We start from the raw sequence: 55,592 nt of genomic DNA on the forward strand, positions 1-55,592 counted from the left end.
AGCATCACATTGGCCGGCTTGATGTCGCGATGCACCACGCCCTGGCTGTGCGCGTAGGCCAGCGCACGCGCCAGGCGAATCACCAGCTGCAGCACTTCACGGGCCGGCAGCAACTGGCCGGGGCGGGTGTAGTGGCTGAGGTCGCGCCCCAGCACATATTCCATCGCGATCCAGGTGTCGCCACCGACCTCGCCGGCGTCCAGGATCTGCAGGATGTCCGGGTGCTGCAGATGGCCGGCCGCGCGCGCCTCGCGCATGAAGCGCTCGCGCACATCGATCAGGTCCTCGGGCGCAAACTCGCGCTGCAGGGCCAGGCGCTTGATCGCCACCTGGCGGCCGGTCTTGCTCTGGGTGGCCTTGTGCACCACGGCCATGGCGCCACGGCCGATTTCCTCACCCAACACATAACCCGGCACCAGGCTGGCGGACTGGTGCAGCTCGGGCTGGGTGGATGGCTCTGACTCCGGCTGCTCGGCTCGGCCAAGAATGCGTTTCCAGAAGCCGGGCGCGTTCATGGCATCTCCGCTCGAGCGCGAAACTCAGCCCTGCTCGCCCGCGGCGCGCGCCGCGAACAGCTTGCCCAGCGCCAGCACCAGCAGCGCGCCCAGCACGCCGCTGGCGTAATGCCAGAGCGGCAGCACGTCCGAGATGGCCTTGCGTTCGCTGCCCGGAGGCAGGGGCAGCCAGGGGCTCAGCGCCGGATCGGACAGCATCATGGTGCCGGCGATCCAGCCCAGCAGCATGGCACCGGCGGTGATCACGACGGGGAAGCGGTCCATCAGCTTGATCACCATCTGGCTCCCCCAGACGATGATGGGGATCGACACCAGCAGACCGAAGATCACCAGCGGCATCTTGTGATCACCACCCGCACCCTCGGCGGCGCCGGCGATCGCGATCACGTTGTCCAGGCTCATCACGAAGTCGGCCACGATCACCGTCTTGACGGCGGCCCAGAGCTTGTCGCTGGCCTGGACACTGGCATGTTCGTCCTCATCCTCCGGCACCAGCAGCTTCATGCCGATCCAGAACAGCAGCGCACCACCGATCAGCTTCAGATAGGGCAGCTTGAGCAGGGTCAGCGCAAAGAAGATCAGCACCACGCGCAGCACGATGGCGCCGGCCGTGCCCCAGATGATGCCCTTGGTGCGCTGCGCGTCCGGCAGCTTGCGGCAGGCGAGCGCGATCACAACGGCGTTGTCGCCACCCAGCAGGATGTCGATCATGATGATCTGGCCGACGGCAAGCCAGAATTCGGGACTGAACAGCATGTCCATGGTGTGTGCTGATGCGGTAAGGATCCTGGTTCAGATCGCCCAGTCTAAAGCCTGGGCGTCCATGCGGACGCTGGCGGCCGAAATGCAAAGAGGGGCTGTGGCGCCCCTCTTTTTGTTCGCGCGCCTGGCGGCGCCACGATTGTCTGGTGCCTGGCCTGCGCGCCGATGCGTGATAGTACGCACCCCCGCAGGCCGGGCCGGCCGGCTTAGAGCAGGCCCTTCAGCAGCTTGGCCATCTCGGACGGATTGCGCGTCACGGTGAAGCCGCACTCTTCCATGATGGCGAGCTTGGCATCGGCCGTGTCGGCACCGCCGGCGATCAGCGCGCCGGCATGGCCCATGCGCTTGCCGGGAGGGGCGGTCACGCCAGCGATGAAGCCGACCACCGGCTTCTTCATGTTCAGCTTGCACCAGCGCGCGGCTTCGGCCTCGTCCGGGCCACCGATTTCACCGATCATGATGACGGCGTCGGTATCCGGATCGTCGTTGAAGGCCTGCATCACGTCGATGTGCTTGAGGCCGTTGATCGGGTCGCCACCGATACCGACGGCGCTGGATTGGCCCAGGCCGATTTCGGTCAGCTGTGCCACGGCTTCGTACGTCAGCGTGCCCGAACGCGAGACCACGCCGATGCGGCCCTTGCGGTGGATGTGGCCGGGCATGATGCCGATCTTGATTTCTTCCGGCGTGATCAGGCCGGGGCAGTTGGGGCCCAGCAGCAGGGTCTTCTTGCCGCCGGCCGCTTCCTTGGCCTTCATCTTGTTGCGGATTTCCAGCATGTCACGGACGGGAATGCCTTCCGTGATGCAGATGGCCAGATCCAGGTCGGCTTCCACGGCTTCCCAGATCGCGGCGGCAGCGCCGGCGGGCGGCACATAGATCACCGAGACGGTGGCGCCGGTCTGGGCGGCCGCTTCCTTGACGGTGGCGAAGATGGGGATGTCCGAGAACTTCTCACCGGCCTTCTTGGGGTTCACGCCGGCGACGAAGGCGTTCTTGCCGTTCGCGTAGGCCTGGCAGCCCAGGGTATGGAACTGGCCGGTCTTGCCAGTGATGCCCTGGGTGATGACCTTGGTGTCTTTGTTGATGTAGATCGACATGATTTCTTTCCTTGCGGGGCTTTAGGCAGACTCAGGCAACAGCGGCCACGATCTTGGTCGCGGCTTCGGCCATGGTGTCGGCAGCGATGATGGGCAGGCCGGAGTCGGCCAGCATCTTCTTGCCCAGCTCTTCATTGGTGCCCTTCATGCGCACGACCAGCGGCACGGACAGGTTCACCGCCTTGCAGGCCGTGATCACGCCTTCGGCGATGGTGTCGCACTTCATGATGCCGCCGAAGATATTGACCAGGATGCCCTTCACTTCGGGGTTCTTCAGCATGATCTTGAAGGCTTCGGTGACCTTCTCGGCGGTGGCGCCACCACCCACGTCCAGGAAGTTGGCCGGCTCGCCGCCGAACAGCTTGATGGTGTCCATGGTGGACATCGCCAGACCGGCACCGTTCACCAGGCAGCCGATATTGCCGTCCAGGCTGATGTAGGCCAGGTCGAACTTGGAGGCTTCCACTTCGGCCGGATCCTCTTCGTCCAGATCACGGTAGGCCACGATCTCGGGATGACGGAACAGCGCGTTGGCGTCGAAGTTGAACTTGGCGTCCAGGGCGATCAGATTGCCCTTGGAATCGCAGTTCAGCGGGTTGATCTCGACCAGCGAGGCGTCGGTGTCCATGTAGCACTTGTAGAGCTTCTGGAACAGATCGACGGCCTGGTCCACCGAGTGACCGCTCAGCCCGATGCCGGCGGCGATCTTCTTGGCCTGCTCGACCGTCAGGCCGACCAGCGGGTCGATCAGCTCGGTGAGGATCTTCTCGGGCGTGGAATGCGCCACTTCCTCGATGTCCATGCCACCCTCGCTCGAAGCGATGAAGGCCACCTTCTGCGTGCCGCGGTCGGTGACCAGCGACACATAGAGTTCATTCTTGATGTCGGCGCCCTCTTCGATGTAGAGGCGACGGACCTTCTGGCCTTGCGGGCCGGTCTGGTGCGTCACCAGCTGCATGCCCAGGATCTGCTCGGCCAGCGCCTTCACGTCTTCCAGCGAACGGCCCAGCTTCACGCCGCCGCCCTTGCCGCGGCCGCCGGCGTGGATCTGCGCCTTGACCACCCAAACCGGGCCGCCGAGCTTTTGCGCGGCTTCCACCGCTTCTTGCACGGTGAAGGCCGGGATGCCGCGGGGCACCGGCACGCCGAACTGGCGCAGGATTTCCTTGCCCTGGTACTCGTGAATCTTCATAGGGAGGTCTCGCTTGATGGATAGAGGTAAATCAGGAAGAGGAAGATGCGGGCAGCGCCTGCGCGTCCGGCCGAGCCGACGCGCCGCGATACCAGCGAGGGTAATGAGTTTGCACCACCGCGCCGTCGCTGCGAAGTGCATGGCAACGATCCAGCTGGAAGGGCGGCTGACCATCGGCCGAGCCTTCGCGGGTGTCGATCACCAGCCCGGCAAAGGCCTGGATCACCGCGGTGGGCAGCACCTGGGTCAGCTCGGTGAGATGGGTACAGCCATGCACACCGGCCAGCCGTTGCTTGACCTCGGCGCGAAAGCCCTTGAGCAGATTCAGGCCGACCAGGCGGCCATAGGCCTCGCCATGCTGGTCGCAATGCCCGGGATAAGGCATCCAGCGCGTCTGCGAACTGGAGGACAGGATGTTCAGCTGCGCGTCCACCACCAGATGCAACAGCATGTCGTGCACCGGGTCGCCCGCCTTGCGGACGCCATGGGCCAGGGGAATGTCGCGGGTCTTGCTGTCCTTGAGCTCCGCCTCGACATCGTAGAGGCCATCGGCGCGCGCATAGACCTGCACGTCGATGCTTCGACGGTGCAGCAGCTGACGCTCGGGACAAGGGGTGAGCAGGGACATGAAACGCGTGGACGGCAGTGGCGCAAAAATGTAGCCCGCAGGCCTTCAGAGGCCGGCGGGCACGCCTTGCGCAGGGCGCCAATGTAGCATGCTGCGCTGCATCAAGGCTTTCACGAGGCTGTCAACACCGACCTTGGCCGGGCGTTCCTGGCGCCAGCTTGCGCCACATCAAGCCCGCTTGGAGCCCTGGCACCGGCTATTCATCGTCCGCGCGCAGCACGCGGCGTATCACCTCGGCCGAGAAGCCCCGGCCGGCCAGAAAACGCATCTGCTTGGCGCGGGCCGCGGCATCCAGCGGCGCCGCGCCGCCGAATTTGCGCTGCCAGATCTGGCGCGCGCGCTCGAGTTCGCTGTCCTTCAGCCTGGCTTGCTGCTCGGCCTCGAGCTGCACCCCATGCTGAGCAAGCTCCTGCTGAATGCGCAGATTGCCATAGCGCTGGCTGCGGGCATGGATGCGCGATTCGACAAAGCGTGCCTCGCTCAAATAGCCCTGGGCCTGCAGCCAGACCAGCAGGGCATCGACCTCCGCGCCCACGTCATGCTCGGCCGGATCGGGCGACTCCGTTGCGCCGGGCTGGGTCGCCTCGGCCAGGCGCTGCCGCGCCAGCCGCACGAGCTTGCGCCGCAATTCGGCCAGGCTGTGCTCGCGCTGTGCCAACAGGCCGATGGCGCGCGCCTTCAGCGACAGCGGCTGCCCGCGCACCATGCCCGCCTGCCAGTGCCGATCAGCCCGCCTCGCTCTCGGTCAGCAACGGCACGCCCATGGACTCACGCACCTTGTTCTCGATCTCGATGGCCACGTCGCGGTTCTCGCGCAGGAACTCGCGCGCGTTGTCCTTGCCCTGGCCGATCTTCTCGCCGTTGTAGGCATACCAGGAGCCGGACTTCTCCACCACCTTGGCCACCACGCCCATGTCGATGATCTCGCCCTCGCGACTGATGCCCTCGCCATAGAGGATGTCAAATTCGGCGGTCTTGAAGGGGGGCGCAACCTTGTTCTTCACCACCTTGACCTTGGTCTCGGAACCGATCACCTCTTCACCCTTCTTGATCGAGCCGATGCGGCGGATGTCCAGACGCACCGAGGCGTAGAACTTCAGCGCGTTGCCGCCGGTGGTGGTCTCGGGGCTGCCGAACATCACGCCGATCTTCATGCGGATCTGGTTGATGAAGATGACCATGCAGTTGGTCTTCTTGATGGTGGCGGTGAGCTTGCGCAGGGCCTGGCTCATCAGGCGGGCCTGCAGGCCGGGCAGGGAGTCGCCCATCTCGCCTTCCAGCTCGGCCTTGGGGGTCAGTGCGGCCACCGAGTCCACCACGATCAGGTCCACCGAACCCGAGCGCACCAGGGCATCGACGATTTCCAGCGCCTGCTCGCCGGTATCGGGCTGGCTGATCAACAGCTCCTGCAGGTTCACGCCGAGCTTTTGCGCGTACTGGATGTCCAGCGCATGCTCGGCGTCGATGAAGGCGCAGACACCGCTGAGCTTTTGCATCTCGGCAATGACCTGCAGGGTCAGCGTGGTCTTGCCCGAGGACTCCGGGCCGTAGATCTCGACCACCCGGCCGCGCGGCAGGCCACCCACGCCCAGTGCGATGTCCAGGCCCAGCGAGCCGGTGGACACCACCTGGATGTCTTCAATCACCTCGCCCTCGCCCAGGCGCATGATGGAACCCTTGCCGAATTGCTTTTCGATCTGGGCAAGTGCGGCCTGCAGGGCCTTGGCTTTCTCGGTGTTGATGGCTTTGACAGGGGCGTCCATGAATGCTCTCCGGTTGATGCGCGCATTATGGCGCAATCTGTATATTCGTACAGTAGTTTATGCGAAGCCCGCCGGCAAGCGGGCGGCTCCATAGAATGAGGGACAGGCGCCGGCATCCCTGCCCCGGCCCATGGAGACAAGATGCGCATCCTGATCGCTGAAGACGACCAAGTGCTGGCCGATGGCTTGTTGCGCTCATTGCGCGCCTCGGGCTATGCCGTGGACCAGGTGGGCACCGGCACCGAGGCCGATGCCGCGCTGGCCTCGCATGAGTTCGATCTGGTGATTCTGGACCTGGGCCTGCCGCGCCTGCACGGGCTGGAGGTGTTGCGCAAGCTGCGCGCGCGCGGCACCTCGGTGCCGGTGCTGATACTCACCGCGGCCGACAGCGTGGAGCAGCGCGTCAAGGGCCTCGACCTGGGCGCCGACGACTACATGGCCAAGCCCTTCTCGCTGCAGGAACTGGAAGCGCGCGTACGCGCCCTCACCCGGCGCGGCCTGGGCACCGCGTCCAGCGTCATCAAGCATGGCCCGCTGTCGTTCGACGCCACCGGCCGCGTCGCCTACATCAACGACCAGATGGTGGAGCTCTCGGCGCGCGAGCTCTCGCTGCTGGAGGTGCTGCTGCAGCGCGCCGGCCGGCTGGTCAGCAAGGATCAGCTGGTGGAGCGCCTGTGCGAATGGGGCGAAGAGGTCAGCAACAACGCCATCGAGGTCTACATCCACCGCCTGCGCAAGAAGATCGAGCAGGGCCCGATACGCATCGCCACGGTGCGCGGCCTGGGCTACTGCCTGGAGAAGATCCAGGAAGTCAAGACCTGACCCCCGGCGTCATGCATGGCCGCTGATACCGGGCAACGTTCGCTCTTCGGCGAGATCCTCGACTGGATGCTCGCCCCCCTGCTGGTGATCTGGCCCATCAGCGTGGCGCTGACCTGGCTGGTGGCGCAGGGCATTGCCAGCAAGCCCTACGACCGCGAGCTGGGCGAGATGGCACGCTCGCTGGGCCTGCAGGTGGCGGCCGAGCAGCCGCGCGCCGGCAAGGCCAGCGCGCGCTATGCGCTCTCGCCCGAGGCCGCGGCGCTGCTGCGCGCCGACGAGGCCGACACCATCTACTACCAGGTGCTGGGGCTGCGCGGCGAGTACCTGAACGGCGATCGCAACCTGCCCGTGCCCACCGCCGACGAGACCATCGTGCCCTGGGAGCTGCACTTCCGCGACGACGAGGTGGACAACGAAAACGTGCGCGTGGCCTATCTGTGGGTGGTACCCGAAGGCATGGGGCCCAGCGGCAAGACCATGCTGGTGCAGGTGGCCGAGACCCTGGGCAAGCGCGCGCGCCTCACCAACGAAATCATCAAGGGCGTGATCCTGCCGCAGTTCGTGATCCTGCCGCTGGCCGTGCTGCTGGTGTGGCTGGCGCTGGCGCGCGGCATCGCGCCGCTGAACGACCTGCAGCGCCGCATCCGCTCGCGCGAGAGCTCGGACCTCAGCCCCATCGATGAGCGCCGCATTCCCGACGAGGTGGCGCCGCTGGTGCGCGCCATCAACGACCTGCTGGAGCGCCTGGACCAGTCCATCAGCAGCCAGAAGCATTTCCTCGCCGACGCCGCGCACCAGCTCAAGACACCGCTGGCCGGCCTGCGCACCCAGGCCGAGTTTGCGCAGCGCGAGATCGACGAGGGCCGCAGCTCGCCCGGCGAACTGAAACGTTCGCTGCAGCAGATCTCGCTCTCCAGCCAGCGCGCCGCGCACATGGTGAACCAGCTGCTGGCGATGGCACGGGCCGAAGACCAGGAGCATGCGGCGCGCCGCAGCGAGGTGAATCTGCCCGAGCTGGCCATCGAGACGGTGCGCGACTTCGTGCCGCGCGCGATGGAGAAGCGCCTGGACCTCGGCTACGAGGGCCCCGACGAGGCCAGCAGCGCGCTGCGCATCCTGGGCCATCCGCTGCTGATCCGCGAGCTGATCCGCAATCTGGTGGACAACGCCCTGCTCTATACGCCGGCCGGCGGCACCATCACCGTGCGGGTAGTGGAAGACCCGTTCGGCCAGGTCTGCGTGCTGCAGGTGGAAGACTCCGGACCTGGCATTCCAGAGTCAGAGCGCGAGAAGGTGTTCCAGCCCTTCTACCGCGCGCTCGGCACGAATGTGGACGGCTCGGGCCTGGGCCTGGCGATCGTGCGCGAGATCGCCCAGCAGCACGAGGCCGAGGTCACGCTGGACGAGGCGCGGCCGCGCCGCCCCGGCATGGTGGAGCCCGACGGCATGGGCCCGGGCGCGCGCTTCACGATCCGTTTCCAGGCCCATGTGCTGAAGGGCGAGGAGCCTCCGCTCAGCGGTGCATGAAGCGCCGGCTCTTGGAGATCGACATCAGCATGCCAAGGCTCAGCCCCAGCATCACCATGGCGGTGCCGCCATAGCTGATGAAGGGCAGCGGCACCCCCACCACCGGCAGGATGCCCGACACCATGCCCATGTTGACGAACACATAGGTGAAGAAGCTCAGCGTGATGGCCCCGGCCATGAGGCGCGAGAACAGCGTCGGCGCCTCGGAGGCGATCATCAGGCCGCGCAGGATCAGGGCGCTGAAGCCCAGCAGCAGGGCCGCCGCGCCGATCAGGCCGAACTCCTCGCCAAAGGCGGCGAAGATGAAGTCGGTGGTGCGCTCGGGGATGAACTCCAGATGGGTCTGCGTGCCCTTCATGAAGCCCTTGCCGGTCACGCCGCCCGAGCCGATCGCGATCTCGCCCTGGATGATGTGGAAGCCCTTGCCCAGCGGGTCCTTGGTCGGGTCCAGCAGGGTGCAGACGCGGTTCTTCTGGTACTCGCGCAGCACCGGCCATTTCACCTCGGGCTGACAGATCGCATCCTCGCTCATCACCAGCGCCGTGATGGCGATGGCGCCGATGGCGATGGCTGGCACGATCAGCTTCCAGGACAGGCCGGCGAAGAAGATCACATACAGGCCGGCGGCCAGCACCAGGATGGCCGTGCCCAGGTCCGGCTGCTTGGCCACCAGGCCGACGGGAATCGCCAGCAACACGAAGGCGGCCACGAAGTCGGGCAGGCGCAACAGGCCCTCACGCTTCTGGAACCACCAGGCCAGCATCAGCGGCATCGCGATCTTCAGGATCTCGGAGGGCTGGATCTGCGTCACGCCGATGCTGAGCCAGCGCGTCGCGCCCTTCTTGGTGACGCCGAACAGCGCCGTCGCCACCAGCAGCGCCACCCCCACGCTGTAGAGCGGCACGGCCAGCTTCATCAGCCGCTGCGGCGGTATCTGCGCCATCAGGAACATGATGGCGAGCGAGAGCAGCATATTGCGCGCATGGTCGACAAAGCGCGTGCCATGGTCGTAGCCGGCCGAGTACATGCACAGCAGGCCCAGGCCCATCAGCCAGGCGATCGCCAGCAGCAGCGGCAGGTCGAAGCCCTGGAACCAGGGCCGCAGGCGCTGCCAGAGGCTGGGGGCCTTGAAGGCAATATTCATCGCGAGGCTCCCGATGCCGCTGCGCTGGCGGCCGCCGGCACCGCCCCTGGCAGGGGCACTTGCGCGACCGGGCGCGGCTGGCCCACCGGCGCGGTGGTCTTGCCCTGCTGGGTCAGCGCGATGTCCTCCTCGCTGGGGTACTGGCCGGTCAGCACATAGTCGAACACGCGGCGCGCGATCGGCGCGGCCGAGGTCGAGCCGAAGCCGGCGTTCTCCACGATCACCGCCAGCGCGATGGTGGGCGCCTCAACGGGCGCAAAGGCGATGTAGAGCGAGTGGTCGCGCTTGTGCTCGTCGGCCTTGATGGCGCTGTATTTCTCGCCCGCCTTCAGGCCGATGGCCTGGGCCGTGCCGGTCTTGCCGCCGCTGCGGTAGGCCGCGCCCAGGAAGGCGGCGCGCGAGGTGCCCTCGATCGTCACGCCGTTCATGGCGTTGACGATCACCTCCACATGCTCGGGCTTGAGCGGCAGGGGCTCGAGCGCGTCGCTGGCGATGCGGCGCTTCTCATGCCTCACCACATCCTCGATCTCTCGCACCAGGCGCGGCTTGTAGCGCTGGCCGCCGGTGGCCAGGGTCGACACGGCGGTGGCCATCTGCAACATGGTGAAGTTGTTGTAGCCCTGGCCAATGCCCAGCGAGATCGTCTCACCGGGAAACCATTTCTGATTCGCCGGACTCTTGGCGAAGTAGCGGCGCTTCCAGTCCTGCGAGGGCAGCACGCCGGTGACCTCGCCCTGCACGTCGATCTCGGTCTTGCGGCCCAGGCCGAAAGGTTCCAGTTGATCGTGGATCAGGTCCACCCCCATCTCGTTGGCCAGGCTGTAGAAGTAGACATTGGACGAGCTGACGATCGCCAGGCGCATGTCCTTGGGGCCGGGCCGGTCGGTCTCCGGGCTGCCGAAGGTGCGGCCGCCGAAGCTGTAGGTCAGATTGTCCTGCACGATCACGCTGGGCCCGCGCTTGCCGCTGTTGAGCGCCGCCATCGCCATGAAGGGCTTGAAGGTCGAGCCGGGCGGGTAGGTGCCGCGCAGCGCGCGGTTCAGCAGCGGCTTGTCGATGTCCTCGTTGAGCTCGCGCCAGCTGTCGGCATCGATGCCGTCGACGAACAGGTTGGGATCGAAGGTGGGCTTGGAGACGAAGGCCAGCACCTCGCCGCTGCGCGGGTCGATCGCCACCAGGGCGCCACGGCGGTCCTTGTAGAGCTCTTCCACCAGGGCCTGCAGGCGGATGTCGATCGACAGCATCAGCGTGTTGCCGGGCGTGGGCGGCTGGTGCGCCAGGCGCCGCACAGCGCGGCCGCCGGCGCTGGTTTCCATTTCCTCGAAGCCGGTGCTGCCGTGCAGCTCCTTCTCGTAGGCCTGCTCCAGGCCCAGCTTGCCGATGTATTCGGTGCCGCGGTAGTTGGAGAGCTCCTCCTCGGGCCAATCCTCCATGGCCTTCTTCTCGGCCTGGTTGATGCGGCCGATATAGCCCAGCAGATGCGCGCCCACCTGCCCCATCGGATAGTTGCGGAACAGCCTCGCCTTGATCTCCACGCCGGGGAAGCGGAAGCGCTGGGCGGCGAAGCGCGCGACCTCGGTATCCGTCAGCTTGGTGCGGATCGGCAGGGACTCGAAATTCTTGCTCTCCTCCATCAGCCGCTTGAAGCGGCGGCGGTCACGCCCCTGGATCTCCACCACGCCGGCCAGCGCGTCGATGGTCTCGTCCAGATTGAGCACCTTGGAGGGCGTGATCTCGAGCGTGTAGGCCGAGTAATTGCTGGCCAGCACGATGCCGTTGCGGTCCTTGATGAGGCCGCGGTTGGGCACGATGGGCACCACCGTGACGCGGTTCGACTCGGCGCGCTCCAGCAGGGTGTCGTGCTGCACCACCTGCAGGAACACCAGGCGCGCCGCCAGCAGGGCAAAGCAGAACAGCACGAAGCCCGCCGCCGCAAGCACGCGGAAGCGAAAGCGCGAGAGCTCCTGATGGAGGTTCTTCAGAACCGTCATGGCAAGGCGCTAGAGCGGGCGATGCGCATCGGGGTCCGGCGGCCGGCGCTGCGGCGCCAGCAGGATCCAGCTGGCCACCGGCCACAGGGCCGCCTCGAACAAGGGCGCCAGCATCAGGCTCCAACCCGGCGCCATGCCACCCACCATCAGGCGCACCAGCAGCGAGGCCAGGTGCGCCAGCACGAACAGCGGCAGCACCTGTACCGCCTGCACCGGCAGCGAAAACCAGGGCAGGCGCCGGTGCAGGGCCACGGCGCCAAAGCTCAAGAGGCTGTAGGCCAGCGCATGCTGACCCAGCAGCGCGCCATGATGCACATCGATGAAGAGGCCGAACACGAAGGCGAAGCCCACGCCCACGCGGCGCGGCTGGTGCACGTTCCAGAACACCAGGGTGATGGCCAGCAGATCCGGCATGGCCGGCTGGCGGCCCAGCGGCACCATGTCCAGCACCAGGGCCAGGATCAGGGTGAAGGCGATGAAGAGGGGATTGGCGGGCAGCAGCAGCTGGCCCGAGCCGCGCGGCATGATCATCGCGTGTCCCCCTTGTCATTCCCCTTTTCATTCCCCTTGTCCCTGGCGCTTTCGCGCGCCGCATCCTTCTTGGCCTTGGCTTCCGCCTTGACCTGGGCCTTGCGCTCGGCGAACAGCGCGGCCTCCGAGGCCGCCGCCGCGGCCGCTTCGGCGCGCGCCGCCTCATGCACTTCCAGCGGTTCCAGGATCAGCACATGGCGCGCCGCGTCGGGCTCGGCCACCGGCGCCAGGCTCACGCGCGCAAAACTGGTATCGCCGCGGCGCTCCACCTGGGCCACCTTGGCCACCGGCAGGCCGGGCGGATAGACGCCGTCCAGGCCCGAGGTGGAGAGCAGGTCGCCGCTCTTGATGTCGGCATTCGCGGCCATGAAGCGCAGCTCCATCGGGCCCTCGCTGCGCTCGCCGCCATAGGCCACGCCGCGCTGCTGGGTACGGGTGTTGAGCACCGGGATGGCGGCGTCCTTGTCGGTCAGCAGCGTCACCTCGGCGGAGAAGTTGTAGACGCGCGTGACCTGGCCCAGCACGCCGGCATCGTTGATCACCGGCGAGCCGGCGCGCACGCCCTGGTGGCCGCCGCGGTCGATGATGACGCGCCGCGAATAGGGGTCGGCGGCCTCGTACAGCACCTCGGCCGCCAGCGATTTGACCGTCAGCGCCTCGCGCATCTTCAGCAGTTCGCGCAGGCGCTGGTTCTCGGCCTGCAGCTGTTGCGCACGCGAGAGCCGCTCGGCCTGCTGCACCAGTTGCTTGCGCGCCAGGTCTTCGGCCGCCATGGCGCGCTCCATGCCGCGCGAGTAGTCGCCCAGCTGCTCCCAGGCGTCCACCGGCGAGAGCAAGAGGCGCTGCACCGGGTGCAGCAGCAAGGCGAGGGCGGCGCGCGCCGGCTGCGCCACCTTGAAGCGCGCGTCCGCCACCATCAGGAACACCGCCAGCGCCGCGCACAGCAGCAGCTTGGTCAGCGCCGAGGGGCCTTGGCGAAAGAAGGGGGGCGGGGAGCGATCCAGGGTGCCGAAGGGCATGGCGCGTTCAGAACATGTTCACCAAGATGCACAAGAGCCGGCTCCGTGGGACACGTGCCGGCTCGCTGCAGACCATGGCCCGGGCTTATTCCGAGGTGAAGATCGAACCCAGGCGCTCCATGCGTTCCAGCGCCATGCCGCAACCGCGCACCACGCAGGTCAGCGGGTCCTCGGCCACCAGCACCGGCAGGCCGGTTTCCTCGGCCAGCAGGCGGTCCAGGTCGCGCAGCAGCGCGCCGCCACCGGTCAGCATCATGCCGCGCTCGGCGATGTCGGCGCCCAGCTCGGGCGGGGTCTGTTCCAGCGCGTTCTTCACCGCGGAGACGATCTGGTTGAGCGGGTCGGTGAGGGCTTCCAGGATCTCGTTGGACGAGATCGTGAAGCTGCGCGGCACGCCCTCGCTGAGGTTGCGGCCCTTGACTTCCATCTCCTTCACCTCGGAGCCGGGGAAGGCCGAGCCGATGTTCTTCTTGATCGCCTCGGCGGTGGGCTCGCCGATCAGCATGCCGTAGTTGCGGCGGATGTAGTTGATGATGGCCTCGTCGAACTTGTCGCCGCCGACGCGGACCGAGCCCTTGTAGACCATGCCGCCCAGCGAGATCACGCCCACCTCGGTGGTGCCGCCGCCGATGTCGACCACCATCGAGCCGCTGGCCTCGCTGACCGGCAGGCCGGCACCGATGGCCGCGGCCATCGGCTCCTCGATCAGGTAGACCTCGCTGGCACCGGCGCCCAGCGCCGATTCGCGGATGGCGCGGCGTTCCACCTGGGTGGAACCGCAGGGCACGCAGATGATGATCCTCGGGCTCGGCTTGAGCATCTTCGAGTCGTGCACCATCTTGATGAACTGCTTGAGCATCTGCTCGGTGACGGTGAAGTCGGCGATCACGCCGTCCTTCATCGGGCGGATCGCCTCGATATTGCCGGGCACCTTGCCCAGCATGGCCTTGGCCTCGCGGCCGACGGCCTGGATGGTCTTCTTGCCATTCGGGCCGCCTTCGTGGCGGATCGCGACGACCGAGGGTTCGTCCAGCACGATGCCCTTGCCGCGCACGTAAATCAGGGTGTTGGCGGTGCCGAGGTCGATGGCGAGGTCGGTGGAAAAGTAGCGGCGCAGGGAGGCGAACATGATGTGATGGGTTCGTCGGGCAGGCGCATCTGCAGCTGTGGCTCCAGATCACACCCGGTCCGAAAGCAGGCTTTGCGGGTCAGGGTAAGGCGGCAGACCAAGCTGCCACGGGAATCGTTCGCACCATAAACAGCGAGGCTGCGTGGACCTGAACGGCGCGCAGCCCCGATGGCATGGAGATAAGCGGAGATAATACCCGATCACCCCTAGGATCTGACCTAGCGCAAGCCCTTCCAGGGCTTTGTTTTTGACACTTTTGGACTTGCTTCCCCCATGGCCCTGACCCCTCAAGACGTGAGCCGCATCGCTCACCTGGCCCGGCTGGAATTGGCCGACAGCGAGCAGGCCGCCCTGCTCGGGCAGCTGAATGGCTTCTTCTCCATCGTGGAGCAGATGAGCGCGGTGGACACCAGCGGCGTCGAGCCCCTGTACACCCCGCTCTCCGCTGTGCAGGAGGTGGCCTTGCGCCTGCGCGAGGACGCCGTCACCGAGAGCAATCAGCGCGAACTCAACCAACGCAGCGCACCCGCCGTCGAAGACGGCCTGTTCCTGGTTCCCAAGGTCATCGAATGAGCATGAGCACCAAGTCCCTGCACGAAATGGGCGTGGCCGAACTGGGCCAGGGCCTGCGCGCCAAGGCGTTTTCCAGCGCCGAACTGACCCAACACCTGCTTACACGTGTTACCTCCCACCAGGCCCTGGGCGCCTTCCTGCATGTGGATGCGGCGGGTGCCTTGGCGCGCGCCCAGGCCGCCGATGCGCGCCTGGCGGCGGGTGAGGCCGGTGCCCTGATCGGCATCCCGCTGGCGCACAAGGACATCTACGTCACCGCCGACATGCCCACCACGGCCGGCTCCAAGATCCTCGCCGGCTACCGCAGCCCCTTCGACGCCACCGTGGTGGCCAGGCTCAATGGCGCCGGCACGGTCTCGCTGGGCAAGCTCAACTGCGACGAGTTCGCGATGGGCTCGGCCAACGAGAACTCGGCCTATGGCCCCGCCCACAACCCCTGGGACCTGGGCCGCGTGCCCGGCGGCTCCTCGGGCGGCTCGGCGGTGGCAGTGGCAGCGCGCATCGTGCCGGCCACCACCGGCACCGACACCGGCGGCTCGATCCGCCAGCCCGCCAGCTTCACCGGCATCACCGGCATCAAGCCCACCTACGGCGTGTGCTCGCGCTACGGCATGATCGCCTTCGCCTCCAGCCTGGACCAGGCCGGCCCGATGGCGCGCAGCGCCGAAGACTGCGCCCTGCTGCTCTCCGCCATGAGCGGCTTCGACGAGCGCGATGCCACCAGCGTGCAACAGCCGCCGCAGGACTTCCACGCCCAGATGCTGACCGCCCGCGAGGGCGCCACGGCCGCCCAGCCGCTCAAGGGCCTGCGCATCGGCCTGCCACGCGAGTTCTTCCCGGCCGCCCTGGCCGCGGACGTGAATGTGGCGGTGCGCGCCGGCCTGGCCGAGCTGGAAAAGCTCGGCGCCACCCTGGTGGACGTGAGCCTGCCCCGCACCGAACTGGCGATTCCGGTCTACTACATCATTGCCCCGGCCGAGGCCAGCTCCAACCTGAGCCGCTTCGACGGCGTCAAGTTCGGCCACCGTGCGGCCCAGTACGACGACCTGCTGGACATGTACAAGAAGAGCCGCGCCGAAGGCTTTGGTGCCGAGGTCAAGCGCCGCATCATGATCGGCACCTATGTGCTGAGCCATGGCTACTACGACGCCTACTACCTGCAGGCCCAGAAGCTGCGCCGCATGATCGCCGACGACTTCCAGCAGGCCTTCCGGCAATGCGATCTGATCGCCGGCCCGGTGGCCCCCAGCGTGGCCTGGAAGGCCGGCGAGGGCGCCGAGGACCCGGTCAAGGCCTATCTGGCAGACATCTTCACCCTGCCGGGCTCGCTGGCCGGCCTGCCCGGCATGAGCGTGCCGGTGGGCTTCGGCGAAGGCGGCATGCCGGTGGGTCTGCAGCTCTTGGGCAATTACTTCAAGGAGGGTCAGCTCTTGCACGCGGCCCATGCCTTGCAGCAGGCCACCGACTGGCACACCCAAGCCCCCGCAGGAATCTAAGCACATGGCATCTTCTAGCAAACTGATCCGTGGCTACGAGGTCGTGATCGGCCTGGAAAACCACGTCCAACTCTCCACCGCCTCGAAGATCTTCAGCGGGTCCTCCACCGCTTTCGGCGCCGCCCCCAACACCCAGGCCTCGCCGGTGGATCTGGCCCTGCCGGGTACGCTGCCGGTGCTGAACCGCGGCGCGGTGGAACGCGCCATCCGCTTCGGCCTGGCGGTGGGCGCCAAGGTGGCGCCGCTGTCGATCTTCGCGCGCAAGAACTACTTCTACCCCGACCTGCCCAAGGGCTACCAGATCAGCCAGTTCGAGATCCCGGTGGTGCAGGGCGGACGCGTGGAGTTCTTCGTCGGCGACGAGAAGAAGGTCGTCAACCTGACGCGCGCCCACCTCGAGGAAGACGCCGGCAAGAGCCTGCACGAGGACTACCACGGCCAGTCGGGCATCGACCTGAACCGCGCCGGCACGCCGCTGCTGGAAATCGTCTCCGAGCCCGAGATGCGCTCGGGCGCCGAGGCCTGCGAATATGCCAAGACCCTGCACGCGCTGGTGATGTGGCTGGGCATCTGCGACGGCAATATGCAGGAAGGCTCGTTCCGCTGCGACGTCAACGTCTCGGTGCGCAAGCCCGGCGAGCCCTATGGCACACGCCGCGAAATCAAGAACCTCAACAGCTTCCGCAACCTGATCCAGGCGGTGGACTACGAGGTGAACTGGCAGATCGACGAGATCGAGGATGGCCGCAAGATTCAACAGGCCACGGTGCTGTTCAACCCCGACACCGGCGAGACGCGCGCGATGCGCAGCAAGGAAGACTCGGCCGACTACCGCTACTTCCCCGACCCCGACCTGCCGCCGCTGTTGATCGCGCCGAAATGGGTGGAGCGGGTGAAGGGCGAGATGCCCGAGCTGCCCTCGGTGATGGCCGCGCGCTTCGAGCAGCAGGACGGCCTGACCGCCTACGACGCCGCCATCATGACGCAGAGCCTGGCCACGGCACGCTTCTACGAGGCCGCCAAGCAGGTCTGCGGCGCACCCAAGCTGGTGGCCAACTGGCTGATGGGCGAGGTCTCGCGCCGCCTCAATAGCGAGGAGCGTGAGATCGAGGCCAGCCCGGTCAGCCCGGCCCTGCTGGGCGCGCTGATCCAGCGCATCCAGGACGGCACCATCTCCAACAACGCCGCCAAGCAGGTGTTCGAGGCGTTGTGGAGTGGCGAAGGTTCGGACGTCGACGCGCTGATCGAGGCCAAGGGCCTGAAGCAGATGAGCGACACCGGCGAGCTCGAGCGCATCCTCGACGAGGTGCTGGCAGCCAACCAGAAATCGGTGGACGAATTCCGCGCCGGCAAGGACAAGGCCTTCAACGCCCTGGTGGGTCAGGCCATGAAGGCCACCAAGGGCAAGGCCAACCCCGCCGCGGTGAACGAGCTCTTGAAGAAGAAGCTCGGCGCTTAGTCGACGGAACCGGGAGCGGCGCCGGCCCAGAGCTTTCTGAGCCGCGCCAGCTCCGCGTCGTAGAGCTTGTTGACGCGCACCAGCTCGGCCTTCTGGTTCTCGATCAGCTCCTTCTGGGCCTGCGTCGATGCGTCATTGGCATCGAGCTGCAGCTTCAGCTTGGCGGGAAACTGCCTGCCCTTGTAGAACTCGGCCTCGTCCAGCAGGGGCTTGCGCTCCGCGGCCAGGTCCTGCACGCGCTTCTCAGAGATCTGCATCGACTTGACGACGTCGTCCAGCGCCGACTCGCGCGCCTTCTGATGCTGGGCCTCATTGCGGTAGCGCGTCATCAGGTTGCGATCGCGCCGGGCCGCATCGGCCCTGGCGGCCCGCTCGGCCGCCAGCTTGCGCTCGTTGGCCTCCTGCGCGGCACGCTCTTCGGGCGACATCGACGGCGGCACCACCGTGCGCAGGGAGCCGTCGGCATTCAACACGCGCTGCTCGCGCGCGCTGCATTCGGCGATCGGCCGGTCCGAGGTCAGGCGCCGGCCATCGGCGGTGGTGCAGCTGTAAATGCCGCCCGCGGATTTGAGCGGGGTTTGCGCCAGCGCTGCGGCCGCAACGGCCAGCCAGCAGGTGGCGGCAGCAGCGCAGCGAGCGGCAACGACGCGTAGTTCGGAAGCGCGCATCAGACTCCGTAACGATCTCGGTAGGCTTGCACCGCGCCCGCATGGGCGGCGATGGCAGGGCTGCTCGTCGTTTGCAAATACTGCAGCAAGTCCGACAGGCCGGCAATTGCGCTCACGGGCAGTTGCAATTGCTCGCTCACATACTGTACCGCCGACTTCGGGCTCTCCACGCCGTTCTCCACCGCCTTCTCCTGGCGGTCCAGGGCAATCGAGACGCCGCAGGGCGTGGCGCCCGCGGCCTGGATCATCGCGATGGACTCGCGCACCGAGGTGCCGGCCGAGATCACGTCGTCGATGATGAGCACGCGGCCCTGCACCGGCGCGCCCACCAGGGTACCGCCCTCGCCATGGTCCTTGGCTTCCTTGCGGTTGTAGGCAAAGGGCTTGTTGTGGCCCAGGCGGGCCAGCTCGATGGCCACCGCGGCGGCCAGCGTGATGCCCTTGTAGGCCGGCCCGAAGATCATGTCGAACTGGATGCCCGAGTCAATCAGGGTGCGCGCATAGAAGCCGGCCAGGCGGCCCAGCTTGGCACCATCGTCGAACAGGCCGGCGTTGAAGAAATAGGGGCTCAGGCGCCCCGCCTTGGTCTTGAACTCGCCGAAGCGCAGCACCCCCGCCTCGACGGCAAAGGCGACGAATTCCTGGGCCAGGGGGGGGGTGCGGGTGTTCATGGGCGGGGGCACGAGATGGGATTGGCCGGCATTGTAGGCGGCACAAAAAAGGCCCGGCCCCTTCTGAGGGCCGGGCCTGCGTACCAGGCGATCGGGCCTGTCAGTACGTGGCCTTGAACTGCACGCCGTAGCTGCGCGGTTCGTTGATGATGCCGGTGAGGTTGTTGAAGTCGATCGCCGCCACCACTTGCTGGCGGTTGGTGATGTTGCGCGAGTAGGCGGCGACCTCGTACTTGCCATTGGCCCAGCCGTAGCCCACGCGCAAGCCGCCTTCCAGCGAGGACTTGGCCTTGTACTCGACCGCCTCGTACAGGAACATGTTGTACTTGTCCTTGTAGGCCCAGTCGGTCAGCACATAGAGGTCGCCGTTGCCGATCTCGGTGCTGTACTTGAGCGTCCAGTTGATCACCCACTTGGGCGCGCGCGGCAGCGGGTTGCCACCGATCAGCACCGTGCCGGCCAATGGGCCCGGCTTGTTCAGCACCGTGCAACCGGTATTGGCCTCCAGGAACTGGAAGTTGGCATTGCCGCAGGGCTGCACGAACAGGTTGGGATCCTTGATCTCGGTGTCGTTGTAGCTCAGGCCCAGCGTGGTCTTCCAGTCGCGCGCGATGATGGCCTGCGCATCCAGCTCGAAGCCCTGGCCCTCGGCCTTGGCCGCGTTGACCAGCTTGTTCTGGTTGGTGCTGCCGCTGCCGGCGGTGAGCTGCAGATCCTTGACCTGGTACTTGAACACCGTGCCGCTGATGCGCGCGGTGTTGTTGAGCAGGTCCGCCTTGAAGCCGGCCTCAAAGGACAGCCCCTTCTCCGAATTGGCCACCGAGATGGTGTCGCCGAACAGCACGCGGCCCTGGATGGAGGGCGCGCGATAGCCTGTGGCGATGCGGGCGAACAGGGCGACGTTCTTGTCCAGGCTGTAGTTGGCGCCCAGGTCCCAGCTCCAGTTGCTGGACTTGGGATGCGCGGTCAGCGGGCCCACGTTGGCGCCGCCAAACGGGGTCTGGGTGCGCGCGCCGTCGAAGTCCTTCTTGTCATCCGTGTAGCGCAGGCCGCCGCGGATCTTGAGATCCGGCGTGATCGCATAGCTCAGATTGCCGAAGGCCGCCCATGACTTGGCCGACTGGTGCTGCACGGCGTAGCCGTTCTGCGGGTCGCCGGCGGAGAAGGAGTCGAAGTTGAAACTGTCGACCTGCAGCTTCTCCTGGAAGTAGTAGAGGCCGCCGATCCACTGCAGTGCGTCCTTGGTGGCCGACTGCAGGCGGAACTCCTGCGTGGTCTGACGCAGATAGGGCATGCCGTCCGCGGTCTGGGCGTCAAACGGGATCACCGAGGGCTGGCCGGGGAACTTGGGGCCGTCCGGAATGCCGGCAAAGCGGCTGCCGAAGCCGCCGTCCACGTCACCGCGGCTGTAGAACTCGGCGCGGTCGTAGGCGGTGATCGAATGCAGCGTCATGCCGTCCAGATCCCAGCGCAGGCGCGCGCTCACGCCGCTGGACTTGAGAGTCTGGCTGTTGTAACCATCGGTCGGATAGACCGAGGCGTCGAAGCCGTCCACCAGATCATTCGTGCCGCGCTTGATGACGTTGGCGCGGAAGGTGGTGGCGTTGCCCTTGTAGTCGCGGCCATGCACATTGAACAGCGCGTTGAAGCCGCCGTTCTTGTACGAGGCCTGCACGCGCACGGCCTTGTCGTTGTAGCCCTCCAGATCCTTCTCGGCATCCGGCAAGGGGTTGTGCACGCGGTCGCTGGCGCGCTGCATCATGCCCGAGGCACGCAGCGACCAATCGTCGTTCAGGGGCACGTTGATCGCGCCCTCGAAGTTCAGCGCGCTGTAGCGGCCAAAGCCGACGGTGGCATAACCCTCCAGGCGCTTGCCCGGCTTGACCGAGTCGAACTTCATCACGCCGGCCGGCGAGTTGCGGCCGAACAGCGTGCCCTGCGGGCCGCGCAGCACTTCCACCTGCTCGACGTCGAACACCGGGAAGCCCTTCAGCATCGGGCTTTCCTGCACCACGTCGTCGTACACCAGGCCCACCGGCTGCGAGGCATTCAGGTCGAAGTCGGTGTTGCCCAGGCCGCGGATGTAGAAACGCGGGAAGGTGCGGCCGAAATCGGATTCGATGTTCAGGCTCGGCACGCGTGCCGAGAGGGCGCGGATGTCCTGGCCGCTGGCGTTGTAGGTGTCGAGCGCATCACCCTTGATGGCCGAGATCGACATCGGCACCTCTTTGACGTTCTCGACGCGGCGGCTACCGGTCACGATCACCGCCTCCAGCTGCGCGGGCTCCTTGCGGGCCTCGGCCGACTCGGCGCTCTGCGCCAGCGCGGCATGCATGGGGAAAGCGGTCACGAGTGCCAGCGCCAGGGCGCTCGGCTTGAGTCCTTGCTGTTTCATGGGTACATCCTTTGGCGGTTCCGTTTGCGCACCCAATGCCGGCAAACGTTTGCGATTGAGGGTGCACGAAATCTAGCAGCCACATCGGCGCTTGCCAAATCCCCACCGATCGACGGTTGGAAATGTGGGTCGGCCACGACACCGGCAGCGAAGCCCCCTAGACTGCGAGACTTTCGTCCACGCCCCAGAAAGATCACCGTGCGCTTCATCTCCGCCAACCTCAACGGCATCCGCTCCGCCGCGAGCAAGGGTTTCTTCGAATGGCTGCCCGAGCAAAAAGCCGATGCGCTGGGCGTTCAGGAGGTCAAGGCGCAGGACGAGCATGTCGCCGGCGTCTATTGCAGTTCGGGCCAGTTGCAGGGCCATTTCCACTACGCCGAGAAGAAGGGCTATTCGGGTGTCGGCCTCTATACCCGGGAGGAGCCCAGCGACCTGATCCTGGGCTTCGGCGTGGAGGAATTCGACAAGGAGGGCCGCTGGGTGGAGAAGCGTTTCGACAAGCCCGGCCGCAAGCTCAGCCTGATCAGCTGCTACTTCCCCAGCGGCAGCAGCGGCCCGGAGCGCCAGGAGGCCAAGTTCCGCTTCCTCGATGCCATCTACCCGCACCTGATGGCGCTGAAGGCGGAGCGCGAATTCATCCTGGTGGGCGACGTGAACATCGCGCACAAGGAAATCGATCTGAAGAACTGGAAGGGCAACCTCAAGAACTCGGGCTTCCTGCCCGAGGAGCGTGCCTGGGTCAGCCAGCTGATCAACCCCGACGCAGGCGGCCTGGTCGACGTGTTCCGCACCCTCAACGACAAGCCCGAGCAATACACCTGGTGGAGCAACCGCGGCCAGGCCTATGCGAAGAACGTGGGCTGGCGCCTGGACTACCACTTCGCCACGCCCGCGCTCGCCGCGCTGGCCAAGCGCGAGCAGATCTACACGGCGCAGAAGTTCAGCGACCATGCGCCGCTGACGATCGACTACGACTTCAAGCTCTGATTTCGCGGGCGGCCGACGACGGCACGCTGATCCATGGCGCTAGGCTTGGCGCGACGCGGGTTTGGATGCCGTCCAGCGCCGCAGCTTCTCACGCGCACCGTTCGTGGCTGGGTCCATGGCCTGATCATGCTCGGCGCGCTTGGTGCACAGCTCGATCACATAGCCATTGGGGTCGCGGAAGTAGATCGAGTCAATGAAATGGTGGTCCGACACGCCGCGGGTCTCGATGCCCGCACCACGGCCTTTGGCAAACATCTGCTCGAGCGTTTCCCGCGACACCTCCAGCGCAATATGCAGATCGAAATCGTGCTGCGCCTTGAACTCGAACGGCATGTCGGGCGCCTCGAAGAAGGCCAGGAAGGAGCCGTCGTCGAGCCGATAAAAGGTATGCAAGGTATGCGTCGCACGGCCGCTTTTCGTCTGCGTGATCTCCAGGGTGCCGCTCAGCGGCAGGCCAAGAAAGTCTTCGTAGAAAGCGCGCGTTGCCTCCGAGTCTCGGCAGCGATAGGCGTTGTGATGCAGCTTGCGAATCATCGTGGCCTCCTCGTCAGCGTCCGGCCGCCCTACACCGCCACCATGGCCTGGCCCTTCAGGGAAGCCGCGTAGCCATCGATCATCTGGTTCACGGCCGCCCAGCTGGGCAAGGCCTTCATGCGGCCCAACCAGGCCCGCAGCTGCGGATAGGCGGCCAGGTCGCTGCCTATGATTTCGGCCAGCGCCACGAAGGCGCTGGCGAAGTAGTCCGCGATCGTCATCTGCGCGCCGCATAGATAGGGATTCTGGGCGCCGAGGATGTGCTGGTCCAGCACCTTGAGCCAGGCCTGCGCGCGCTCGCAGCCCCACTGCAGCTGCGCGCTCTGCGCCTCGTCGCTGCGGCGCTTGTGCAGCGGGAAGATCTGCGGGTAGACCGCGCCATAGGCAAAGTCACGGCACAGCTGGGTGTTGACCCAGTCCATGCGCTCGTTGACGCGCGCACGCGCCTGCAACTCCTTGGGGTAGAGCGGCGAGTCGATCTTGTCGGCCAGGTACTTGAGGATGGCCGAACTCTCGGTCAGACGGAACGCGCCATCTTCCAGCACCGGCACCAGACGATTCGGATTGACGGCCTCGAAGGGCGCCTGGTAATGCTCACCGGTGAACAGGTCCACGAGCTGCATCTCCAGCGGAATCCTCTGCTCCGCGGCAAACAGCATCAACGGCCGGCTGGTGGTTGATGCGGGGTGGTAGTACAGCTTCATCGATCGTCTCCTGCAGGGCTTGCATTGGAAGTACAGCATCGGGCCGTTCGCCGCGGCAATCCGCAATGTAGCCCCTTCCGCGCGCCTGGCCGAGTCAGGTTTCCCCGCTGTCGGGCTTGGCGCCGGGCGGCACTCAAGGCGTCATCACGGGCAGCGGGTCTGTACGTCGACTCGCATACACCCATCCCGGGGGTCAATGCCCCGGCACGCCAGCCACCGCCGCCCTACACTAGGCCGGCACCTGGCCATTGCCGCGCCGGGTTCGGAGTCGTCCCATGCCTAAGCTTTCACGCCGTTCCTGCCTGGAACTGATGCAGGGCCTGTTGGCCGTATGCCTGCTGTCGATGACGCTGGCCACGCCGGCGCTGGCGGGCGGTTCGGACAAGAAGGTCGGAACCCCGACCTACAGCTCCAGGAACTACGACTACTACCTCACCGGCAGCGCCGACAACCAGGCCCCGCCGGCACCCACCACGCCGATGTCGGTGCTGATGGGGGGCGGCACCGATGTCGACGCCGCCTTCATGGCCATGATTGCCAAGGCACGCGGCGCGGGCAATACGCCGATCGACGTGGTGGTGATACGCGCCTCGGGTGCCGATGGCTACAACGATTACCTCTACCAGATGGGCGGGGTCGACTCGGTCGAGACCCTGGTGGTGAAGACGCGCGAGGGCGCCAATGACGCCAATGTCCAGCGCATCGTCGCCGGCGCCGACCTGCTCTTCATCGCCGGTGGCGATCAATGGGACTACATCAACCTCTGGAAGGGTACGGCGCTGGATCAGGCGGTGCAGGGCCTGATCGCCAGAAAGGTGCCGGTGGGCGGCACCAGTGCCGGCCTGGCGGTGCTGGCGCAGTTCGACTTCTCGGCACAGAACGACACCATCACCTCGGCCCAGGCGCTGAGCAACCCCTACGACCGCCGCCTCACGCTGGATCGCGGCTTCATCACCAGCGTGCCCGGCCTGGGCAACACGATTGCCGATGCCCACCTCGTCACCCGCGACCGCATGGGCCGCTTGATGACGTTCCTGGCGCGCATCATCAAGGACGCCTGGGTCGCCCGCCCCGATGACGCGCGCGGCATCGGCGTGGACGAGCAGACCGCCGTGGTGGTGGACGATGGCGTCGGCACGGTGATGGGCAATGGCGCCGCCTACTTCCTGCGCCCCAGCATCGCCGCCACCACCATCCAGCCCAAGACGCCGCTGACCTTCTCCAGCGTACGGGTAGACCGCCTGCGCGCCCAGGAGGGCACGATGGACCTGCGCAACTGGAGTCGCAGCCTCAATGTCGCGCCCTACTGGCTGGACGTGATCGGCGGCGTGCTGACCTCCTCAGGCGCCAACGGCAGCATCTACTGACTGGTGATGGCGGGATAGGCCCCGAAGCCCTCGGGCCAGGGCGTCAGCAGCTCGAAGCCGCTGGCGGTGACCAGCACCATGTGCTCCCACTGCGCCGACAATGAGCGGTCCATGGTCACCACGGTCCAGCCGTCGGCGAGATCCTTCACGCCGCGCTTGCCGGCGTTGATCATGGGCTCCACCGTGAAGATCATGCCCTCCTTGAGGCGCAGGCCCTCGCCCGGCCTGCCGAAGTGCAGCACATGCGGCTCGTCGTGATAGACGTCGCCGATGCCATGGCCGCCGTATTCGCGCACCACGCTGAAGCCCGCGGCATGCGCGACACGCTGGATCGCGAAGCCCACGTCGCCCAGCGTGGCGCCGGGGCGTACCTTCATGATGCCGGCACGCATGGCCTCGTAGGTGGTGTCCACCAGGCGGCGCGCCAGCGGCTTGGGCTCGCCCACGTAATACATGCGGCTGGTATCGCCGAACCAGCCGTCCTTGATGACGGCCACGTCGAGGTTGACGATGTCGCCATCCTTGAGGATCTTGCTGGCCGAGGGGATGCCATGACAGACCACCTCGTTGACCGAGCTGCACAGGGTCTTGGGATAGCCGTGGTAGCCGATATTGGCCGGCGTCACCTTGAGCTCGTCAACGATGTAGTCGTGGCAGATCTTGTCCAGCGCGTCGGTGCTGACGCCGGGCTGCACAAAGGGCGTGATCATGTGCAGCACCTGGGCGGCCAGGCGGCCGGCTTCGCGCGCCTTGGCGATCTCGTCCGCCGTGCGGATCTTGACGCCGCCGCCCCTCATTGCACGCCCTTGCGGCTGCCGTGCGGCTTGGCCGGTATGGCCGCGATCGCCGCCAGGTCCAGCCCCCCGCTCTGCTCGGCCCGTATCAGCAGCTGGCTGATCTCGCGGTGATCGAGGTCGGGGTGCAGCTCGGCCAGCATGCCGATGCGCATCCAATGCTCCGCCTGCGCGTTGATCGAGCGTGAAAGCGCGCCGCTGGCAATGCGCAGGCTCTCATGCAGCTGGTCTGAAATTTTGACGATACCCATGCCGGCATTCTATACGATTTGTATACGAAACGTATCTTCACCTACGCATCCATGCCGGAAGTCATGCGCGCGCGAGTCTGGGCACAATGGCGCGCCCTCACCGGGGCATCCGAGACTCGACAAACAAGAGAGCACGATGAGCAAGACGAACTTTCTGACCGCCATAAGCGTCGCACTGAGCGCGCTGTGCCTGGCCGGCGCCGTACAGGCTCAGAGCCTGAGCTACCCCGCCACGCGCAAGGTCGAACAGACCGACAGCTACCACGGCAGCAGCGTGGCCGACCCCTACCGCTGGCTGGAAGACGACCATAGCGCCGACACCAAGGCCTGGGTGCAGGCGCAGAACGCCGTCACCGACCAGTTCCTCGCCGCCATGCCGCAGCGCCTGCCGGTGCGCCGCCTCTACACCGAGCTCTACAACTTCGAGAAATTCGGCCTGCCCTTCAAGGAGGGTGGCCGCTATTTCTGGACGCGCAACGACGGCCTGCAGCAGCAGAGCGTGCTCTACACCGCCAGCGCGTTGACGGCCCAGCCCGCGGTGGCGCTGGACCCCAACCAGCTCTCCAAGGACGGCACGGTGGCGCTGTCCGGCTACGCCGCCTCGCGCGATGGCAAGCTGCTGGCCTATGGCAGCTCCAAGGCCGGCTCCGACTGGCAGACCTGGCGCGTGCGCGATCTCGCCAGCGGCCGCGACCTGCCCGACACGCTCGAGTGGGTGAAGTTCTCCGGCGCCGCCTGGACGCCCGACGGCAAGGGCTTCTTCTACGCCCGCTACGACGCCCCCGCCGAGGGCGCGGCGCTGACCGGCAGCAACTACTTCCAGAAGCTCTACTACCACCGCCTGGGCACGCCGCAGGCCGACGACACCCTGGTGGCCAGCAACCCGCAAGAGAAGGAATGGGGCTTTGGCGCCGAGGTCTCGGACGACGGCAAGCTCGTCTACATCAGCGTCTGGAAGGGCGGCAACAAGAACGGCCTGATGGTGCTGCCGCTCTCCAAGGGCGCCTACCCCGGGGCGGCCGGCGGCGCGCCCAAGGCCGTGACGCTGGCCTTCGATGCCGAGTACGTGCCGGTCGCCTCGATGGGCGCCAGCACCCTGATCGTCAAGACCAACCAGGATGCGCCACGCGGCCGCCTGATCGCGATCGACCTGAAGGGCTCGGGCAAGCAGGCCTGGAAGACCCTGGTGGCCGAAGGCAGCGACGCGCTCACCGGCGCCTCCGCCGTGGGCGGCCGCCTGTTGCTGCGCTATCTGCGCGACGCCTCCACGCTGGTGCGCATCCATGGCATGGACGGCCGTGCGCTCGGCGAGGTGGCGCTGCCCGGCGTCGGCACGGCCTCGGGCTTTGCCGGGCGCAGTGACGACGCCGAGACCTTCTTCGTCTACACCAGCCTCAACTCGCCCGCCACCATCTACCGCTACGAGGTAGCGACCAACAAGGCCAGCGTGTTCAAGCGCCCGCAGACCGCCTTCGATGCCGAGCAGTTCGAGACGCGCCGCGAGTTCGTCACCAGCAAGGACGGCACGCGTTTCCCGATCTTCATCGCCCACAAGAAGGGCCTGAAGCTGGACGGCAGCAACCCGACGCTGCTGTACGGCTACGGCGGCTTCAATGCGGCGATGACGCCCGGCTACAACGTCACCGCCGCCACCTGGATGAAGATGGGTGGCGTCTACGTGCTGGCCTCGATCCGCGGTGGCGGCGAATACGGCGCGGCCTGGCACGAGGCGGGCACCAAGCTGAAGAAGCAGAACGTGTTCGACGACTTCATCGCCGCGGCCGAATGGCTGATCGCCAACAAGTTCACCCAGCCCGCCAAGCTCGCCATCAACGGTGGCAGCAATGGCGGTCTGCTGGTGGGCGCGGTGGTGAACCAGCGCCCCGAGCTGTTCGGCGCCGCGGTGCCGCAGGTGGGCGTGATGGACATGCTGCGCTTCCACAAGTTCACGATCGGCTGGGCCTGGGTGCCCGACTACGGCTCGAGCGAGAACGCCGAGGAGTTCAAGGCCCTGCTGGCCTACTCGCCGCTGCACAACATCCGGAGCGGCGGAGAGAAGCCCTACCCCGCCATCCTGGTGACCACCGGCGACCATGACGACCGCGTCGTGCCCGCGCACAGCTTCAAGTACACCGCGGCGCTGCAGGCGGCCGAGACCGGCAGCGCGCCCAAGCTGATCCGCATCGAGACCCAGGCCGGCCACGGCGCCGGCAAGCCCACCTCCAAGATCATCGAGGAGCGCGCCGACATGCTGGCCTTCATCGCCCATCGCTTCGGCATGCAGCTGCCGTAAGCGCGGCGCTGGCGTAAACGCCAACAAGGCGGCATGCGCCGGCAGGCGACAATCCGGCGCGCGCCACCGGGCCATCCGCCCGGCCGGCGCCTTACGCTATTCAACAGAGCACCGCCATGAGCACCGTGATCAGCACCACCCCGATGGGCGCCGCCGCCGGCAGCGCGCCCGCCACCCACACCATCCTCGGCCACCCCAACAGCCTGTTCGTGCTGTTCTTCACCGAAATGTGGGAGCGCTTCTCCTACTACGGCATGCGCGCCCTGCTGGTGCTGTTCCTGGTCACCGAGGCGTCCAAGGGCGGCTGGGGCTGGAGCCGCGCCGATGCCACCAGCCTGTACGGCTGGTACACCGGCCTGGCCTATCTGACCCCCATCCTGGGCGGCTATGTCGCCGACCGCTTCCTGGGCACGCGGCGCTCGGTGCTGTGGGGCGCCGTCATCATCGCCGCCGGCCACATCTCGCTGTTCCTGGAGACGGTGCCGACCTTCTATCTCGGCCTGGGCCTGGTGATCCTGGGCACCGGCCTGTTCAAGCCGAATATCTCGGCCATCGTCGGCCAGCTCTACAACAAGGACAACGAAGGCGCGCGCGACAGCGGCTACACGCTGTTCTACATGGGCGTGAACGCCGGTGCCTTCTTCGGCATCTCGCTGTGCGGCTATATCGGCGAGAAGGTGTCCTGGCACCTCGGCTTCGGCCTGGCCGGCGTATTCATGATCCTGGGCGCGCTGCAGTTCTTCTTCAGCCAACGCCTGTTCGGCAGCATTGGCGACCCGGCCAAGCCCGGCGAGCGGCAGGCCGAGGAAGCGCTCGACGACACCCCCGAGCATGTGGTGGCCGATCGCCTCAAGGCCATCTTCGTGTTCTCCTTCTTCACCATCTTCTTCTGGTTCGCCTTCGAGCAGGCCGGTGGCTCGATGACCATCTTCGCGGCCGACTACACCGACCGCGTGCTGGTGGGCACGAGCGGGCTGGTGTTCAAGCTCATCAACACCGCGATGACGGTGGTGCCGGCGGCCATCCTCTCCTGGCTGCTGTTCAAGCTCTATCGCAGCACCGGCGGCAAGGTCTGGGTCGCCAACCTGTCGCTGGCCACCGCCTTCGCCATCATCTGGGGTCTGTGCCTGTGGATGCTGGGCCGCGAATTCGCGATGGAGCAGAGCGATGTGCCGGCCACCTGGTTCGGCGTGCTCAACAGCTTCTTCATCGTCGTGCTGGCGCCGATGTTCTCCAAGATGTGGGAAGAGAAGTGGAACCCCAGCGGCCCGATCAAGTTCGGCGTCGGCCTGGTGCTGCTGGGCCTGGGCTTTGCGGTGCTGGCCTATGGTGCCGCCGGCATCGCCCCGGGCGCCAAGACCGCCCAGGTCAGCATGATGTACCTGACGCTGGCCTATCTGCTGCACACCATGGGCGAGCTGTGCATCTCGCCGGTGGGCCTGTCCTACATCTCCAAGCTGGCGCCCAAGCGGCTGCTAGGCCTGATGTTCGGCGTGTGGTTCCTCAACACCGCGATCGCCAACAAGGTCGCCGGCTCCACCGGCTCCTACATCGACCAGATCTCGGCCACCTACTCGCTGTCGACCTTCTTCCTGATCTTCACCCTGATCCCGATCGCGGCCGGTCTGGTGCTGATGATGTTGAACGGCTGGATGCGCAAGAAGATGCACGGCGTGCACTGACGCGCCAGCGCTTGGCCCCGCAAGGCCGGCTCCCTTCCGGGGGCCGGCCTTTTTTCATGCCCGCTCAGCCCGCCGCCTGCGACAGCAGCCATTGCTCGAAGGCCCGCACCGCCGGCCGCGCGCGCGAGGCCGGGTCGACGATCAGCTGGTAGGCGCGCGCCGAGGCGGTGTTGGCATCGAAGGGCGTGACCAGCTGGCCGCTCGCCAGCAGCCCATCCACCAGCGGCCGCCGCCCCAGGGCCACGCCCTGGCCCGCCACCGCGGCGGCGATCGCCTCGGCATAACTGGTGAAGCTCAGGCGCGCGGCCGGGCGCAGATCGGCCAGGCCCCAGGCGCTCAGCCAGGGCTCCCATTCCATCGGCATGCCGCTGCCATCGCCGTCCATCGCCAGGTGCAGCAGGGTGTGGTGGGCCAGGTCGGCCGGCTCACGCAGCGGCAGGGCCAGCTCGGCCACTAGGCGCGGGCTGCACACCGGCAGCATCGCCTCCTCGAAGAGCTTGCGCGCGCCGCGCAGCGCGCCCAGCTTGCCGTAGCGCACCGCGATGTCGAAGCCATCGGCGGCGAGGTTGCGGTTGTCCAGCGTCGCGTCGAGCCTCACATCGATGCCGGCATGCGCGCGCGTGAAGGCGGTCAGGCGCGGGATCAGCCACAGCGCCGCAAAGCCCGGCGTGGTGGTGAGCGCCAGCACCTCGCGCTGCTGCGGCGCGCGGATCTCGCGCATGGTGCTGCGCAGATTGCCCAGCACCTGGGTGCAGCTGGCGAGCAGGCGCTGGCCCTCGGCGGTGAGCGCGAGCGCGCGGTGCTGGCGCGTGAACAGCGCCACCCCCAGCTCCTCCTCCAGCGCGCGCATCTGCCGGCTCATCGCCGACTGCGTCACGAAACGCTCGGCCGCGGCCTTGGTGAAGCTGAGATGGCGCGCCGCGGCCTCGAAGGAGGCCAGCAGATCGAGCGGCGGCAGGCGGTCCAGGGGTTTTCTTTCTTGCATGCGCTGGAGGAATGCGATGGGTTCCGATTGATCGTTTGTCAGCGCCCCGGCGGGCGCCCAATATTCGCTCCACACCGGTGTCCCTGCAAGCACCTATTGCGGGACCGGCGCGCATGCAGACCTCGCATGCATCGCCCCTACATCAAGGAGCCCGCCATGTTGATCAGCACCGAACAAGCCCAGCTGCGGCTGGAACGCGGCCAGGTCTCGCGCCTGAGCGGCGCCAGGTCAGCCTACCTGGCCAGCGCGGCCGGCACCCTGTGGGTGACCATTGACCACGACCTGCGCGACATCGTGCTCGAGGCCGGCCAGGGCATGGCCGTGGGCGGCAGCGAAGAACTGCTGGTCTGCGCCCTGGGCGGCCCGGCGGTGCTGGAGCTGCGCCCGGCACACGCCGGCTGCGCAGCGCTGTGATGAGCACCGCAGCCATTGCCAGGCCGGGCCTGGCCCTCAGCGCCGAGCGGCTGCGCCTGCCGCGCGGCCGCGCCGTGCTGCTGCGCGCCATCGGCGCACAGGATGCCGCCGCCACCCAGGCTTTTGTGGCGGGCCTGTCGCTGGACGCGCGCCACAAGCGCTTCCACGTCGGCCTGCGTCAGCTCAGCCCCGAGCTGCTGCGCCAGATGACCGAGGTGGACCAGCACCAGCATGTGGCCCTGGTGGCGCAGGCGCTGTGGCCGTTGCCCGCGCAGCCGGCGCCGCAGCTGGTGGCGGACGCCCGCTATGTGCGCAGCCCCACGCATCCCGACGAGGCCGAGTTCGCCATCGCCGTGGCCGACGACTGGCAGAGCCTGGGCCTGGGTCGCGCCCTGATGGCACGCCTGTCCGGCCATGCGCGTGCGCAGGGCCTGCGCGCGCTCACCGGCGATGTGCTGGTGGAGAACCGCCGCATGCTGGTGCTGATGCGCGGCCTGGGCGCCGGCACGCGCGCCCACCCCGATGGGCCGCAGCTGGTGCGGGTGGTGTTTGAGCTGGACGCGCTTCAGGCGCTGGCGCGCGCCAGCTGAATCAGTTCATCCAGATGGGCCTGCAGCACGCCGCCGATCGAGGCGTCGATGCTGTTGCGCCCCTGCAGCTCCGCCATGAAGTGCGACACCGCCTGGCGCGACAGGCCCGGGCGATAGGGGCGGTCCTGCACCATGGCCTGGAAGATGTCGGCCACGCGCAGGATGCGCGCCTCCAGCGCCAGCTTGGCGCCGTCCAGGCCATGCGGATAACCCAGGCCGCTGGGCGCCTCGTGGTGGTCCGCGGCCCAGCTGGCGATCTCCTCGAAGCCCCTCACCTTCTTGAGGATCTGCATGGTCTCGAAGCTGTGGCTGCGCATCACCAGGCGCTCGTCCTCGTCCAGCGGCGCGGGCTTTTCCAGGATCGCATCGGGCACGCGCAACTTGCCCAGGTCGTGCAGCAGGCCGGCGATCTCGAGCTTCTCGCAATGATCCACGCTGACGCCCATGTGCTCGGCCAGGCGGCGCGCGACCCTGGCCACACCCAGCGAATGGGTGTGGGTGAAGCTGCTTTTCGCATCGACGATCTGCGCGAAGATCGTCGCCAGCTGCATCAGCTCGGCGTTGCTGGCCTGGTAGGGCTGGGCGGTGGCCAGCATGTCGGCCAGGTAGTTGGCGAGCGCATTCGATTCGAGGTTGAGCCAGAACGCCTCATGCGCCGACACCGCCAGAAACGCCTCTACCAGTTCGGGCGCGAAATAGCTGCCGGCGCGCGCGGCGATTTCCCGGCGGATCGGCTCGCGATGCTGCAACACCTGGCCGCCGGCAAAGAAGGGCGCGGCCATCGCGTCCACGCGGTCCGCCAGCAGGATCAGATTGGCCTGGCGCGCCAGTTCCAGCGGCAGCTGCCGGTCGGCCAGCAGGGCGTCCCAGCGCGTGTGGTGGTAGCGCACCGGCAGCGCCATGCGCGCCAGGGGGGCGAAGTCCTTCAGCAAGCCGTAGCCCGTTTCCGCATGGGCTTGCGAGCCGGCCCAGTCGAACTCGGCGATCAGGTGCTGGTGGGTGGCGGTGCTGGACACGCCGATGTCGTGCAGCAGGCCCAGGTCGAACAGGAAGTGCACCTCCGCCGCCGGCCACTGCATCGCCTTGGCGCATTCGGCCGCCATCACGCCGACGCGCTTGCCATGCGCGATGTCGTCCACACCCACCAGATCCAGCGCGTCCGAGAGGGCATAGACCAACTGGCGAAGATCGACATTGATGCTCATGGGATGGGTCCGGTTGGCGCGCGCCTGGCTCGATTCCACCACGGCGGCGGCATGCGCGTCCGTGACGCAGTTCGCTGCCGCGCCGCAAAGTTCGCTACATTGAGCGCCCCAACGATGTCTCGTCCCCAGGCCGCTCCCACCATGTCGCTGCGCTACCAAACAATCCCCGTCACCGCCTTCCAGCAGAACTGCTCCCTGGTCTGGTGTGACGAGACCCTGGACGCGGCGCTGATCGACCCGGGCGGCGAGATCACCAAGCTGCTGGCCGAGGTGCAGCGCCTGGGCCTGCACCTGAAGGCGATCTGGCTCACTCACGCCCATATCGACCATGCCGGCGGCACCGGCCAGCTGGCGCGCGAGCTGGGGCTGCCGGTGATCGGCCCGCATCCGGGCGACCAATTCTGGATCGACGGCCTGCCGCAGCAGAGCCAGATGTTCGGCTTCCCGCCGGCGGAGCCCTTCGCGCCCACGCAGTGGCTGCACGACGGCGACCATGTGCGCATCGGCAAGCAGGAATTGCAGGTGCGCCACTGCCCCGGCCACACGCCCGGCCATGTGGTGTTCTTCTCGGCCGCGGCCAAGCGCGCCTTCGTCGGCGATGTGCTGTTTGCCGGCGGCGTGGGGCGCAGCGACTTCCCCGGTGGCAACCACAACGAGCTGATCCACTCCATCACCCAGCGGCTCTGGCCAATGGGCGACGACACCGTCTTCATCCCCGGCCACGGGCCGGAGAGCAGCTTCGGCGTGGAGCGCCGCAGCAACCCCTACGTGCGGGGAACTTAAGAGGGGCGGTTGGAAGAAGAGATCGGCGGCGCGATCTCGAAGCGCCGCGTCGGCTTCTCGGCACGCTGGTACAGGCCCGCCACCTGGGGCAGGCTGGCCTCGATGTCGCGGATGCGCGTCGGGCCCGAGGGGTGGGTGCTGAGCCATTGCGGCGGCGCGCCCTTGGAGACCTGGCCCATCTTCTGCCAGAGGCTCACGCCGGCCACCGGGTCGTAGCCGGCGCGCGCGGCCAGCTCCATGCCCACCAGATCGGCCTCGGTCTCGTCCTCGCGGCTGAAGGTCAGGGTGAGCAGCTGGCTGCCCATGCCCAGCAGCGCGTCGCCCACATTGCCCAGGCCCAGCAGCGATGAGACCACGTTGGCGCCCAGGCGCGTCAGCCCGTTCTTGCCCATGCGCTCGCGCGCATGCTCGCGCAGCGCATGCGCAACCTCGTGGCCCATGATGGTGGCAACCTCGTCGTCCTCCAGCTTGAGCTTCTCGAGGATGCCGTAATAGAAGGCGATCTTGCCGCCCGGCATGCAGAAGGCATTCAGCTGCTGACTGGCGAACAGGTTCACCTCCCAGCGCCAGTCCTTGGCGCGCGGGTTCCACTCATAGGCGTGCGGGATGATGCGCTTGGCAATCTCGCGCAGGCGGATCACCTGCGGATGGTTGGCGGGCGCCAGCGCGCGCTGCTGCGCCGCCTCGCGCTGCATCTGCACATACTGCTGGGCGGCGGCCTGCTCGACCTGCTGGGCCGGCACCAGATCGGCGGCCCAGCTCTTCTTGCCCACGTTGACGCCCTCGCGCGCCCATAGCGGCGTGGCCGCGAGGGTGCCGCCCGCTGCCAGCAGGCCGGTGAAGAGGCGGCGCTGCGGTTGCGCGGCCGCGCAGCCGCGGCACTCGCAGCGGCCAAAGCCGTAGCGCGGGGCGCTGGGGAGATGGGCGTCGGCGCCCGCGTCGAAATTCGTGCTCATGATCAGTCGTCCAAGTTGGAGGCGTTCGCCGGAACTTCAAGCGCCTCCACGCTGGCGCGCAGCTTCTTCAGCAGCCACAGCGCCGGCAGCGCCAGCACGATGGAGACGAGGAAGAAATCGGGCCAGCCGATCGCCTCGGCCAGCACCCCCGCCAGCGGCCCCACCCAGACCCGGCCCACCGAGGCGAAGGCCGAGAGCAGGGCGAACTGGGTGGCGGTGAAGCGCTGGTTGCACAAGCTCATCATGAAGGCCAGGAAGGCCGCCGTGCCCATGCCGCCGCTGAGGTTCTCCAGCGCCACCACCATCAGCAGGCTGCCATCCACCTGGGTGGCCTGGGCCAGCTTCACGAAGCCCCAGTCGAAGGCCGGCACCGTGAGGGCGCCGAGGCTGCCGGCGCCATACTGGGCCAGCCACCAGAAACCCAGATTGCTGGCCGCCTGCAGGATGCCGAAGGCCATCAGCGCGCGCCACATGCCGATACGCAGCATCAGCGCGCCGCCGACGATGGCGCCGCCGATGGTGAGCCAGAGCCCGAACACCTTGTTGGCCACGCCCACCTCGGCGGTGCCGAAATGCAGGGCCTTGAGCAGGAAGGGCGTCATCAGCGCGCCGGCAAAGGCATCGCCCAGCTTGTAGAGCACGATGAAGGCCAGGAAGGCCGCCGCGCCGGGCTGGCCGAAGTAGTTGCGCAGGCCGCCCAGCAGGGTCTCGAAGCGCGCCGCGCGCGCCGCCCAGGCGGTCAGCGGCAGGGTCAGCGCGATGCCGGCCAGCAGGATCAGCAGGTCGGTCCATTTGGCCTGCAGGCCGGCGGCCACGCTGCTGCCGGCCCACAGCGGCGCCAGCAGGGCCTTGATCGCGGGGGTCAGGGCTTGCTCGGTGAGCAGCACGCCGGCAATGACCGCCAGCACCACGGCGGCAAAGCCCAGGATGTCATGGCGTGCCACGCTGGCCGGCGCGGCGGCCTGCCTGAGGCGCGGCAGCGCCAGCGCCGAGAAGGCGGCGGCGGCCAGCATCAGACCGGCCATCAGCCGGTAGACCTCGGGCCAGCTCCAGCCGCCGCCCTGCGCCACGTCCACCCAGATAAAGGCCACGCCGCCCGAGAGAATCATCGCCATGCGGTAGCCCACCACCTGCAGCGAGCTGCCCAGGCCGCGCTCGCTGGCGGCCAGCACATCGGTGCTGTAGGCATTGATCACCACATCCTGCGAGGCCGAGAGAAAGGCCACCAGCACCGCCAGCAGCGCAAAGGCGCGCGTGGCCGCACCCGGCGAGGTGCCGGCCATCAGCAGCAGCGCACCGGCCAGCAAGAGCTGGGTGAGGGCTATCCAGCCACGGCGCCGGCCCAGGAGCGGCAGCTCGAAGCGGTCCATCAGCGGCGCCCACAGAAACTTGAAGGTATAGGGCATGCCCACCAGGCTCAGAAAGCCGATGGTGGCCACGTCCAGGCCCTCGGCCGAGAGCCAGGCCTGCATGGCCTGGCCGGTCAACGCCAGCGGCAGGCCGGAGGCAAAGCCCAGCAGGCAGACCACCACCAGGCGGTAGAAGGCCGCAGCGCGGGCGCTGAGGGTGGGCTGTTGCTGCGGGGGCGGCAGGGCGGCGCTGGGGGTCGATGACATGCGCGGATTCTAGGGAGTCCGGGCGGTCCGCCCCTGGCCTCGCAGCGCCTCGCCCAGCTCGATCTTGTTGCTGACCCCCAGGCTCAGATAGGCGTCGCGCAGATAGGTGCGCACCGTCGCCGGGCTCAGGGCCAGCTCGCGCGCAATCTCCTTGTAGGACTGGCCCTCGGCAAACAGATGCACCACCCGCATCTTGCGCGGCGCCAGCCCGGGCCGGCCACCGGCCTCGGCGCGCCGCAGCAGCCAGAGCTGTTCGCCGCAGCGGCTGGCGTGCAGCGTGCCGCCGGGCAGGCGCAGCTGCTGGGGCAGGCGCCGCAGCTGGGCCAGCAGTTCGGCCGGCAACGTGATGCCGTCCCATTGCGGCCAATGCGACCACAGCAGTTCGCACAGGGCCGGGCCGGCGAACAGCAGGCGCCCGTCGGGCAGCGCCGCCACCGCGGCGCGCGCCAACTCCTCCTGCGCCACGGCAGACAAGGCGTCGCGCAGGCGCTGATGCCACAGCTGCAACGCATGCAGCAACAGTTGCTTGAACAGCAGCGCCTCGGCCGCGTCGAACGGCGCAGCCGCGGCGTCGCGGTACACGACCATGAAGAAGCCATGCCCGCTCGCCAGCGCGTCGATGCGCAAGGCCATGCCATGGTGCAGGCCATGGCGCTGGCTGAATGCCGCGACCTCCGCGGGCGAGTCGTCGTCCTGCGAAGCCTCGAAGCGCTGCACCTGGCCGGCCTGCCTGAGCGTGGTCTCGGCAAAGCTGTCCACCAGCGCGATGGCGCGCCACTCGGCGGTAAAGCTGTCCGGCAGGCCGATCGTCTGGGTCTGATAGATGGCCGGCACCTTGCCGGGGCCGAGATCGGTGCCCAGGCCCCACCAACCGCGTGCAAAGGGGATCTGCGCCCTCAGGACGCTGACGGCCTGGCCCAGAAATTCGGCGGCGCTGGCCTCATGGGCCAAGGCCCCCAGCCGCAGCAGGGCGGCGCTGAAGCGCTCCAAGGTGGCGGGACTGAGGGGGTCGGACATGCGGGCAGGATTCGCGCGGCGCCCCAGCTTAGCCGCCCGGCGCGTGCTTGCGAAGCCTCCTCATTTGCGGACCCTGCATCTGCGAACTCGTGCGCCGCGCGCCCCCCCGCCTACCCTGCCGCCGAGGCCGACGCGCCTCCCCAAGCACCCACAAGGACGGAGACATGATGAGACCCACCTACAGCAGACGCGGCTCGCTGCAACTGATGAGCCGGCTCGCCTTGGGCAGTCTGCCCTGGCTGGCCGGCTGCTGCGGCGGCGCGGACGAGATTGACGAGCGCGTCTCGCCCAGCCTGCTCACGACCACGCCGGAAAACCAGATCGCGACCTTTCGACATGCCGACCGGCTGGCGCCCACCCGGGTGATACGGCGCGGCAGCGCTGCCAAGCCACTGACCGCGCATGCCCGCCAGCTGTCGGGGCTGAGCTACAGCCTGGCAGACCGTTCCTACAGCATCGATGACTACATGCAGCGCCAGCGCAGCAGCGGCCTGCTGATCCTGAAGAACGGCGAGGTGGCGCTGGAGCGCTACGCGATGGGCAACGACGCCAGCACGTGCTGGACCTCGTTTTCGGCAGCCAAGTCGCTCACTGCCACCCTGATGGGCGCGGCGCTCAAGGACGGCAGCATCGCCAGCCTGGACGAACCCTTGACGCGCTACCTGCCCGAGTTGGCGGGCAGCGCCTACCAGGCCAACACAATCCGCGAGCTGCTGCGCATGTGCTCGGGCGTGGCCTGGAACGAGGACTACAGCGCCGGCGCTGACTCCGACATCGCCAGGCTGGCCCAGGCCTGCTCCAGCGGGGGCCGCGGCACGGTGATGGAGCTGATGCGTTCGCGCCCACGCGCCGCCGCGCCGGGCACGGCGTTCTGCTACAGCACCGGCGAAAGCTATGTGCTGGGCGCGGTGATCGCGCGCGCCACCGGCAGGACCCTGAGCGACTATCTGTCGCAAAAGATCTGGGCCCCGATGGGCATGGAGGCCGACGGCTACTGGATGCTCGACGGCGTCGGCGGCCTCGAGATGGGCGGCAACAACTTCAGCGCCACGCTGCGCGACTACGGGCGGCTGGGCCAGTTCGTACTTCAACAGGGCCGTATCGACGGCCTGGCCGTGCTGCCGTCGGGCTGGCGCGATCTCGCCGGCCACCCCGACTCGGCCACCACCGCCTGCGGCCAGCTCTACCCGGGCTACCCGCTGGGCTACGGCTACCAGTGGTGGTCCTTCCCCACCGGGGCGGATGCGCTGGAGATGCACGACGGCGCCTTTACCGCCGAGGGCATCTACGGGCAGTTCATCTACATCAACCCCGCCGAACAGGTGGTGGCGGTGGTATGGAGCGCCTGGCCGCAAGCCTGGGTGGACAGCGCCGAACTGGAAACCTATGTGCTGCTCGGCACCGCCGTGGCGATGCTGCGCTGACGCTGCCCCCTCAGTTCAAGCGCTTCAGCTCCACCTGCGGCACGTCGTGCACGAACCAGCGGTGCACCTCGCCCTGGGCATCCAGCAGGTCCAGCCAGAGCCCGCCCGGCACCGCGCGCGAGCGCAGGCACAGGCCCGGCACCGGCCGGGCGCAAGGGCCGCTGAGGCGGATCGGCACCGCCGCCGCCGGTGCGGCGGCCAGCGCCGCGGCGGCCTCGGCGGGCGCGCGCATGCGCAGCCATTGCACCTCGCGCAGCGGCAGGCTCACGAGCCCGCGCTGGCGCGCCATGCGCAGGTCGATGGAGCGATCGCCATCGTGAAACTGATCCAGCCGGCCATGCAGGCGCTGCTGGTTGAGCAGGGTCAGATCGCAGTCGCCGCTGATCCCTTGCGGGCCGCAGGCGTCCAGGCCCGTGGGCAATATGGTCCAAGGCAACATAAGGGTCTCCCATCCTCTGCTGTCATGAGCGCAGTGCAACCCATCGCGGCGATCGCGGTCATGAGGCAGCGCAAATTCCGCAGCCGGCGGATTTGATCTGCCGCAGAGAATGCGGGGGCATTCGCTCTGCCCTGACAATAGGCGCATGACCCTGTCGCCCTCCGTTCCCAGCCAGGCCACTGCCGCCGACCCGCTCGACACCCTGCAGTTCCGCTCGGCCCTGGGCATGTTTGCCACCGGCGTGACGATCGTGACCGCGCGCGCGCCCGACGGCAGCCTGGTGGGCCTGACGGCCAACTCCTTCAACTCGGTGTCGCTGGCGCCGCCGCTGGTGCTGTGGAGCCTGGCCCAGCGCGCCGGCTCGATGCCGGTGTTCAGCCGCGGCTCGCATTACGCCATCAACATCCTGGCGGCCGACCAGAAGGCCTTGGCGCAGCGCTTCGCCACCCGCGACATCGACCGCTTTGCCGGCGTGGCCTGGCGCGAGGGCGCCGGCGGTGCGCCCGTGCTGGAGGGCGTGGCCGCGGTGTTCGAATGCGCCAACCGCAGCCAGTACGAGGAGGGCGATCACGTCATCTTCGTCGGCGAGGTGGAGCGCTGCAGCTTCGCCGAAAGCGCCCAGCCGCTGATCTTCCACGGCGGCAGGTACTACACCGAGCTGCCGCTGTAGGGCGCCCGGAGGCAGAGGTCCGGAAACGGCCAGACGCGCGTCGGCGCGCCGCCTAGCATGCAGGCTCATTCCTCGAGACCTGCCATGACCGCCTTCCACCGCTTCCAAGCCCTGCACCAGGCCCCGGCGCCGCTGCTGCTGCCCAATGCCTGGGACGCCGCCAGCGCGCGCCTGTTCGAGCTGGCCGGCGCGCCGGCCATCGCCACTTCCAGCGCCTCGCTGGCCTGGTCGCTCGGTTATGCCGATGGCGGCGCCCTGCCGCCCGCGGAGCTGCTGGCCGCGGTGCGCCGCCTGGCCCGGGTGCTGAGCGTGCCGCTGAGTGTCGACCTGGAGGATGGCTACAGCGCCGACCCGGCCGCCGTGGCCGCGCTGGCCCGCGACGTCGCCGACGCCGGCGCGGTGGGCATCAATCTCGAAGACGGCGACCAGGCCCCCGCCCTGCTGGCGGCCAAGATCGCGGCCATCCGCAGCGCGCTGGGCAGCGACCGGCCCTTCTTCATCAACGCGCGCAGCGACGTCTATCTGCGCCGGCTGGCCAGCGGGGCGGCGGCCGTGGCGATGAGCCTGGAGCGGCTGCGCCTGTACCGCGAGGCGGGCGCCGACGGCGCCTTTCTGCCCGGCCTCGCCAGCGTCGACGAGGTGCGCAGCCTGGCCCCGGCCATCGGCATGCCGCTGAACCTGATGGTGCTGCCCGGCATGCCGGCGATCGAGCAGCTGCATGCGGCCGGGGCGCGGCGCTTCAGCGTCGGGCCGGCTCCCTTCCTGCAGGCCTATGGGCAGGCCCAGGCGCAGATCCGCGATTTCCTGCAGCAGCAGGCCACGGCCGGCCTGTTCGGCCAGGGCCTGGGCTATGCGGCCATGAATTCAGCGCTGCAGGGCGGCGAGCTGCTGGCGTAGCACGGCGTTTTCCACCGTCAGCTCGGCCACGCGGGCGCGCAGGCGCTGCAGCTCGTCGGCCTCAGACTCGCTCAGCGGGGTCAGGTCTTGCGCGGCGGCCTGTTCGGCCCCCTCCGCCTGATCGGCCGCCGCCGCCTCGGCCGCCTTCGCCGGCCTGGCCTTGGCGGCACGCGCGCGCTTGGCGGCCTGCTTGAGCTCGGTCTTGCCGGCGGCGGCCGCGGCCACCTGCTCTTCCACCGGCAGGCTGGCCACCGCGGCGGCGGCGCTGATGGTGATCTCGCCCGACTTGACGGCTGCCACCAGCTCGGGCGCGGCCTGCTTCTGGATCTTCTCGATCAGCACCACCTGGTTGCTGCTGATGCGCGCCGCCTTGGCAATCGCCTCGCGCGTGTTGAGCGGGTCGGTGGGCGGCAGCTGCGGCGCATCGGCACGGCTCTCGTCGGGCTCGGTGTGCAGGGCGACCGCGCGGCGCGCCGCCACGATCTCCTTCTTGCGCAGCGCCAGCACGCCGCGCTGGAAGTCCGACACGCTGCGCCGGCCCAGATGCTGGTCGATCATCCAGAGGTGCACGTCCTCGATCGACTTGAAGCGCGGGTTCTGCACCGTCTGGAAGGGCAGGCCATGCTTGACGCAGATGCCGTAGCGGTTGTGCCCGTCCACCAGCACCTCGCCCCACAACACCAGCGCGTCGCGGCAGCCCTCGGCCAGGATGCTGCGCTCCAGCGCGGCATGCTCATCGGGGGTGAGCGGATCGATATAGGCTTTGAGTTCTTCGTTGACGACGATGTTCATGGACGCGCTGGCTGGGCGCCTGGATGGCGCCGGGGGGCGGATTCTAGAACGCCGCCGCCGGCAGGCTAGAAGCGGTAGCCCGCCTCCAGCACCCAGTTACGCCGCGCCAGCGGGAAGTCATTGGGGATATTGCCGGGCGCCGGGCTGGGCTCGCGCGCGTCGGCGTCCAGCGCGTTGCGCAGCCCCAGCTGCAGGCTCCAGCCCTGCTGCGCCTCGCGGCGCCAGTGCAGGCTCAGGTCCAGCAGGCTGTAGTCCTTGATGGGCGCGCGGGCGTCGCCGGCGGCGCGCGCGCGGTCGGCGACGTGGCGGGCCTGCAGGTTCAGCGCCCAGTCCGGGCCCCAGCGCCAGTCGGCCCCCAGCTTCAGCATCTGGCGCGGCGCATCGGCGCTGGCCCGCCCCGTCAGCCCGTCCACGCTGTGCTGGTAGGCATAGCTGCCCACCAGGCGCCAGTCCGGACCGGCCTGCCAATGCCCTTCCAGCTCCAGGCCGCGGCCATGCTGGCTGCCCAGGTTGGCCGCCGTGGTGCCGGTGAGCGGATCGGCATTCGGCACCGGCCGGATGATGTCGCGCATGCGGTAGTCGAACAGGTTCAGCACCAGGTGCAGATCGGCGCTGGCCTGCCAGTCGGCCACCAGCTCGGTGGTGCGCATGCGCTCGGGCCGCAGGCGCGGATTGCCCAGGTTCACCGGGTTGTTGATGTTGTGCAGCTCGGCGAAGCTGGGCGCGCGGAAGGCCTGGCCGTGCAGGGCCTTGACGGTGAGGTTGTAGGCGGCATCCCAGACCAGCGCGACGCGCGGGTTGGTGGTACCACCGACGTCGTCGTAGTGGTCGTGGCGCAGGCCGGCGGTGAGCGTCCAATCCTTGGCCAGCTGCCATTCGTCCTGCAGCAGCACATAGGCGACGCGGCGGCGCTGCGGCTGCACATAGCGGTCCGCATCGGCCACGCGCTGCAGCGCGCCCAGCGGCACCGGCACATTGCCGACGCCGGGGATGAACTCGAAATTGAAGTTCTTCACTTCCCAGGTGTCGTGCATATGGCTGTCCAGCAGGCCCAGGCCGGCGCGCCAGCGATGTCCGCTCCAGCCGCTGTAGACCGCGCCCAGCGACGCCTCGGCCACGCGCGAATCGCGGCCCGGCCCGCCCTGCATGCCCTCGGGGTAGGCGCCGCCAAAGGCGCCGGCGGGGAAAAGCACGAACCAGGAGTCCACGTGGTAGCGCGTCAGCGCGGCATGGGCCTGCAGATCCCATTGCGGCGCCACCCCCTGGCGCTGGTAGTCCACGGCCAGCGTGCTGGTGTCGGAGCGGGCCCAGTCGCGGTCGGACAGGGCCTGGGCCAGGCCGGCCCCGCTGCCGATGCCGTCGCGGCGCTTGAAGCCCGCCTGCAACCGCAGCTCCTGCCAGGCCAGCTGCAGGCCCAGATCGAGATCGCGGTGCCCGGTGTGCAGGCGCCCGGGCGCGAGCGAGGCCCGGGTGCCGAACAGCGCATCCAGGGCGGTCTGCGCGTCGGCCTCCACCACGGGGTCGGGCCCCGCGCTGCGCCCGGCGTGCGCATAGGCCGACCAGCTGCCGCTGCCCAGCGCCGCGCCCTGCTGCAGGCTGAGCGCGCGCGTGCCATAGCTGCCCAGCGTCAGGCGCGCCTCGCCGGCACGGCGGCCGGCACCGCGCTTGGTGGTGATGGCGATCACGCCCGAGAAGGCGTCCGCGCCATACAGGGCCGAACCGGGTCCGCGTATCACCTCGATGCGCTCGATCTGGTCCACCGGCAGGCTGATCCAAAGCTCGTCCTGCCCGCCCAGATCGGGGTTTTGCAGCCGCACGCCGTCGACCAGCATGAGGATCTGCTGGTTGAAGGTGTTGCCCACGCCGCGCAGCTGGTACTGCGGGTCGTAGACCAGCAGCGAGCGCGCCACATGCAGGCCCGGCACCAGCTCCAGCACCTGGGTCAGGTCGGTGGCGCCGCTGGCGCGGATGTCCTCGGCGCTGAACACGCTGGCCACCGCGGGGGCGCGGCGCAGCTGCTGGCTGGCGCCGCTGGCCACCGAGATGGTGGCGCTGTCGCCGAAGGCCAGGGCCAGGTCTTGCTCTTCGGCGGCCGTCTGGGCATGCGCCACCGCGCTCAGCATGCAGACCATCAGCAGGCAGGCGTGGCGGATCATGGCGGTCTCCTCAGTAGCGGAAGTCCAGCTCCACGCTCAGGCTGCGCGGCGCCAAGGGCAGGTCGTTGACGAGACGGCCCGGCGCCAGGCTGGGCTCGCGCTGGTCGCTGTCGGTGGCATTGCGCAGCAGCGCGGCCACCGACCAGCGCGCGCCCTGCGGCGCGTGGCGCAGGCTCAGATCGACATTGGTGTAGTCGGCCACCGGCGGGCGCACATCACCCGGCGGGCGCTCGCGGCCCGCCACCCGGTTGAGCTGCGCACCCAGCTGCCAGGCCTCGCTGACGCGCCAGTCGGCCAGCAGATAGGCATGGCGGCGCGGCGCATAGCCGGGGCTGCGGCCGCTGCTTTCGTCGCGCGAGCGCTGCTGGCTCAGGCTCAGCTGCAGATGCAGGCCGGCGCCCGGGTCCCAGCTGCCGCTCAGCTCCAGCCCGCGCCCGCTCTGGTCGCCGGTGTTGTTGAAGGTGGTGCCGGTGCCGGGCTGCGCATTGGGGGTGGTGCGGATGAGATCCCTGAGCCGGTGCTCGAAGGCCGCCAGGCTGAGCTGCAGATGGCGCCCGGGCTGCCAGATCAGCTGGGCCTCGCGCGTGGCCAGGGTCTCGGGCCGGATCGCCGGGTTGCCGCGCGCCACCGGGTTGCTGATGCTGTACTGCTCGTTGAAGGCCGGCGCGCGAAAGGCCTGGCCGTAGAGCAGCTTGGCGCTGAGGTTGTAGGCAGCCTCCCAGACCAGGGCCAGGCGCGGGTTGGTGGTGTTGCCGAAGTCGGAGTAGCGGTCGTGCCGCAGGCCCAGGGTGAGCGTCCAGTCGGGCGCCAGCTGCCAGTCGTCCTGCAGATAGGCATAGGCCACGCTGCGGCGCTGCGGCCGCATGAAGGGGTCGATGTCGCTGTGGTCGGTGATGGTCGGCAGCGGGATCGGCAGGCCGTTGGCGGCGAAGGCGAAGTTCTTCAGCTCGCGCGTGCGGTAGAGGTCCAGGTCCTCGTAGCCCAGGCCGGCGCGCAGCTTGTGGTGGGCCAGGCCCTCGTAGCCCAGGTAGGCATGCAGGCGCCACTGGCGCTCCCAGGTCTCGGGCGCGCCGAACATGCCGTCCGCAAACACGCCGGTGGGAAAGCGCACGCCCGCCGGGTAGATCTGCAGCGGCCGCGGAAACTGCTGGCTGTAATGCAGGGCGCTGAGCCCGAAGCCGGCGCTCAGGTCCGGCAGCAGCGCCGCCTGCTGCCAGCTCAGGTCGCTCACCAGGCGCTCGGTGCGGTAGAGGCCCTGCGGGTCCAGCGCCTGCGAGATGCCGGCCCCGGTGCCGAGCTCGCGCAGCTTGTAGTTGATGCGCCAGCGCCAGCCCTCCAGCGCCAGATCGAGGTTCGCATCCCAGCTGTCGTGCCCGTTGTTGAGCGCCCCGGGCGCCAGGCTGGCATGCGAGCCGAAGGTGGCGTCGTTGAAGCTCTGGGCATCGGCCTCGACGAGATTGCGCGCGCCCTTGCCGCGGCCGCGCTGCACAAAGGCGGCGTATTCGGCCGGCCCGAGCTTGCCGCCCTGCTGCAGCCAGGCATCGCGCGCGCCGAAGGAGCCCAGGCGCAGGCCGGCCTCGCCGCCGTGCAGATCGCGCGGCCCCTTGGTGACGATGTTGATCACGCCGGCATAGGCGTCGGAGCCGTACAGCGCCGAGCCGGGGCTGAGCATGACTTCGATGCGCGCGATGTGCTGCACCGGCAGGCCGCCCCAGCCATTGCCGCGGTTGCCCACCAGCAGGGTCGTCATCGGCACGCCGTTCTGCAGCATCAGGATCTGCGGATTGAACTGGCTGTAGATGCCGCGCGCCACGTAAAGCGGCGTGTACGTGCCGCTGCCGCGCCCGACATGCAGGCCGGGCACGCGCTCCAGCACCTGGTCCAGATCGCTGGCGCCCATCGCCTCGATGTCGGCGGCGGTGATCACCGCGGCCACCGCCGGCGCGCGCCGCAGCGGCTGGGCGCTGCCGGTGGCGATGCTCACCAGGGCGCTGTCGCCAAAGGCCAGGGCCAGGTCTTGCTCTTCGCTGCTCTGCGCCTGCGCCAGCCCGCACAGCAGCAGGCCCAGGGCAAGGAGTGGCTTGCTCATGGCGCCTCGCTGCGGTGGCTGACCGCAAGTTGCTGCTGCTGCGGCGCCCGCCGCGGCAGCGTGATGAGGATGCGCGTGCCCGCGCCGGGCCGGCTTTCCACCACGATGCGGCCGCCCAGCAGGCCGGTCACCAGGCTGTGCACGATCTGCATGCCCAGGCCCGAGCCGCCCTGGCCGAAACGGGTGGTGAAGAAGGCCTCGAAGACGCGCGAGCGCACCGCTTCGTCCATGCCCTGGCCGTCGTCGCTGCAGATGATCTGCACCTGGTTGGCGCCCAGCGCGTGGCATTGCACCTTCAGCAGCCCCTGCGCGCGCCCGGCAAAGCCGTGCACCAGGGCGTTCTGGGCGATATTGCTGACCACCTGGCCGAGCGGGCCGGGATAGCTGTCCATGCGCAGGCCGGGCTCCAGCTCGGCCTCGATGCGGAAGGGGGTGTGGCGGAACATCGGCTGCAGGCTGGCGAGCAGCTCGTGGATGACCTCGTCGGCGCGGAACTCGCGCCGCATCTCGGTGGTCTGGTCCAGCGCCAGCTGCTTGAAGCCACGGATGATGTCGGCGGCGCGCTGCACATTGCGCACCACCAGGGCATTGCCCTCGATGCTGTTGGCCAGCATGCGATTGAAATCGCTTCTGCGCACCTGGCCGCTCTTCACCGCCTCGCTCATATGGTGTTGTTCGGCCTCCAGCGCCGAGGCCGAGATCAGGGCATTCCCCAGCGGCGTGTTGAGCTCATGCGCCACCCCCGCCACCAGCCGGCCCAGCGAGGCCAGCTTGTCGGCCTCCACCAGCTGCTTCTGCGCCTCGCGCAAGGTGTCGAGCGCGCCCTGCAGCTCGCGGTTGGCGGCAGTGAGCGAATGGGTGCGCTCGGCCACGCGCTCCTCCAGCGTGGCGGCATGGCGGGCCAGCTCGGCGTTCTTCTGCTGCAGCTCCTGTTCGCGCTGCTCCAGGCTCTCCATCATGCCGTTGAAGACCTGGGCCATGCTGGCGATGTCGCGCGGGCCCGAGAGCCGCGCGCGCAGGCCTATGCGCCCCTCGCCGGCGCGCAGCATCACCTCGGACAGCTCGCCCAGCGGCCGCGTCAGGCGCCGCGCCAGCAGGCGCAGCGCCCACAGCAGCAGGGCCGAGAGCGCCAGGCCGACGCCGAAATTGATCGCCACCAGGCGCCGCACCAGCTGCACCAGCGCCGCCTTGCCCTGGGTCACGCGCACATAGCCCAGCAGCTCGGCGCGCGGCGCCCGCGCCTCGAAGGGCGAGGCCTCGGCCGGCTGGGTGCGCACCGGCGCCACGAAGCTCCAGGCGTCGTCGGTCTCGGCCTCCAGATAGGGGCCCAGGGCATCGGACTGCGGCTTGGAGGCGGCCATGGGCGGGGCGTTGCCGCGCGCCACCAGGGCCTCGCCATCGGCGTGCAGCAGTTCCACGCGCAGCACATCGGGGAAGGAGAAGGCGCGCTCGATCGGCTCGCGCGCGTTCTCCGCGCCCTCGGTGAGCAGCGCCAGCTGGCTTTGCTGGGCCAGGCTGGTGGCCAGGTTCAGGCCCTGGCGCACCAGGGTCTCGCGCACCTGCAGGCTGCCCTGCCAACTCGACACCACCGCCGACACCGCCGCCACGCTGAGCACGCCCGCCGCCACCACCACGGTGAGCTGGCGGCGGAAGGTGGCATGGCGCAGCGCGTCCAGCCAGCCGCGTGATGACAGGAAGGAGACGGCGCTCATCGCTCGGGCAGCAGCAGCTCGAAGCTGCGCTGGACTTGGGGGCTGAGATCCAGCCCGAGGTGGCTGGCGGTGCGGGTGTTGAGCGCCGCATGCACATCGCGCAGCGGCTGGGCGCCGCGCGGGGCCCCGGCCTGGCGGGCCAGCTGCGCCAGCGCGCTGCTGGCCAGGCTGCGGCCGAGTTCCAGGTTGTTGGGATAGAGCGAGAACAGCGCGCCGCGCCGCACATGGCCCAGATTGCTGGAGAACAGCGCCAGGTTGCGGTTCCAGCATTCCTGCAGCACCAGCGGCAGCACCGCCGATTCATCCACCGTGAGCGGATCCTGCGGCAGCCACAGCGCGTCCTGCGGCGCGGCCTGGGCGAAGAAGTCCTGGTACTGGCGCAAGGCGCTCTTGAGCTCGTCCACCTCCAGCGCGCGCAGCTCCAGCCCGAGCTGGCGCGCCGCCGGCTGGGCATGGCGCATCAGCCAGGCGCTATGGCGCGGCGAATAGACCACGGTGACGCGCTTCACCCCCGGCTGCAGGCTCTTCAGGCGCTGCATCAGCAGCAGCGGGTCGGGCGCCAGGCTCAGCAGGGTGGCGGCGCGGGCGTCGGCCTCGTTGGGGCTGATGACGCCGCCGGCCACCACCTCGATGGCGGGGTCCAGCGCGGTCGCCACGCGCAGGCCGGCACGGCCCAGCGCGATCACCACCTTCAGCTCGCGGCGGCGCAGCTCGCTGGCGAGCGCCAGCGCGTCGGCATCGGCCGCCACCGCGATGCGCGGCACGCGCTGCTGGGCACGCTCATCGATGCCTTCCAGGATCTTGGCAAACACGGCGCGAAAGGGCTCGCCGATCTCGGGATAGATCACCGCCAGCCGGTCGCCGGCCAGGCCCTGGCCGAACGCCGGCCACCACGGCAGAACGCCGCAGCCCCAGGCGGCCCATTGCCGCAAGCATGAACGCCGCGCTGGCCGCGCGGCACGCCAAGCCATGCCCAAAGTTGTTTGCCTTTCGTCCGTGACGCCCTGCGCCGGCGAAGGCCATTTTTACGCCAATCGCACAACTCCCCGCGCTGAGTCTAAGCGATCAAGGCAGCCGCCCCGCCGGCCTCAGATCTGCACGCGCGTGCCCAATTCCACGACGGCGTTGTCGGGCAGGTGGAAGAACTCGGCCGCGCTGCCGGCGTTGCGGCTCAGCGCCGCGAACAGGCGCTCGCGCCAGTTGGCCATGCCGGCGCCGGGCGTGGGCACCACCGTCTCGCGGCTGAGGAAGTAGCTGGTCTCGAAGGGCTCGATCACCAGCCCCTTGGCGGCACACAGGGCCAGGGCCTGGGGCACATGGGGTTGGTCCATGAAGCCGTAACACAGGGCCACGCGCCAGAAGCCCGGCGCGAGCGCCTGCAGGGCCACGCGCTCGGCCTCCGGCACCCAGGGCCGCTCGGCGAACTTCACCGTGAGGATCACATTGGTCTCGTGCAGCACCTGGTTGTGCTTGAGGTTGTGCAGCAGCGCCTGCGGCACCGTCTCGGGGTTGGCCACCGCATAGACCGCGGTGCGCTGGGCGCGGTGGATGCTCGCATCGCTCAGGGTCTCGATGAAGGGTTCCAGCTCGAGGCCTTCGCTGCGTATGCCCTGCAGCAGCAGCTGGCGGCCGCGCTGCCAGGTGCTCATCAGCACGAACAGCAGCAGGCCCAGCAGCAGCGGGAACCAGCCGCCATCGAGGAACTTGATGGCGCAGCCGGCCACCAGCAGGGCATCGATGGCGAGGAAGAACAGCGTGGCGACGATCGCCAACGGCGCCGGCAGCTTCCAGCCGTCGCGCACCACGAAGAAGGTCAGCACGGTGGTGATCATCATGGTCAGCGTGACCGCGATGCCATAGGCGCCGGCCAGCGCCGAGCTGCTGCCGAACAGCAGCACCGCCGCCACCACGCCCGCCAGCAGCGCCCAGTTGACGCCCGGCACATAGATCTGGCCGGCCTCGCGGGCGGAGGTGTTGCGCAGCTCCATGCGCGGCAGAAAGCCCAAGAGGATGGCCTGCTTGGTCATCGAATAGGCGCCCGAGATTACCGCCTGCGAGGCGATCACCGCGGCCAGTGCGGCCAGCACCACGGCGGGCAGCACCAGGTTGTCGGGGAAGAGGCGGTAGAAGGGGTTCTCGATCGCGCCCGGGTCGCCGATCAGCAGCGCGCCCTGGCCCATGTAGTTGAGCGCCAGCGCCGGGAACACCAGGCCGGTCCAGGCCAGCCGGATCGGCCTGGCGCCGAAATGGCCCATATCGGCATAAAGCGCCTCGGCGCCTGTGAGCGCCAGCACGATCGCGCCCACCGCGGCAAACAAGTGCCAGCCGCGCTCGCTCAGGAAGGCCCAGGCATGCAGGGGGTTGAGCGCCGCCAGGATGGCCGGCTGCTGCTGGATATGCATGAGGCCGATCACCCCCAGCACTCCGAACCACAGCACGATCACCGGCCCGAAGATCTTGCCCACCGCGTGGGTGCCGAAACGCTGGATCATGAACAGGCCCACCAGGATGGCCAGCGAGATCGGCAGCACATAGGGCTTGAGCGCCGGCGTCAGCACCTCCAGGCCTTCGATCGCGCCCATCACCGAGATCGCCGGGGTGATGACGCTGTCGCCATAGAACAGCGTGGCGCCGAACACGCCCAGCAGCAGCAGGGCGCCACGCAAGGCCGGCCGGCCCTGCACCGCCTGTGCCGCCAGCGCGGTGAGCGCGAGGCCGCCGCCCTCGCCGCGGTTGTCGGCGCGCAGGATCAGGATCACATACTTGAGCGTCACCACCAGCATCAGCGCCCAGATGATCACCGACACCGCGCCGGTGATATTGGCCGGGTTGAGCGCCACGCCGGTGGCGGGCAGAAAGATTTCCTTGACGGTGTAGAGCGGGCTGGTGCCGATGTCGCCATAGACGACGCCGATGGCACCGAGCGTGAGGGCGGCAAGCCCTTGGCGGGCGGGTGTGTGGGTAGACAAGCTGATCACCTGATGCTGTGGATGGGCGCAGCATCGCGGCGCCGGCATCAGGAACGCATAAGGGTCGGCTCAGTCGGCCAGCCGGTACCCCACCCCCGGCTCGGTCAGCAGGCGCTGCGGGTCGGCCGGGTCGGCCTCCAGCTTGGCGCGCAGCTGCGCCATGTAGAGCCGCAGGTAATGGGTGTGCTCGGTGTATTCGGGGCCCCACACGTCCGCCAGCAGCGCGCGGTGCGTGACCACCTGGCCGGCGCTGCGCACCAGGCGCGCCAGCAAGTTGAACTCGGTGGGCGTGAGGTGCACCTCGGTGCCATCCAGGCTGACGCGGTGCGCCGCCAGCTCCACCACCAGGCCGCCCTGCGCGTAGCGCGTGATGGCCGCCTGGGTGTGCACGCCGCGATGGCGCAGCGCCACACGCATGCGCGCCAGCAGCTCGCTGACGCTGAAGGGCTTGACGAGATAGTCGTCGGCGCCGGCGTCGAGCAGGCGCACCTTCTGGCCATCGGCCTCGCGCGCCGAGATCACCAGCACCGGCGTCGACTTCACCTTGCGCAGCGTGGCCAGCAGCTGCTCGCCCTCGCCATCGGGCAGGCCCAGGTCCAGCAGCAGCAGATCGGGCGGCTCGCCATGCGCCAGCAGGGCCAGGCCCTCGGCCAGGCTGGCGGCGCTGTCGACCTCGTAGCCCTCGACGCGCAGCGCCCCCTTGAGCGTGGTGCGCAGCTCGCGGTCGTCCTCGACCAGCATGACTCGCAGACTCATGCTTCATCATCCTTCATGAGCGGCGGCGCCACGAGCGGCAGCCAGCATTCAAAACTCGCACCGCCATGGCTGCGCGCGCGGTAGCTCATGCGGCCGCCATGGGCCAGGGCGATGGCGCGGCAGGCAGCCAGGCCGACGCCGGCACCCCTTCGTTCTTCACCGTCGGGCCGCTCGCGGTTGAGTTCCACACCGCGCTGGAAGACGTTGAAGATGCGCTCGCGCCAGGCCGGCGCCACGCCGGGGCCGCGATCGCGCACCGCCAGCACCATGAAGCTCTGCTCGCCCTCGCTGGCGCAACGCACCAGCAGCTCGATGGCCGAGCCGGGCGCGTACTTGAGCGCGTTGTCCACCAGGTTGTCGAGCAGCTGGGTGAGCAGCAGGGCATCGCAGCGCAGCAGTGGCAGATCCGGCTCGAGCCGCGCACGCACGCGCCTGGCGGCCTCGCCGCGACGGCGGCGCACGCGCTGCAGCACCGCGCCGACGATCTCCTCGGCCGATTCCCAGTCCATGCGCAGCACCACGCCGGGCGCGTCCAGGCGCGCCAGCTGCAGGCCGTTGTCGGTGAGGCGGCTCAGGGCCTCGGTCTCGTCGACGATGGTGGCGGCCAGGCGCTCGCGCTGCGCCGGGCTGAGGCGCGCGTCCTGGTCCAGCAACGAGGAAGCAGCGCCCATGATGCTGGCCAGCGGCGTGCGGTAGTCGTGCGAGATCGCCGCCAGCAGGGCGTTGCGCATGGCCTGGCCGCTGGCCTCGTCGCGCGCGCGCTGCGCGGCCTGCTCGGTGGCCTGGCGTTCCAAGGCCAGGCCCAGCTGGTCGCACAGGGACTGGGCATGGGCGCGCAGCTGGGCATCCGGGGCTGTGTTGCCGGGCAGGCGCAGCCAGGCGGCGCCGTGGCTGGCGCGCCGCCCGCGCAGCGGCAGATACCAGGCCTGCAATTCCTCGTGCCGGCCGGTGCCGGGGCCGAAGGCACTGCCCTGGCGCAGGCAGGCCCACAGGCCGGCACGTTGGTCGGCATCCGGCGCGGCGCCCTGCCATTGCACCGCGGCGGGCTCGTTCACGGCCGGCAGGCGGTCTTTCAGCAGCATCAGCAGCACGGCATCGTCCAGCAGACCGGCCAGCGCTTCATGCAGCAGCGGCGCCTGGGCCAGCGGCTCCGGGCTGTCGCGCAAGGCCTCGCTGAAGGCGCGCAGCTGCTCGGCGCGCCTGGCGTGCAGTTGCGCCTGCGCGGCCTGCCAACTCAAGCGCGCCATCAGCACGGCGGTGATCCAGTTCAGCGCCAGCATCGACAGCAGCAGCAGGCCATGCTGCGGCACATCCACCGCAAAGCTGCCGCGCGGCGGCACAAACGCCCAGTTGAAGGCCAGCACCGCCAGCAGGCTGGCGAGCATCGACGCCCAGGCCGGCAGCCAGATCGAGGCCAGCGCGGCCGCCAGCACCGGCAGCAGCGCCAGGTTCACCAGGCCCAGGCGAGCGTCCAGGCCCAGCATCAGGGCCCAGGCCAGGCCCCAGACCGCGGCCGCGAGGGCCAGGTCTTGCCAGGAGGGGCGCCGGTTCGGCTGGATGAGAAGCATGCCGGAACCATAGCAGGGCGGGCAAAATGGATCCCATATGGGCGCCAGGCTTGGCTAAGATGGCTCGCGTCAGGTCAGCCGGAGTGCGGGCTATGGATGATCAAGGCGATGTGGTCTAGGCGCGCGGCCCTGGCGCTGCTGCTGGGCCTGGCGGTCGGCGCTGGCGCGGCCCAGCCGGGCGCCACCACCCTGCACCTGGTGACGGAAACCAGCCCCTTCGTCTATGCCGAGGGCGACCGCGTGGGCGGGCCGGCCACGGCGCGCCTGGAGCTGATCTTGCGCAGCGCCGGCATCGACGATTACCGCATCGACATCTACCCCTGGGCACGCGCCTACGACCTGGCGCTCAAGCAGCCCAATGTGCTGATCTACCTGATTGCCCGCACGCCCGAGCGCGAGCAGCAGTTCAAGTGGATCGGTGCGTTCATGGAGCAGAGCTATGACTTCTACCGCCTGCGGTCGCGGCATGACATCGCGGTCGAGCGGCTCGCCGACGCGCGCCGCTACAGCATCGGCGTGGTGCGCGACGACGTGCGCCACCAGTTCCTGCGCGGCCAGGGGTTCACCCGCTTGCTGCTGGCGTCGCAGAGCGTCGAGACTGTGCGTCATCTCCTGAACCAGCGGGTGGATCTGGTGCTACTGACCGAAGCGGATTGGATGGTGCTGTGCCGGCAGCCGCAACTCGATTGCGCGCAGCTGGAGAAGGTGCATCGCCTGGCCGAGCTACACACCGGGCTCTATGCCGCCTTCAGCCAGTCCACGCCCGACGCGCTGGTGCAGCGGGTGCGGCGCGCCTTTGACGGCCTCAAGGCCGAAGGCAAGCTCAAGCTCTAGGGAAGCTCCGGACGTCCACATGCATGATCAAGCGCGTCGCAAGCTGATGCTGGGCCTGGCCGGCGCCGCCGGGCTGGCTGCCTATGCGGCGCAGGCGCAGCAGCCCGGCCTGCTGATCGTCACCGAGGAGGCCGCGCCCTACAACTTCACCGAGAACGGGCGGCTCACCGGCATGTGCACCGAGCTGGTCCAGGAAGTCCTGAGCCTGCTGCAGCAAACGGCGGAGTTCAGCGTGCTGCCCTGGGCGCGTGCCTACGAGATGGCGCGCCAGGGCGAGAACGTGCTGATCTACTCGATCGCGCGCACCGCGCAGCGCGAGTCGCTGTTCAAGTGGGCGGGCGTGCTCACCCAGGTGGAGTACAGCCTGTACGCGCTGGCGAGCCGCGGCCTGCGCCTGGGCTCGCTGAGCGAGGCGATGCGCTGGCAGACCGCCACCGTGAATGCCGATGTCGGCGAGCAGTATCTGGAGGCGCATGGCTTTGCCAAGGGCAAGCAGCTGCAGTCCAGCGCCAAGAACCAGTTCAATTTCGAGAAGCTCAAGATGGGGCGGGTCGATCTGTGGATCACCACCGACCTGATTGCCCAGCAGCTGGCCAGCCAGGCCGGCGACGACGGCACGCGCCTGCTGGCCAAGGCCCTGCCCCTGCCCGAGCTGCAGGTGGATTACTACATGGCCTTCGGCCCCGCCACCGCCGACCCCCAGGTCGAGCGCTTCCGCAAGGCGCTGGAAACGCTCAAGAAGAACGGGCGCTATGCCGCCATCCGCAGGAAATGGCTCGGCGCTGCCGGCCCGGGATGAACGCCCGTGAAGCGAGGCCTGTTGCGCAGCCTGCTCAAGCACCGCGAGTCCCTCGGTACCCGCATGGTGCTGGCGACCTTGGCCTTCTGCCTGATCTTCACCCTGCTGGCGGTGGCGGCACAGACCTGGTCGGCCTGGCGCACGCGCCATGCGGCGATGCAGGCGGAGATCGAGCTGATCGCGCAGGTCTACCAGAGCACGCTGCGCAAGGCGGTCTGGGATATGGACCGCGAGGCCATCCAGGCGCACCTCAGCAGCGCCGCCTCGGTGCAGTCGATCGGCCATGCCGAGCTCACGCTGGGCGCCTCCGGCAACCACACCGAGCGGCTTGAATTCACCCGCCCCGGCTGGACAGGCCCCGGGCGCGCGCCGCAGCGCCAGGTGCCACTGATCTACCAGGCCTATGCGGGTGGACGCCAGGAGGTGGTGGGCGAGTTGCTGCTCGCCGGCGACGAGCGCCAGCTCTGGGCCTCGCTGCGCGAGGCGGTGCGCGCCATCGTGCTGACCCAGCTGGTGCAGTCGCTGCTGCTGGCGGGCTTCATCATGCTGATGTTCAGCCGCCTCGTCACCGTGCATGTGCGCCGCATCGCGATGCATCTGGCGCGCATGCGGCCCGAGGAGCTGGGCGAGCGCCTGAGCCTGGCGCGCCGCGCCGGCCGCTCCGACGAGCTGACCATGCTGGTGAGCGGTATCAACCATCTGCAGGACCGCCTGTCGGAATACCTGCAGCAAAAGCGCCGCTACGAGGAAGAGCTGGCCACCCACCGCGACCGCCTCGCCGAGCTGGTGCGCGAACGCACCGCGGAGCTCTCCAGCGCCAACCAGGCGCTGGGCAAATCGGCCGACGTGCTGCGCGAGGTGGGCAATGTGGGCATGGAGCTGACCACCAGCCTGGACATGCACGCCATCTGCGTGGCCCTGCAC

General features: G+C 68.5%; 51 protein-coding genes (2 of these 51 cut by a window edge). 18 read left to right on the forward strand and 33 right to left on the reverse strand.

The genetic code is table 11. The annotated features are described in order from the left end of the window. The 7 genes from PFX98_RS05900 to recA form a co-directional block, all read right to left on the reverse strand. A protein-coding gene (locus PFX98_RS05900; RefSeq protein WP_285234250.1) for a serine/threonine-protein kinase crosses the window boundary here: on the reverse strand, positions 1–515 show its beginning. The gene continues 529 nt to the left of window position 1, outside the view; the window shows 515 of its 1,044 coding nt (coding positions 1–515); its start codon is at positions 513–515; its stop codon lies beyond the left edge, outside the window. A 24-nt stretch (positions 516–539) separates the two neighbouring features. Further along, positions 540–1,277: a TerC family protein gene (locus PFX98_RS05905; RefSeq protein ID WP_285234251.1), complete on the reverse strand. Its 738-nt coding sequence runs from the start codon at positions 1,275–1,277 to the stop codon at positions 540–542. A 206-nt stretch (positions 1,278–1,483) separates the two neighbouring features. Continuing rightward, positions 1,484–2,377: a succinate--CoA ligase subunit alpha gene (gene sucD, locus PFX98_RS05910; RefSeq protein WP_285234252.1), complete on the reverse strand. Its 894-nt coding sequence runs from the start codon at positions 2,375–2,377 to the stop codon at positions 1,484–1,486. A gap of 31 nt (positions 2,378–2,408) precedes the next feature. Continuing rightward, positions 2,409–3,569, reverse strand: coding sequence for an ADP-forming succinate--CoA ligase subunit beta (sucC, locus tag PFX98_RS05915; RefSeq protein WP_285234253.1), 1,161 nt, complete (start codon positions 3,567–3,569; stop codon positions 2,409–2,411). A gap of 31 nt (positions 3,570–3,600) precedes the next feature. After that, positions 3,601–4,197: a DUF2889 domain-containing protein gene (locus PFX98_RS05920; protein ID WP_285234254.1), complete on the reverse strand. Its 597-nt coding sequence runs from the start codon at positions 4,195–4,197 to the stop codon at positions 3,601–3,603. 196 nt (positions 4,198–4,393) lie between these two features. Continuing rightward, complete coding sequence (locus PFX98_RS05925) at positions 4,394–4,903, reverse strand: regulatory protein RecX (RefSeq protein WP_285234255.1); 510 nt, start codon at positions 4,901–4,903, stop codon at positions 4,394–4,396. Positions 4,904–4,922: 19 nt separating this feature from the next. Further along, positions 4,923–5,960 carry a recombinase RecA gene (gene recA, locus PFX98_RS05930; RefSeq protein ID WP_285234256.1) on the reverse strand — a complete coding sequence of 346 codons (1,038 nt, stop codon included), beginning with the start codon at positions 5,958–5,960 and terminating at the stop codon, positions 4,923–4,925. A 141-nt stretch (positions 5,961–6,101) separates the two neighbouring features. Here recA and PFX98_RS05935 point away from each other — a divergent pair, with 141 nt between their 5' ends. After that, the gene (locus tag PFX98_RS05935) at positions 6,102–6,782 is read left to right on the forward strand and encodes a response regulator (protein WP_285234257.1); all 681 of its coding nucleotides are present in this window, start codon (positions 6,102–6,104) and stop codon (positions 6,780–6,782) included. A gap of 15 nt (positions 6,783–6,797) precedes the next feature. Next, the gene (locus PFX98_RS05940; protein WP_285234258.1) at positions 6,798–8,309 is read left to right on the forward strand and encodes a sensor histidine kinase; all 1,512 of its coding nucleotides are present in this window, start codon (positions 6,798–6,800) and stop codon (positions 8,307–8,309) included. On the opposite strand, the gene rodA is transcribed toward PFX98_RS05940, so the two are convergent. The 5 genes from rodA to PFX98_RS05965 all read right to left on the reverse strand — a co-directional run bounded on the left by rodA (position 8,296) and on the right by PFX98_RS05965 (position 14,123). Continuing rightward, on the reverse strand, positions 8,296–9,453 hold the full coding sequence (gene rodA / locus PFX98_RS05945) for a rod shape-determining protein RodA (protein ID WP_285234259.1): 1,158 nt from the start codon (positions 9,451–9,453) through the stop codon (positions 8,296–8,298). The two genes, PFX98_RS05940 and rodA, sit on opposite strands and share 14 nt — an antisense overlap. After that, positions 9,450–11,444, reverse strand: a complete 1,995-nt coding sequence (mrdA, locus tag PFX98_RS05950) for a penicillin-binding protein 2 (RefSeq protein WP_285234260.1) — start codon at positions 11,442–11,444, stop codon at positions 9,450–9,452. The genes rodA and mrdA overlap by 4 nt, the downstream gene beginning before the upstream one ends. A gap of 9 nt (positions 11,445–11,453) precedes the next feature. Then, positions 11,454–11,975, reverse strand: a complete 522-nt coding sequence (gene mreD / locus PFX98_RS05955) for a rod shape-determining protein MreD (protein WP_285234261.1) — start codon at positions 11,973–11,975, stop codon at positions 11,454–11,456. Beyond that, complete coding sequence (gene mreC / locus PFX98_RS05960; RefSeq protein WP_285234262.1) at positions 11,972–12,994, reverse strand: rod shape-determining protein MreC; 1,023 nt, start codon at positions 12,992–12,994, stop codon at positions 11,972–11,974. The genes mreD and mreC overlap by 4 nt, the downstream gene beginning before the upstream one ends. 85 nt (positions 12,995–13,079) lie before the next feature. Continuing rightward, a complete protein-coding gene (locus PFX98_RS05965) occupies positions 13,080–14,123 on the reverse strand; it encodes a rod shape-determining protein (RefSeq protein ID WP_137945426.1) in 1,044 nt (347 codons plus the stop codon). Positions 14,124–14,396: 273 nt separating this feature from the next. On the opposite strand from PFX98_RS05965, the gene gatC reads away from it, so the two are divergent. The 3 genes from gatC to gatB are packed head-to-tail and all read left to right on the forward strand — an operon-like array spanning position 14,397 to position 17,651. Beyond that, positions 14,397–14,696, forward strand: coding sequence for an Asp-tRNA(Asn)/Glu-tRNA(Gln) amidotransferase subunit GatC (gene gatC / locus PFX98_RS05970; RefSeq protein ID WP_285234263.1), 300 nt, complete (start codon positions 14,397–14,399; stop codon positions 14,694–14,696). A gap of 2 nt (positions 14,697–14,698) precedes the next feature. Beyond that, complete coding sequence (gene gatA / locus PFX98_RS05975; RefSeq protein WP_285234264.1) at positions 14,699–16,192, forward strand: Asp-tRNA(Asn)/Glu-tRNA(Gln) amidotransferase subunit GatA; 1,494 nt, start codon at positions 14,699–14,701, stop codon at positions 16,190–16,192. Between the two features lie 4 nt (positions 16,193–16,196). Continuing rightward, positions 16,197–17,651 (forward strand): Asp-tRNA(Asn)/Glu-tRNA(Gln) amidotransferase subunit GatB, encoded by a 1,455-nt coding sequence (gene gatB, locus PFX98_RS05980; protein WP_285234265.1) that lies wholly within the window; start codon positions 16,197–16,199, stop codon positions 17,649–17,651. Here the strand turns inward: gatB and PFX98_RS05985 are convergent. The 3 genes from PFX98_RS05985 to PFX98_RS05995 all read right to left on the reverse strand — a co-directional run bounded on the left by PFX98_RS05985 (position 17,648) and on the right by PFX98_RS05995 (position 21,385). Beyond that, on the reverse strand, positions 17,648–18,319 hold the full coding sequence (locus PFX98_RS05985; RefSeq protein ID WP_285234266.1) for a hypothetical protein: 672 nt from the start codon (positions 18,317–18,319) through the stop codon (positions 17,648–17,650). The two genes, gatB and PFX98_RS05985, sit on opposite strands and share 4 nt — an antisense overlap. Then, on the reverse strand, positions 18,319–18,990 hold the full coding sequence (gene pyrE / locus PFX98_RS05990) for an orotate phosphoribosyltransferase (protein ID WP_285234267.1): 672 nt from the start codon (positions 18,988–18,990) through the stop codon (positions 18,319–18,321). Before pyrE ends, PFX98_RS05985 begins: the two co-directional genes overlap by 1 nt. A gap of 100 nt (positions 18,991–19,090) precedes the next feature. Further along, positions 19,091–21,385, reverse strand: coding sequence for a TonB-dependent receptor (locus PFX98_RS05995; RefSeq protein ID WP_285234268.1), 2,295 nt, complete (start codon positions 21,383–21,385; stop codon positions 19,091–19,093). Between the two features lie 198 nt (positions 21,386–21,583). Here PFX98_RS05995 and PFX98_RS06000 point away from each other — a divergent pair, with 198 nt between their 5' ends. Beyond that, positions 21,584–22,372: an exodeoxyribonuclease III gene (locus PFX98_RS06000; RefSeq protein ID WP_425334670.1), complete on the forward strand. Its 789-nt coding sequence runs from the start codon at positions 21,584–21,586 to the stop codon at positions 22,370–22,372. 39 nt (positions 22,373–22,411) lie between these two features. Here PFX98_RS06000 and PFX98_RS06005 read toward each other — a convergent pair whose 3' ends face one another. Continuing rightward, complete coding sequence (locus PFX98_RS06005) at positions 22,412–22,906, reverse strand: VOC family protein (protein WP_285234269.1); 495 nt, start codon at positions 22,904–22,906, stop codon at positions 22,412–22,414. Positions 22,907–22,935: 29 nt separating this feature from the next. Continuing rightward, positions 22,936–23,610, reverse strand: coding sequence for a glutathione S-transferase family protein (locus tag PFX98_RS06010; protein ID WP_285234270.1), 675 nt, complete (start codon positions 23,608–23,610; stop codon positions 22,936–22,938). A 275-nt stretch (positions 23,611–23,885) separates the two neighbouring features. Between PFX98_RS06010 and PFX98_RS06015 the strand changes: the two genes are divergently transcribed. Then, positions 23,886–24,977, forward strand: a complete 1,092-nt coding sequence (locus tag PFX98_RS06015; protein WP_285234271.1) for a cyanophycinase — start codon at positions 23,886–23,888, stop codon at positions 24,975–24,977. Here the strand turns inward: PFX98_RS06015 and map are convergent. Together map and PFX98_RS06025 are read right to left on the reverse strand one after the other, a co-directional pair. After that, a complete protein-coding gene (gene map / locus PFX98_RS06020; RefSeq protein ID WP_285234272.1) occupies positions 24,971–25,774 on the reverse strand; it encodes a type I methionyl aminopeptidase in 804 nt (267 codons plus the stop codon). The genes PFX98_RS06015 and map overlap by 7 nt on opposite strands. Beyond that, the gene (locus PFX98_RS06025; RefSeq protein WP_285234273.1) at positions 25,771–26,022 is read right to left on the reverse strand and encodes a ParD-like family protein; all 252 of its coding nucleotides are present in this window, start codon (positions 26,020–26,022) and stop codon (positions 25,771–25,773) included. The genes map and PFX98_RS06025 overlap by 4 nt, the downstream gene beginning before the upstream one ends. A 136-nt stretch (positions 26,023–26,158) precedes the next feature. Between PFX98_RS06025 and PFX98_RS06030 the strand changes: the two genes are divergently transcribed. Beyond that, positions 26,159–28,315: a prolyl oligopeptidase family serine peptidase gene (locus tag PFX98_RS06030; RefSeq protein WP_285234274.1), complete on the forward strand. Its 2,157-nt coding sequence runs from the start codon at positions 26,159–26,161 to the stop codon at positions 28,313–28,315. Between the two features lie 116 nt (positions 28,316–28,431). Further along, positions 28,432–29,997, forward strand: a complete 1,566-nt coding sequence (locus tag PFX98_RS06035) for a peptide MFS transporter (protein WP_285234275.1) — start codon at positions 28,432–28,434, stop codon at positions 29,995–29,997. A 64-nt stretch (positions 29,998–30,061) separates the two neighbouring features. On the opposite strand, the gene gcvA is transcribed toward PFX98_RS06035, so the two are convergent. Beyond that, positions 30,062–30,982: a transcriptional regulator GcvA gene (gcvA, locus tag PFX98_RS06040; RefSeq protein ID WP_285234276.1), complete on the reverse strand. Its 921-nt coding sequence runs from the start codon at positions 30,980–30,982 to the stop codon at positions 30,062–30,064. Between the two features lie 156 nt (positions 30,983–31,138). On the opposite strand from gcvA, the gene PFX98_RS06045 reads away from it, so the two are divergent. Then, positions 31,139–31,396 carry a DUF2917 domain-containing protein gene (locus tag PFX98_RS06045; protein WP_285234278.1) on the forward strand — a complete coding sequence of 86 codons (258 nt, stop codon included), beginning with the start codon at positions 31,139–31,141 and terminating at the stop codon, positions 31,394–31,396. Beyond that, positions 31,396–31,986: a GNAT family N-acetyltransferase gene (locus PFX98_RS06050; protein WP_285234279.1), complete on the forward strand. Its 591-nt coding sequence runs from the start codon at positions 31,396–31,398 to the stop codon at positions 31,984–31,986. The genes PFX98_RS06045 and PFX98_RS06050 overlap by 1 nt, the downstream gene beginning before the upstream one ends. Here the strand turns inward: PFX98_RS06050 and PFX98_RS06055 are convergent. Next, the gene (locus tag PFX98_RS06055; RefSeq protein WP_285234280.1) at positions 31,962–33,191 is read right to left on the reverse strand and encodes an HD domain-containing phosphohydrolase; all 1,230 of its coding nucleotides are present in this window, start codon (positions 33,189–33,191) and stop codon (positions 31,962–31,964) included. The genes PFX98_RS06050 and PFX98_RS06055 overlap by 25 nt on opposite strands. 141 nt (positions 33,192–33,332) lie before the next feature. Here PFX98_RS06055 and PFX98_RS06060 point away from each other — a divergent pair, with 141 nt between their 5' ends. Continuing rightward, positions 33,333–33,974, forward strand: a complete 642-nt coding sequence (locus PFX98_RS06060) for an MBL fold metallo-hydrolase (protein WP_285234281.1) — start codon at positions 33,333–33,335, stop codon at positions 33,972–33,974. Here PFX98_RS06060 and PFX98_RS06065 read toward each other — a convergent pair. From PFX98_RS06065 to PFX98_RS06075, 3 genes are read right to left on the reverse strand one after another with little or no spacing between them, the layout of a single operon-like run. Next, entirely contained in the window at positions 33,971–34,930 is a 960-nt protein-coding gene (locus PFX98_RS06065; RefSeq protein WP_285234282.1) for a M48 family metallopeptidase, read from the reverse strand. The two genes, PFX98_RS06060 and PFX98_RS06065, sit on opposite strands and share 4 nt — an antisense overlap. A 2-nt stretch (positions 34,931–34,932) precedes the next feature. Further along, on the reverse strand, positions 34,933–36,546 hold the full coding sequence (locus PFX98_RS06070) for an AmpG family muropeptide MFS transporter (protein WP_285234283.1): 1,614 nt from the start codon (positions 36,544–36,546) through the stop codon (positions 34,933–34,935). Positions 36,547–36,555: 9 nt separating this feature from the next. Continuing rightward, the gene (locus tag PFX98_RS06075; protein WP_285234284.1) at positions 36,556–37,563 is read right to left on the reverse strand and encodes a helix-turn-helix transcriptional regulator; all 1,008 of its coding nucleotides are present in this window, start codon (positions 37,561–37,563) and stop codon (positions 36,556–36,558) included. Between the two features lie 164 nt (positions 37,564–37,727). On the opposite strand from PFX98_RS06075, the gene PFX98_RS06080 reads away from it, so the two are divergent. Beyond that, complete coding sequence (locus PFX98_RS06080) at positions 37,728–38,987, forward strand: serine hydrolase domain-containing protein (protein ID WP_285234285.1); 1,260 nt, start codon at positions 37,728–37,730, stop codon at positions 38,985–38,987. A gap of 10 nt (positions 38,988–38,997) precedes the next feature. Here PFX98_RS06080 and PFX98_RS06085 read toward each other — a convergent pair whose 3' ends face one another. Further along, a complete protein-coding gene (locus PFX98_RS06085) occupies positions 38,998–39,426 on the reverse strand; it encodes a hypothetical protein (RefSeq protein WP_285234286.1) in 429 nt (142 codons plus the stop codon). Between the two features lie 145 nt (positions 39,427–39,571). Here PFX98_RS06085 and PFX98_RS06090 point away from each other — a divergent pair, with 145 nt between their 5' ends. Then, positions 39,572–40,096 carry a flavin reductase family protein gene (locus PFX98_RS06090; protein ID WP_285234287.1) on the forward strand — a complete coding sequence of 175 codons (525 nt, stop codon included), beginning with the start codon at positions 39,572–39,574 and terminating at the stop codon, positions 40,094–40,096. An 84-nt stretch (positions 40,097–40,180) separates the two neighbouring features. Then, entirely contained in the window at positions 40,181–40,993 is an 813-nt protein-coding gene (locus tag PFX98_RS06095; RefSeq protein WP_285234288.1) for an isocitrate lyase/PEP mutase family protein, read from the forward strand. On the opposite strand, the gene PFX98_RS06100 is transcribed toward PFX98_RS06095, so the two are convergent. The 8 genes from PFX98_RS06100 to PFX98_RS06135 form a co-directional block, all read right to left on the reverse strand. Next, complete coding sequence (locus PFX98_RS06100) at positions 40,961–41,785, reverse strand: ParB N-terminal domain-containing protein (protein WP_285234289.1); 825 nt, start codon at positions 41,783–41,785, stop codon at positions 40,961–40,963. The genes PFX98_RS06095 and PFX98_RS06100 overlap by 33 nt on opposite strands. Before the next feature lie 65 nt (positions 41,786–41,850). Then, positions 41,851–43,941 carry a TonB-dependent receptor plug domain-containing protein gene (locus PFX98_RS06105; RefSeq protein WP_285234290.1) on the reverse strand — a complete coding sequence of 697 codons (2,091 nt, stop codon included), beginning with the start codon at positions 43,939–43,941 and terminating at the stop codon, positions 41,851–41,853. Positions 43,942–43,951: 10 nt separating this feature from the next. Further along, positions 43,952–46,030 (reverse strand): TonB-dependent receptor plug domain-containing protein, encoded by a 2,079-nt coding sequence (locus tag PFX98_RS06110; RefSeq protein WP_285234291.1) that lies wholly within the window; start codon positions 46,028–46,030, stop codon positions 43,952–43,954. Next, positions 46,027–47,742 carry a sensor histidine kinase gene (locus PFX98_RS06115; protein ID WP_285234292.1) on the reverse strand — a complete coding sequence of 572 codons (1,716 nt, stop codon included), beginning with the start codon at positions 47,740–47,742 and terminating at the stop codon, positions 46,027–46,029. Before PFX98_RS06115 ends, PFX98_RS06110 begins: the two co-directional genes overlap by 4 nt. Continuing rightward, a complete protein-coding gene (locus PFX98_RS06120; protein ID WP_285234293.1) occupies positions 47,739–48,674 on the reverse strand; it encodes an ABC transporter substrate binding protein in 936 nt (311 codons plus the stop codon). The genes PFX98_RS06115 and PFX98_RS06120 overlap by 4 nt, the downstream gene beginning before the upstream one ends. A gap of 156 nt (positions 48,675–48,830) precedes the next feature. Then, complete coding sequence (locus PFX98_RS06125; protein WP_285234294.1) at positions 48,831–50,711, reverse strand: potassium transporter Kup; 1,881 nt, start codon at positions 50,709–50,711, stop codon at positions 48,831–48,833. 69 nt (positions 50,712–50,780) lie between these two features. Then, positions 50,781–51,467, reverse strand: a complete 687-nt coding sequence (locus PFX98_RS06130; protein WP_285234295.1) for a response regulator — start codon at positions 51,465–51,467, stop codon at positions 50,781–50,783. Beyond that, positions 51,464–53,035: a sensor histidine kinase gene (locus PFX98_RS06135; protein WP_285234296.1), complete on the reverse strand. Its 1,572-nt coding sequence runs from the start codon at positions 53,033–53,035 to the stop codon at positions 51,464–51,466. The genes PFX98_RS06130 and PFX98_RS06135 overlap by 4 nt, the downstream gene beginning before the upstream one ends. Before the next feature lie 108 nt (positions 53,036–53,143). Between PFX98_RS06135 and PFX98_RS06140 the strand changes: the two genes are divergently transcribed. The 3 genes in view from PFX98_RS06140 to PFX98_RS24710 are tightly spaced (at most 19 nt apart) and all read left to right on the forward strand, a layout consistent with a single transcriptional unit that may run on beyond the window. After that, a complete protein-coding gene (locus PFX98_RS06140; RefSeq protein WP_285234297.1) occupies positions 53,144–53,869 on the forward strand; it encodes a substrate-binding periplasmic protein in 726 nt (241 codons plus the stop codon). A gap of 19 nt (positions 53,870–53,888) precedes the next feature. Then, on the forward strand, positions 53,889–54,668 hold the full coding sequence (locus PFX98_RS06145; RefSeq protein ID WP_285234298.1) for a substrate-binding periplasmic protein: 780 nt from the start codon (positions 53,889–53,891) through the stop codon (positions 54,666–54,668). A gap of 6 nt (positions 54,669–54,674) precedes the next feature. After that, positions 54,675–55,592: the 5' end (the start) of an ATP-binding protein gene (locus PFX98_RS24710; RefSeq protein ID WP_285234299.1), read on the forward strand. It continues 1,440 nt past the right edge of the window; only the first 918 of its 2,358 coding nucleotides appear in the window; its start codon is at positions 54,675–54,677; its stop codon lies beyond the right edge, outside the window.

The organism is Paucibacter sediminis (assembly GCF_030254645.1).
Taxonomy (GTDB): Bacteria; Pseudomonadota; Gammaproteobacteria; order Burkholderiales; family Burkholderiaceae_C; genus Paucibacter_B; species Paucibacter_B sediminis.

Bases quoted from the DNA above. Each gene is read 5' to 3' on its own strand.
- PFX98_RS06045 (WP_285234278.1), top strand. From the start codon at position 31,139: ATGTTGATCAGCACCGAACAAGCCCAGCTGCGGCTGGAACGCGGCCAG.
- PFX98_RS06030 (WP_285234274.1), top strand. From the start codon at position 26,159: ATGAGCAAGACGAACTTTCTGACCGCCATAAGCGTCGCACTGAGCGCG.
- PFX98_RS05995 (WP_285234268.1), bottom strand. From the start codon at position 21,385: ATGAAACAGCAAGGACTCAAGCCGAGCGCCCTGGCGCTGGCACTCGTG.
- PFX98_RS06035 (WP_285234275.1), top strand. From the start codon at position 28,432: ATGAGCACCGTGATCAGCACCACCCCGATGGGCGCCGCCGCCGGCAGC.
- gcvA (WP_285234276.1), bottom strand. From the start codon at position 30,982: ATGCAAGAAAGAAAACCCCTGGACCGCCTGCCGCCGCTCGATCTGCTG.
- PFX98_RS06085 (WP_285234286.1), bottom strand. From the start codon at position 39,426: ATGTTGCCTTGGACCATATTGCCCACGGGCCTGGACGCCTGCGGCCCG.
- gatA (WP_285234264.1), top strand. From the start codon at position 14,699: ATGAGCACCAAGTCCCTGCACGAAATGGGCGTGGCCGAACTGGGCCAG.
- PFX98_RS06055 (WP_285234280.1), bottom strand. From the start codon at position 33,191: ATGAGCATCAATGTCGATCTTCGCCAGTTGGTCTATGCCCTCTCGGAC.
- PFX98_RS05985 (WP_285234266.1), bottom strand. From the start codon at position 18,319: ATGCGCGCTTCCGAACTACGCGTCGTTGCCGCTCGCTGCGCTGCTGCC.
- mreC (WP_285234262.1), bottom strand. From the start codon at position 12,994: ATGCCCTTCGGCACCCTGGATCGCTCCCCGCCCCCCTTCTTTCGCCAA.
- PFX98_RS06145 (WP_285234298.1), top strand. From the start codon at position 53,889: ATGCATGATCAAGCGCGTCGCAAGCTGATGCTGGGCCTGGCCGGCGCC.
- rodA (WP_285234259.1), bottom strand. From the start codon at position 9,453: ATGAATATTGCCTTCAAGGCCCCCAGCCTCTGGCAGCGCCTGCGGCCC.
- PFX98_RS06005 (WP_285234269.1), bottom strand. From the start codon at position 22,906: ATGATTCGCAAGCTGCATCACAACGCCTATCGCTGCCGAGACTCGGAG.
- PFX98_RS06135 (WP_285234296.1), bottom strand. From the start codon at position 53,035: ATGCTTCTCATCCAGCCGAACCGGCGCCCCTCCTGGCAAGACCTGGCC.
- PFX98_RS06075 (WP_285234284.1), bottom strand. From the start codon at position 37,563: ATGTCCGACCCCCTCAGTCCCGCCACCTTGGAGCGCTTCAGCGCCGCC.
- PFX98_RS06015 (WP_285234271.1), top strand. From the start codon at position 23,886: ATGCCTAAGCTTTCACGCCGTTCCTGCCTGGAACTGATGCAGGGCCTG.
- PFX98_RS05920 (WP_285234254.1), bottom strand. From the start codon at position 4,197: ATGTCCCTGCTCACCCCTTGTCCCGAGCGTCAGCTGCTGCACCGTCGA.
- PFX98_RS05905 (WP_285234251.1), bottom strand. From the start codon at position 1,277: ATGGACATGCTGTTCAGTCCCGAATTCTGGCTTGCCGTCGGCCAGATC.
- PFX98_RS05925 (WP_285234255.1), bottom strand. From the start codon at position 4,903: ATGGTGCGCGGGCAGCCGCTGTCGCTGAAGGCGCGCGCCATCGGCCTG.
- PFX98_RS06060 (WP_285234281.1), top strand. From the start codon at position 33,333: ATGTCGCTGCGCTACCAAACAATCCCCGTCACCGCCTTCCAGCAGAAC.
- gatC (WP_285234263.1), top strand. From the start codon at position 14,397: ATGGCCCTGACCCCTCAAGACGTGAGCCGCATCGCTCACCTGGCCCGG.
- PFX98_RS06050 (WP_285234279.1), top strand. From the start codon at position 31,396: ATGAGCACCGCAGCCATTGCCAGGCCGGGCCTGGCCCTCAGCGCCGAG.
- PFX98_RS06090 (WP_285234287.1), top strand. From the start codon at position 39,572: ATGACCCTGTCGCCCTCCGTTCCCAGCCAGGCCACTGCCGCCGACCCG.
- mreD (WP_285234261.1), bottom strand. From the start codon at position 11,975: ATGATCATGCCGCGCGGCTCGGGCCAGCTGCTGCTGCCCGCCAATCCC.
- PFX98_RS06010 (WP_285234270.1), bottom strand. From the start codon at position 23,610: ATGAAGCTGTACTACCACCCCGCATCAACCACCAGCCGGCCGTTGATG.
- PFX98_RS06130 (WP_285234295.1), bottom strand. From the start codon at position 51,467: ATGAGTCTGCGAGTCATGCTGGTCGAGGACGACCGCGAGCTGCGCACC.
- PFX98_RS05965 (WP_137945426.1), bottom strand. From the start codon at position 14,123: ATGTTCGCCTCCCTGCGCCGCTACTTTTCCACCGACCTCGCCATCGAC.
- PFX98_RS06080 (WP_285234285.1), top strand. From the start codon at position 37,728: ATGATGAGACCCACCTACAGCAGACGCGGCTCGCTGCAACTGATGAGC.
- mrdA (WP_285234260.1), bottom strand. From the start codon at position 11,444: ATGACGGTTCTGAAGAACCTCCATCAGGAGCTCTCGCGCTTTCGCTTC.
- PFX98_RS06095 (WP_285234288.1), top strand. From the start codon at position 40,181: ATGACCGCCTTCCACCGCTTCCAAGCCCTGCACCAGGCCCCGGCGCCG.
- sucD (WP_285234252.1), bottom strand. From the start codon at position 2,377: ATGTCGATCTACATCAACAAAGACACCAAGGTCATCACCCAGGGCATC.
- map (WP_285234272.1), bottom strand. From the start codon at position 25,774: ATGAGGGGCGGCGGCGTCAAGATCCGCACGGCGGACGAGATCGCCAAG.
- sucC (WP_285234253.1), bottom strand. From the start codon at position 3,569: ATGAAGATTCACGAGTACCAGGGCAAGGAAATCCTGCGCCAGTTCGGC.
- PFX98_RS05935 (WP_285234257.1), top strand. From the start codon at position 6,102: ATGCGCATCCTGATCGCTGAAGACGACCAAGTGCTGGCCGATGGCTTG.
- PFX98_RS06070 (WP_285234283.1), bottom strand. From the start codon at position 36,546: ATGTCATCGACCCCCAGCGCCGCCCTGCCGCCCCCGCAGCAACAGCCC.
- PFX98_RS06025 (WP_285234273.1), bottom strand. From the start codon at position 26,022: ATGGGTATCGTCAAAATTTCAGACCAGCTGCATGAGAGCCTGCGCATT.
- PFX98_RS06065 (WP_285234282.1), bottom strand. From the start codon at position 34,930: ATGAGCACGAATTTCGACGCGGGCGCCGACGCCCATCTCCCCAGCGCC.
- PFX98_RS06115 (WP_285234292.1), bottom strand. From the start codon at position 47,742: ATGAGCGCCGTCTCCTTCCTGTCATCACGCGGCTGGCTGGACGCGCTG.
- PFX98_RS06140 (WP_285234297.1), top strand. From the start codon at position 53,144: ATGTGGTCTAGGCGCGCGGCCCTGGCGCTGCTGCTGGGCCTGGCGGTC.
- PFX98_RS05940 (WP_285234258.1), top strand. From the start codon at position 6,798: ATGGCCGCTGATACCGGGCAACGTTCGCTCTTCGGCGAGATCCTCGAC.
- PFX98_RS06105 (WP_285234290.1), bottom strand. From the start codon at position 43,941: ATGATCCGCCACGCCTGCCTGCTGATGGTCTGCATGCTGAGCGCGGTG.
- PFX98_RS06110 (WP_285234291.1), bottom strand. From the start codon at position 46,030: ATGAGCAAGCCACTCCTTGCCCTGGGCCTGCTGCTGTGCGGGCTGGCG.
- pyrE (WP_285234267.1), bottom strand. From the start codon at position 18,990: ATGAACACCCGCACCCCCCCCCTGGCCCAGGAATTCGTCGCCTTTGCC.
- PFX98_RS06100 (WP_285234289.1), bottom strand. From the start codon at position 41,785: ATGAACATCGTCGTCAACGAAGAACTCAAAGCCTATATCGATCCGCTC.
- gatB (WP_285234265.1), top strand. From the start codon at position 16,197: ATGGCATCTTCTAGCAAACTGATCCGTGGCTACGAGGTCGTGATCGGC.
- recA (WP_285234256.1), bottom strand. From the start codon at position 5,960: ATGGACGCCCCTGTCAAAGCCATCAACACCGAGAAAGCCAAGGCCCTG.